The organism is Fibrobacter sp. UWB4, from assembly GCF_002210345.1.
Taxonomy (GTDB): domain Bacteria; phylum Fibrobacterota; class Fibrobacteria; order Fibrobacterales; family Fibrobacteraceae; genus Fibrobacter.
On the sequence record NZ_MWQI01000001.1, the window covers coordinates 519,042 to 575,658 of the forward strand.

Annotated in this window: 54 protein-coding genes, 2 tRNA genes and 1 pseudogene (2 of these 57 only partly in view); 35 read left to right on the forward strand and 22 right to left on the reverse strand. The window is 50.2% G+C overall.

All coding sequences use genetic code 11. The features are described 5' to 3' along the window. A protein-coding gene (locus tag B7990_RS02130) for an NAD(P)/FAD-dependent oxidoreductase (protein ID WP_088639400.1) crosses the window boundary here: on the reverse strand, positions 1-547 show its beginning. 1,109 nt of this gene lie to the left of the window's left edge; only the first 547 of its 1,656 coding nucleotides appear in the window; its start codon is at positions 545-547; its stop codon lies off the left edge, out of view. Between the two features lie 105 nt (positions 548-652). Between B7990_RS02130 and B7990_RS02135 the strand changes: the two genes are divergently transcribed. Then, positions 653-2,137: a DUF1846 domain-containing protein gene (locus B7990_RS02135; protein ID WP_088639401.1), complete on the forward strand. Its 1,485-nt coding sequence runs from the start codon at positions 653-655 to the stop codon at positions 2,135-2,137. A 118-nt stretch (positions 2,138-2,255) separates the two neighbouring features. Next, entirely contained in the window at positions 2,256-2,648 is a 393-nt protein-coding gene (locus B7990_RS02140) for a YkvA family protein (RefSeq protein ID WP_088639402.1), read from the forward strand. Between the two features lie 61 nt (positions 2,649-2,709). Here the strand turns inward: B7990_RS02140 and pdxT are convergent, their stop codons facing one another. Continuing rightward, a complete protein-coding gene (gene pdxT, locus B7990_RS02145) occupies positions 2,710-3,306 on the reverse strand; it encodes a pyridoxal 5'-phosphate synthase glutaminase subunit PdxT (protein WP_176407196.1) in 597 nt (198 codons plus the stop codon). A 27-nt stretch (positions 3,307-3,333) separates the two neighbouring features. Then, entirely contained in the window at positions 3,334-4,212 is an 879-nt protein-coding gene (pdxS, locus tag B7990_RS02150) for a pyridoxal 5'-phosphate synthase lyase subunit PdxS (protein ID WP_088639404.1), read from the reverse strand. Between the two features lie 143 nt (positions 4,213-4,355). Here pdxS and B7990_RS02155 point away from each other — a divergent pair, with 143 nt between their 5' ends. The 3 genes from B7990_RS02155 to B7990_RS02165 all read left to right on the forward strand — a co-directional run bounded on the left by B7990_RS02155 (position 4,356) and on the right by B7990_RS02165 (position 8,492). Next, positions 4,356-4,637 carry a hypothetical protein gene (locus B7990_RS02155; protein WP_088639405.1) on the forward strand — a complete coding sequence of 94 codons (282 nt, stop codon included), beginning with the start codon at positions 4,356-4,358 and terminating at the stop codon, positions 4,635-4,637. After that, a complete protein-coding gene (locus tag B7990_RS02160) occupies positions 4,638-6,053 on the forward strand; it encodes a PLP-dependent aminotransferase family protein (RefSeq protein WP_088639406.1) in 1,416 nt (471 codons plus the stop codon). A 171-nt stretch (positions 6,054-6,224) separates the two neighbouring features. Next, positions 6,225-8,492: a fibrobacter succinogenes major paralogous domain-containing protein gene (locus tag B7990_RS02165; protein WP_088639933.1), complete on the forward strand. Its 2,268-nt coding sequence runs from the start codon at positions 6,225-6,227 to the stop codon at positions 8,490-8,492. A gap of 116 nt (positions 8,493-8,608) precedes the next feature. Here B7990_RS02165 and htpG read toward each other — a convergent pair whose 3' ends face one another. After that, entirely contained in the window at positions 8,609-10,495 is a 1,887-nt protein-coding gene (gene htpG / locus B7990_RS02170) for a molecular chaperone HtpG (protein WP_088639407.1), read from the reverse strand. 199 nt (positions 10,496-10,694) lie between these two features. On the opposite strand from htpG, the gene B7990_RS02175 reads away from it, so the two are divergent. After that, the gene (locus B7990_RS02175) at positions 10,695-11,270 is read left to right on the forward strand and encodes a hypothetical protein (protein ID WP_088639408.1); all 576 of its coding nucleotides are present in this window, start codon (positions 10,695-10,697) and stop codon (positions 11,268-11,270) included. A gap of 75 nt (positions 11,271-11,345) precedes the next feature. Here the strand turns inward: B7990_RS02175 and B7990_RS02180 are convergent, their stop codons facing one another. Beyond that, positions 11,346-12,188, reverse strand: coding sequence for an undecaprenyl-diphosphate phosphatase (locus B7990_RS02180; RefSeq protein ID WP_088639409.1), 843 nt, complete (start codon positions 12,186-12,188; stop codon positions 11,346-11,348). Between the two features lie 139 nt (positions 12,189-12,327). Between B7990_RS02180 and B7990_RS02185 the strand changes: the two genes are divergently transcribed. After that, the gene (locus B7990_RS02185; RefSeq protein WP_088639410.1) at positions 12,328-13,053 is read left to right on the forward strand and encodes a polysaccharide deacetylase family protein; all 726 of its coding nucleotides are present in this window, start codon (positions 12,328-12,330) and stop codon (positions 13,051-13,053) included. Here the strand turns inward: B7990_RS02185 and B7990_RS02190 are convergent. The 3 genes from B7990_RS02190 to B7990_RS02200 all read right to left on the reverse strand — a co-directional run bounded on the left by B7990_RS02190 (position 13,050) and on the right by B7990_RS02200 (position 15,926). Continuing rightward, positions 13,050-15,059: a M23 family metallopeptidase gene (locus B7990_RS02190; protein ID WP_088639411.1), complete on the reverse strand. Its 2,010-nt coding sequence runs from the start codon at positions 15,057-15,059 to the stop codon at positions 13,050-13,052. The two genes, B7990_RS02185 and B7990_RS02190, sit on opposite strands and share 4 nt — an antisense overlap. Positions 15,060-15,217: 158 nt before the next feature. Beyond that, positions 15,218-15,290, reverse strand: a tRNA-Ala gene (locus tag B7990_RS02195). Positions 15,291-15,377: 87 nt separating this feature from the next. Next, the gene (locus B7990_RS02200) at positions 15,378-15,926 is read right to left on the reverse strand and encodes a peptidylprolyl isomerase (protein WP_088639412.1); all 549 of its coding nucleotides are present in this window, start codon (positions 15,924-15,926) and stop codon (positions 15,378-15,380) included. A gap of 193 nt (positions 15,927-16,119) precedes the next feature. Here B7990_RS02200 and pyrR point away from each other — a divergent pair, with 193 nt between their 5' ends. The 9 genes from pyrR (at position 16,120) to pilQ (ending at position 25,577) form a co-directional block, all read left to right on the forward strand. Continuing rightward, positions 16,120-16,677, forward strand: coding sequence for a bifunctional pyr operon transcriptional regulator/uracil phosphoribosyltransferase PyrR (pyrR, locus tag B7990_RS02205; RefSeq protein ID WP_088639413.1), 558 nt, complete (start codon positions 16,120-16,122; stop codon positions 16,675-16,677). Between the two features lies 1 nt (position 16,678). Further along, entirely contained in the window at positions 16,679-17,620 is a 942-nt protein-coding gene (locus B7990_RS02210; RefSeq protein WP_088639414.1) for an aspartate carbamoyltransferase catalytic subunit, read from the forward strand. Then, entirely contained in the window at positions 17,607-18,866 is a 1,260-nt protein-coding gene (locus B7990_RS02215) for a hypothetical protein (protein WP_088639415.1), read from the forward strand. The genes B7990_RS02210 and B7990_RS02215 overlap by 14 nt, the downstream gene beginning before the upstream one ends. A gap of 9 nt (positions 18,867-18,875) precedes the next feature. After that, entirely contained in the window at positions 18,876-19,907 is a 1,032-nt protein-coding gene (locus tag B7990_RS02220) for a PilZ domain-containing protein (protein WP_141099201.1), read from the forward strand. Between the two features lie 89 nt (positions 19,908-19,996). After that, positions 19,997-21,145 (forward strand): pilus assembly protein PilM, encoded by a 1,149-nt coding sequence (gene pilM / locus B7990_RS02225; RefSeq protein ID WP_088639416.1) that lies wholly within the window; start codon positions 19,997-19,999, stop codon positions 21,143-21,145. Then, the gene (locus B7990_RS02230; protein ID WP_088639417.1) at positions 21,145-21,756 is read left to right on the forward strand and encodes a PilN domain-containing protein; all 612 of its coding nucleotides are present in this window, start codon (positions 21,145-21,147) and stop codon (positions 21,754-21,756) included. Before pilM ends, B7990_RS02230 begins: the two co-directional genes overlap by 1 nt. A 1-nt stretch (position 21,757) precedes the next feature. Beyond that, entirely contained in the window at positions 21,758-22,363 is a 606-nt protein-coding gene (locus B7990_RS02235) for a type 4a pilus biogenesis protein PilO (RefSeq protein WP_088639418.1), read from the forward strand. After that, complete coding sequence (locus B7990_RS02240; protein WP_088639419.1) at positions 22,363-24,111, forward strand: hypothetical protein; 1,749 nt, start codon at positions 22,363-22,365, stop codon at positions 24,109-24,111. Before B7990_RS02235 ends, B7990_RS02240 begins: the two co-directional genes overlap by 1 nt. After that, on the forward strand, positions 24,108-25,577 hold the full coding sequence (pilQ, locus tag B7990_RS02245) for a type IV pilus secretin PilQ (RefSeq protein WP_088639420.1): 1,470 nt from the start codon (positions 24,108-24,110) through the stop codon (positions 25,575-25,577). The genes B7990_RS02240 and pilQ overlap by 4 nt, the downstream gene beginning before the upstream one ends. 124 nt (positions 25,578-25,701) lie before the next feature. On the opposite strand, the gene holA is transcribed toward pilQ, so the two are convergent. Both holA and greA read right to left on the reverse strand, forming a co-directional pair. After that, on the reverse strand, positions 25,702-26,670 hold the full coding sequence (gene holA / locus B7990_RS02250) for a DNA polymerase III subunit delta (RefSeq protein ID WP_088630233.1): 969 nt from the start codon (positions 26,668-26,670) through the stop codon (positions 25,702-25,704). 3 nt (positions 26,671-26,673) lie between these two features. Next, the gene (gene greA / locus B7990_RS02255) at positions 26,674-27,141 is read right to left on the reverse strand and encodes a transcription elongation factor GreA (RefSeq protein ID WP_088639421.1); all 468 of its coding nucleotides are present in this window, start codon (positions 27,139-27,141) and stop codon (positions 26,674-26,676) included. Positions 27,142-27,215: 74 nt separating this feature from the next. On the opposite strand from greA, the gene argJ reads away from it, so the two are divergent. Both argJ and B7990_RS02265 read left to right on the forward strand, forming a co-directional pair. Next, positions 27,216-28,433 (forward strand): bifunctional glutamate N-acetyltransferase/amino-acid acetyltransferase ArgJ, encoded by a 1,218-nt coding sequence (gene argJ, locus B7990_RS02260; RefSeq protein ID WP_088639422.1) that lies wholly within the window; start codon positions 27,216-27,218, stop codon positions 28,431-28,433. Between the two features lie 200 nt (positions 28,434-28,633). Continuing rightward, positions 28,634-29,812: an iron-containing alcohol dehydrogenase gene (locus B7990_RS02265; RefSeq protein ID WP_088639423.1), complete on the forward strand. Its 1,179-nt coding sequence runs from the start codon at positions 28,634-28,636 to the stop codon at positions 29,810-29,812. Between the two features lie 193 nt (positions 29,813-30,005). On the opposite strand, the gene B7990_RS02270 is transcribed toward B7990_RS02265, so the two are convergent. Both B7990_RS02270 and B7990_RS02275 read right to left on the reverse strand, forming a co-directional pair. Then, positions 30,006-30,920 carry an FISUMP domain-containing protein gene (locus B7990_RS02270; protein WP_088639424.1) on the reverse strand — a complete coding sequence of 305 codons (915 nt, stop codon included), beginning with the start codon at positions 30,918-30,920 and terminating at the stop codon, positions 30,006-30,008. A gap of 10 nt (positions 30,921-30,930) precedes the next feature. Then, positions 30,931-32,046, reverse strand: coding sequence for a glycosyl hydrolase family 8 (locus B7990_RS02275; RefSeq protein WP_088639425.1), 1,116 nt, complete (start codon positions 32,044-32,046; stop codon positions 30,931-30,933). A 76-nt stretch (positions 32,047-32,122) separates the two neighbouring features. On the opposite strand from B7990_RS02275, the gene B7990_RS02280 reads away from it, so the two are divergent. Next, entirely contained in the window at positions 32,123-32,989 is an 867-nt protein-coding gene (locus B7990_RS02280) for an NAD(P)/FAD-dependent oxidoreductase (protein ID WP_088639426.1), read from the forward strand. Positions 32,990-33,304: 315 nt separating this feature from the next. After that, complete coding sequence (locus B7990_RS02285) at positions 33,305-34,156, forward strand: hypothetical protein (protein WP_088639427.1); 852 nt, start codon at positions 33,305-33,307, stop codon at positions 34,154-34,156. A gap of 218 nt (positions 34,157-34,374) precedes the next feature. Here B7990_RS02285 and B7990_RS02290 read toward each other — a convergent pair. The 5 genes from B7990_RS02290 to mraY form a co-directional block, all read right to left on the reverse strand. Next, positions 34,375-34,448 (reverse strand) — tRNA-Pro (locus B7990_RS02290). Positions 34,449-34,549: 101 nt separating this feature from the next. Next, a complete protein-coding gene (locus B7990_RS02295; RefSeq protein ID WP_088639428.1) occupies positions 34,550-35,005 on the reverse strand; it encodes a Smr/MutS family protein in 456 nt (151 codons plus the stop codon). A 132-nt stretch (positions 35,006-35,137) separates the two neighbouring features. Continuing rightward, positions 35,138-36,121 (reverse strand): lauroyl acyltransferase, encoded by a 984-nt coding sequence (locus B7990_RS02300; RefSeq protein WP_088639934.1) that lies wholly within the window; start codon positions 36,119-36,121, stop codon positions 35,138-35,140. A 141-nt stretch (positions 36,122-36,262) separates the two neighbouring features. Next, complete coding sequence (locus B7990_RS02305) at positions 36,263-37,600, reverse strand: UTP--glucose-1-phosphate uridylyltransferase (protein ID WP_088639429.1); 1,338 nt, start codon at positions 37,598-37,600, stop codon at positions 36,263-36,265. Positions 37,601-37,747: 147 nt separating this feature from the next. After that, entirely contained in the window at positions 37,748-38,896 is a 1,149-nt protein-coding gene (gene mraY, locus B7990_RS02310; RefSeq protein WP_088639430.1) for a phospho-N-acetylmuramoyl-pentapeptide-transferase, read from the reverse strand. Between the two features lie 239 nt (positions 38,897-39,135). Between mraY and B7990_RS02320 the strand changes: the two genes are divergently transcribed. Together B7990_RS02320 and B7990_RS02325 are read left to right on the forward strand one after the other, a co-directional pair. Continuing rightward, a complete protein-coding gene (locus B7990_RS02320) occupies positions 39,136-39,507 on the forward strand; it encodes a hypothetical protein (protein WP_254917287.1) in 372 nt (123 codons plus the stop codon). After that, entirely contained in the window at positions 39,507-40,196 is a 690-nt protein-coding gene (locus B7990_RS02325) for a LysE family translocator (protein ID WP_088639433.1), read from the forward strand. Before B7990_RS02320 ends, B7990_RS02325 begins: the two co-directional genes overlap by 1 nt. Positions 40,197-40,212: 16 nt before the next feature. Here the strand turns inward: B7990_RS02325 and B7990_RS02330 are convergent, their stop codons facing one another. Beyond that, complete coding sequence (locus tag B7990_RS02330; protein WP_088639434.1) at positions 40,213-41,163, reverse strand: bifunctional oligoribonuclease/PAP phosphatase NrnA; 951 nt, start codon at positions 41,161-41,163, stop codon at positions 40,213-40,215. 75 nt (positions 41,164-41,238) lie between these two features. Between B7990_RS02330 and B7990_RS02335 the strand changes: the two genes are divergently transcribed. Continuing rightward, positions 41,239-42,084, forward strand: a complete 846-nt coding sequence (locus B7990_RS02335) for a Cof-type HAD-IIB family hydrolase (RefSeq protein WP_088639435.1) — start codon at positions 41,239-41,241, stop codon at positions 42,082-42,084. A 75-nt stretch (positions 42,085-42,159) separates the two neighbouring features. On the opposite strand, the gene B7990_RS02340 is transcribed toward B7990_RS02335, so the two are convergent. Next, on the reverse strand, positions 42,160-43,269 hold the full coding sequence (locus B7990_RS02340) for a DegT/DnrJ/EryC1/StrS aminotransferase family protein (protein WP_088639436.1): 1,110 nt from the start codon (positions 43,267-43,269) through the stop codon (positions 42,160-42,162). Positions 43,270-43,479: 210 nt separating this feature from the next. On the opposite strand from B7990_RS02340, the gene rpsT reads away from it, so the two are divergent. The 6 genes and pseudogenes from rpsT to B7990_RS02370 all read left to right on the forward strand — a co-directional run bounded on the left by rpsT (position 43,480) and on the right by B7990_RS02370 (position 50,120). Then, positions 43,480-43,740, forward strand: coding sequence for a 30S ribosomal protein S20 (rpsT, locus tag B7990_RS02345; RefSeq protein ID WP_012820070.1), 261 nt, complete (start codon positions 43,480-43,482; stop codon positions 43,738-43,740). A 227-nt stretch (positions 43,741-43,967) separates the two neighbouring features. Further along, positions 43,968-44,558: pseudogene (locus B7990_RS15180) on the forward strand (ATP/GTP-binding protein); the annotation flags it as partial. A 371-nt stretch (positions 44,559-44,929) separates the two neighbouring features. Further along, the gene (locus B7990_RS02355; protein WP_088639438.1) at positions 44,930-45,355 is read left to right on the forward strand and encodes a roadblock/LC7 domain-containing protein; all 426 of its coding nucleotides are present in this window, start codon (positions 44,930-44,932) and stop codon (positions 45,353-45,355) included. A 9-nt stretch (positions 45,356-45,364) separates the two neighbouring features. Next, positions 45,365-45,832 (forward strand): hypothetical protein, encoded by a 468-nt coding sequence (locus B7990_RS02360; protein WP_088639439.1) that lies wholly within the window; start codon positions 45,365-45,367, stop codon positions 45,830-45,832. A gap of 6 nt (positions 45,833-45,838) precedes the next feature. After that, positions 45,839-48,736 (forward strand): hypothetical protein, encoded by a 2,898-nt coding sequence (locus B7990_RS02365; RefSeq protein WP_088639440.1) that lies wholly within the window; start codon positions 45,839-45,841, stop codon positions 48,734-48,736. Position 48,737: 1 nt separating this feature from the next. Further along, positions 48,738-50,120 (forward strand): BamA/TamA family outer membrane protein, encoded by a 1,383-nt coding sequence (locus tag B7990_RS02370; protein ID WP_088639441.1) that lies wholly within the window; start codon positions 48,738-48,740, stop codon positions 50,118-50,120. 235 nt (positions 50,121-50,355) lie between these two features. On the opposite strand, the gene B7990_RS02375 is transcribed toward B7990_RS02370, so the two are convergent. Next, complete coding sequence (locus B7990_RS02375) at positions 50,356-50,940, reverse strand: hypothetical protein (RefSeq protein WP_088639442.1); 585 nt, start codon at positions 50,938-50,940, stop codon at positions 50,356-50,358. Positions 50,941-51,036: 96 nt separating this feature from the next. Here B7990_RS02375 and B7990_RS02380 point away from each other — a divergent pair, with 96 nt between their 5' ends. After that, positions 51,037-51,345, forward strand: a complete 309-nt coding sequence (locus B7990_RS02380; protein ID WP_012820063.1) for a type B 50S ribosomal protein L31 — start codon at positions 51,037-51,039, stop codon at positions 51,343-51,345. A 67-nt stretch (positions 51,346-51,412) separates the two neighbouring features. Then, a complete protein-coding gene (locus B7990_RS02385; protein WP_088639443.1) occupies positions 51,413-52,312 on the forward strand; it encodes a hypothetical protein in 900 nt (299 codons plus the stop codon). 126 nt (positions 52,313-52,438) lie between these two features. On the opposite strand, the gene rpiA is transcribed toward B7990_RS02385, so the two are convergent. Next, positions 52,439-53,128 carry a ribose-5-phosphate isomerase RpiA gene (gene rpiA, locus B7990_RS02390; protein ID WP_012819869.1) on the reverse strand — a complete coding sequence of 230 codons (690 nt, stop codon included), beginning with the start codon at positions 53,126-53,128 and terminating at the stop codon, positions 52,439-52,441. Next, complete coding sequence (locus B7990_RS02395; RefSeq protein WP_088639444.1) at positions 53,128-53,757, reverse strand: peptidylprolyl isomerase; 630 nt, start codon at positions 53,755-53,757, stop codon at positions 53,128-53,130. The genes rpiA and B7990_RS02395 overlap by 1 nt, the downstream gene beginning before the upstream one ends. 69 nt (positions 53,758-53,826) lie before the next feature. On the opposite strand from B7990_RS02395, the gene B7990_RS02400 reads away from it, so the two are divergent. The 4 genes from B7990_RS02400 to B7990_RS02415 all read left to right on the forward strand — a co-directional run. Beyond that, positions 53,827-54,555, forward strand: coding sequence for a metallophosphoesterase (locus B7990_RS02400; RefSeq protein WP_088639445.1), 729 nt, complete (start codon positions 53,827-53,829; stop codon positions 54,553-54,555). Positions 54,556-54,755: 200 nt separating this feature from the next. Further along, positions 54,756-55,217: a 23S rRNA (pseudouridine(1915)-N(3))-methyltransferase RlmH gene (locus tag B7990_RS02405; protein WP_088639935.1), complete on the forward strand. Its 462-nt coding sequence runs from the start codon at positions 54,756-54,758 to the stop codon at positions 55,215-55,217. A gap of 192 nt (positions 55,218-55,409) precedes the next feature. After that, positions 55,410-55,901, forward strand: a complete 492-nt coding sequence (locus tag B7990_RS02410) for a dihydrofolate reductase (protein ID WP_088639446.1) — start codon at positions 55,410-55,412, stop codon at positions 55,899-55,901. A gap of 42 nt (positions 55,902-55,943) precedes the next feature. Next, positions 55,944-56,617, forward strand: partial view of a GGDEF domain-containing protein gene (locus B7990_RS02415; protein ID WP_254917288.1) — the start only. The gene runs 1,012 nt beyond the window's last position; the window shows 674 of its 1,686 coding nt (coding positions 1-674); the start codon lies at positions 55,944-55,946; the stop codon falls past the right edge of the window.

Genomic DNA, 56,617 nt, shown 5'->3' on the forward strand with positions numbered 1-56,617 from the left:
GTACGGTTTCGCTGAACAGGTTGCGGCTACGGGTGTTGAGCTTGCCATCGCTGAATGCGCCAGCTCCACCTTCACCAAATAGCACGTTGCTGTAGGCGTTGAACTTGCGGTCTACAAAGAATTTGCGGATGTCGCGAAAACGCTCTTCGACTTGTTTACCTTGTTCATAAATATCGACGGAAAACCCTTTGCGCAAAAGGTGTAGCGCCGCCCAGAGTCCGCTAGGCCCAGCTCCAACCACATCCACGTGGCTAGCCATCGCTACAGTGTCTTTTAACGGTTCAGCATCGAGGCTGCGGATTTCGCGTTTGGATTCGATCAGCCCACGGGCGTTGTTCCCCGAGGCTCGGACTTTGCGCTTTAGGTCGAAAACGACATTGTAGGACCAGTGCAAGTCGCCTTTGCGTCGGGAGTCCAGCGAAAAACGTTCGACTTCGAGATTGAAGATTTCTTCGGGGTTCACTCGGAGCGTCTTGGCGAGCGCAAGACGGACTTCGCCTTTTTTTTCAAGGGCGACAGCAAGTTCTCTGTAGCGATATGTAAACATGTATGCCACAAATTTAGAAATATGGCAAAAAAATAGTTTTTTGGACTTGAGATTGTGGTTTACATTTTTTTATAATTGTGAAAACCCTAAAAATGGTAGTGATATATGTTTAAAGTTGGTTTTGATAACAATGCTTATCTAAAAACTCAATCTGAAAAAATTCAAGAACGTATCTCTAAATTTGGTGGTAAACTTTATCTTGAATTTGGTGGAAAACTTTTTGATGACCATCATGCAAGCCGCGTTTTGCCGGGCTTTGCTCCTGACTCCAAAATCCGCATGCTCGAAAAGCTCAAGGATAAGGCCGAAGTCATCATCGCCATCAATGCTGGCGACATCGAAAAGAACAAGGTTCGTGGCGACCTCGGGATTACTTACGATCAAGACGTTCTTCGCCTGATTGACGCTTTCCGTGGTTATGGCCTTTATGTGAGCAGTGTGGTGCTGACCCGCTGGCAAGAACAGCCGAGCGCAGTTGCTTACCAGAAAAAGCTCGAAGGCCTTGGACTCAAGGTCTATCGCCATTATCCGATTGCCGGTTATCCGAGCAACATCCCGCTCGTGGTGAGCGATGACGGTTATGGCAAGAATGAATTTGTTGAAACTTCTCGCGAACTTGTGGTGGTGACCGCTCCGGGTCCGGGAAGTGGAAAGATGGCTGTCTGCCTCTCGCAAATTTATCATGAAAACAAGCGCGGTGTCAAGGCTGGCTATGCCAAGTTTGAAACGTTCCCGATTTGGAACATCCCGCTCAAGCACCCGGTCAACCTCGCGTATGAAGCTGCAACGGCCGACTTGAACGACGTGAACATGATTGACCCGTTCCACTTGGAAGCTTACGGCAAGACGACGATTAACTACAACCGTGACGTCGAAATCTTCCCGGTTCTGAACGCTCTCTTTACGCGCATCCTCGGTGAATCTCCGTACAAGAGCCCGACGGATATGGGGGTGAATATGGCTGGCAACTGCATCGTTGATGATGCTGCTGTTTGCGAAGCCGCCAATGCCGAAATCATCCGCCGTTACTACAATACTTTGTGCCAAGTCCGCAAGGGTAATGCCGATAAGGATCAAGTCTACAAGCTTGAACTTGTGATGGAACAGGCTCACATCAGCGCTAAGGACCGCAAGGTTGCTGTCGCTGCTGTTGCCAAGGCTGAAGAAACGAACGGTCCGGCTGTTGCTATTGAACTGAACGATGGCACGATCATCACGGGCAAGACTTCTTCGCTCCTCGGTGCATCTTCTGCTATGTTGCTTGATTCTCTCAAGCACTTGGCTGGCATCCCGGACGAAGTCCGACTGCTTTCTCCGATGGTGATTGAACCGATTCAGAACCTCAAGACCAAGCAGCTCGGCCACAACAACCCGCGCCTCCACATGGACGAAGTTCTCGTGGCACTCTCCGTTTGCGCTCTGACGGATTACAATGCAAAGATTGCGCTTGAAAAACTCCCGGAACTCCGCCATTGCGAAGTCCACTCCAGCGTGATCCTTTCGCAGGTTGACGTTGGCGTGTTCCGCCGCCTCGGTGTGAACCTCACGTCGGAACCGAATTACCAGACGAGCAAGCTCTACCACGGGTAAAGAACGTCCGCTAATCGGCGCACATAGAAAACTTTACTAAAGATTATCGAGAAATCGGTAGTCTTTTTCTTTTTGTTTGTATATTTAAAAAGTAATTTGATTAAAAGGATGGGTTTGAATGGCTAATGGTAAAGTTTACGATGATGTTGAAGTTCACGATATGAACGATATGCATCGTGATAGGAAAACTGTGAAAACGGGGGATGAACAGAATGGCGCTCCCGTTGTCTGGAAAGCGCTTTCTGTAATTATCGCTATGCTTGCGGTGGTTTACGATTTATCTCCGATTGATGCTGTTCCCGATACGATTCCGCTGTTTGGCTGGCTTGATGATGTTGGCTTTACGGTGATGGCGGCACTGAACGCTTATCAGCAATTTGCCAAAGATCAGAATTCCATGGTTGTTCGCTTGGCAAAGTACGTCAAGTGGATGATGGTGGCTTTTATTGTGCTTGCGGGCGTTGCCGTTGGCGGACTGATAACAGCAATTATCGCGCTCGTTACGCACTAATTATTGCATTGTCATTCCGGTCGCTTTGTCACCCCGGACTAGTTCCGGGGCGGAATCTCCATTAAGCAGCTTTCTTTGCTTGCATTCGATTTGCTTTCACAATTTCCTCCACGAAATATTGGTGCACTCGTAAATCGCTATTGAGTTCCGGGTGGAAAGAAATAGCGAGTTGATTCCTGTATCGTACGGCGACAATTTGATTTTGGACGGTCGCTAGAATTTGCACATCCTGACTTGCGCGCTGTATGAGCGGGGCTCGGATGAACGTCATCGGGATTTTTCCGATTCCATCGAAATTTTCTTCGGTGTAGAAACTTCCAAGCTGCCGACCGTAGGCGTTGCGTTCTACAGTGACGGGCGTTGTCGCAAAATACGTGTGACCATCGTTGCTGAGTTTGTCTGCCAGTAAAATGAGGCCTGCGCAAGTCCCGAATGTCGGGAGTCCGCTTTCGATGCGTTCGCGTAAAGGTTCAAAAAGTCCGAGTTCCTGCAAGAGTTTTCCTTGCACGGTGCTTTCGCCGCCGGGGAGAACGAGTCCGTCAAAATCTTGTTCTAAATCGCGGAGCTGACGAATTTCAAACGTCTCGACTCCGAGCTTTTCAAGCGACGTTCGGTGTTCTGCAAATGCACCTTGCACGGCGAGCACGCCGATTTTAATGTGGTTGTTTGTTTTGTTTTCGCTCATTTACTTTCCTCGTTCAGCCATTAAAAGTGCAATTTCGTTTTCGTTGATGCCGACCATCGCTTCGCCCAAATCTTCGGAGAGCTTGGCAATGAGCTTGGCGTCCTTGTAGTTTGTGACTGCTTGTACAATCGCTGCGGCACGCTTAGCTGGATTGCCTGACTTGAAAATGCCCGATCCGACGAACACACCTTCGGCGCCGAGCTGCATCATAAGGGCTGCGTCAGCGGGTGTGGCAACGCCGCCTGCGGCAAAGTTCACGACGGGGAGTCGCTTGTGATCGTGGACGTACTTCACGAGTTCGTACGAAACCTGCAATTCCTTGGCGCGGTTGAAAAGCTCGTCTTCGCGCATGGAGGTGATGCGTGCGATTTCTTGGTTCATGAGACGAATGTGGCGGACTGCTTGTACGATGTCGCCGGTTCCCGGTTCGCCTTTGGTGCGGATCATGGAGGCGCCTTCTTCGATGCGGCGGAGGGCTTCGCCGAGGTCGCGGGCTCCGCAGACGAATGGCACTTTGAATTCGTGCTTGTTGATGTGGAATACGTCATCGGCGGGGGAGAGCACTTCGCTTTCGTCGATGTAGTCAATTTCGATGGCTTCGAGGAGTTGTGCTTCGACAAAGTGACCGATGCGGCATTTGGCCATCACGGGGATGGAAACGGCGTCTTGGATGCCCTTGATCATCTTGGGGTCGCTCATGCGCGAGACTCCGCCTGCGGCGCGGATGTCGGCAGGGATGCGCTCGAGGGCCATGACGGCGGCTGCACCGGCGGCTTCTGCAATTTTTGCCTGTTCCGGGGTGGTCACATCCATGATGACTCCACCTTTAAGCATTTGGGCGAGATTCTTGTTGAGTTCGTAGCGGTTTTCTGTAGACATTGGGTTCTCCTTGTTGCGTTTGTTTCGTTTCGAGGCTTAATTTAGGCTTTTTATTGACTTTATCAAATGTTCAAATTTCTATTATTTTAATAGGTTCAGTTTAATGTCAGTTTAGGTTCAGTTTTTTCAAAATGGAATGTATGATGATGTTAGAACTTCGCATAGTAAAAACACTCGAAACGGTCCTCGCTCGCTTCACTCGCTGCGAATTGTTTCTCGCACGTTTTTACGATGCTCGTTCGCGAGAATCATTGCATTCCAAGATGAAAAAACGTGATGCAGTTTCCGTTTGCAAGGAATGCTTGATGATGCATGGACATCGCATCGTAAAAACACTCGAAACGGTCCTCGCTCGTTATAATAACGATGTCATGCCCGATTTATTCGGGCATCGCCTTCTTGGTTTACAGAAAAGGATTTCCTAAATGCTCTCATATGATATCTCAAAAGCGGGTGATGATACTCTTTATCATTTCTTGTATCGTTCTATCAAAGACGATATTCTGTCGGGGCGTCTTGAGGCGGATGCGAAGCTTCCGTCGAAGCGCCCGTTTGCAAATGCGCTGGGCGTGAGCGTCGTGACGGTTGAAAATGCATACGAGCAGCTTTTAGCCGAAGGCTTTATTTACTCGCTTCCACGCAAGGGCTTTTTTGTCGCGGCGATTCAATCAAAAAATCCGCAGATTCTCCCGAAGCCAATACTCGCCAAGCAATCCCGTGAATCGCAACGCGTTGAAACGCCTAAGGCTCTACATTACATTGCAGACTTTGTCAATAATCAAGTAGATGCTTCGACGTTCCCGTTTTCGACGTGGGCGAAGATCACGCGAAAAGTCCTTTGCGAACAGCAAAATGAACTGTTGACGCGTTCGCCGAATTCTGGTGTCATTGCGCTCCGAAAAGCGATCGCCAAGATGCTTCTGGAGTTTCGCGGAATGCGTGTGGATCCAGAACAGATTGTCGTAGGCGCAGGAACGGATTGCCTTTACACTTGGCTTGTGCAGCTTTTGGGCTTTGATAAAAAGTATGGCGTTGAAGACCCTGGCTACAGCAAGATTTCTAAAATCTATCAAAAGCTAAATGTCGTTTGCAATTTTATCCCGCTAGATGAACAGGGCGTTCGCATAGACCAGCTTGAAGAAACTTGCACGGACGTTGTTCATCTTTCGCCTTCGCACCACTTCCCGACAGGCAAGGTAATGCCTGTGAGCCGTCGTTATGAACTTTTAAGCTGGGCTGCAAAATCTAGCAACCGCTACATCGTCGAAGATGAGTACGATAGCGAGTTCCGCATGGTGGGCCGCCCGATACCTGCGTTGCAGAACATTGACGTGCAAGACAAGACGATTTATATAAATTCATTTTCTAAAACGCTTGCCTCCACGGTGCGCGTGGGTTACATGATTCTCCCGAAACCGCTTGCGAAAAAGTTCTGCGAAGAGTTCTCGTTTTACACTTGCACGATTTCAAATCTCGTACAGTACGTACTTGCAAAATTCATCAGTGGTGGTCATTACGAAAAGCACATCAACCGTATGCGCAATTTTTACCGTCACCGTCGCGATACTCTGCTTGATATCATCCGTCGCAGCCCGCTTCATGACCGCGTTGAAATCGCTGAACAAGATGCAGGTTTGCATTTTATTCTAAAAGTGAAAACTACGCTTTCCGATGAAGAATTTTGCAATCGGGCTCTCGAAAAAGGCGTACGCATCGGAGCACTTTCGGATTATTACACGATGGACGAACCCTCACAACATGAGTTTGTCATCAACTATTCCTCCGTTCCCGAAAAGCAAATGAAAAAGGCTGTTTTGCTGCTTGAAAAAATTGTGGAATGAGATTTTCTTGCTTTGTCATCCCGGACTTGTACAAGTACAAAGCCCTTCGGCTCAGCTATGAAAATGCAAGCATTTTCGCAGCGTTCGCCTTGGTTGCTTTTGTTTCGGGATCGCCTTTTTAAATCCTCAAATTACTTATATTTACCTCAAATGTATGGGGAGGAGATGCTTATGAAAATGTTTGCAAAGTTTGTGCCGTTTATGCTTGTGGCGGCAATGTCCGTCTTTAACGCCTGTGGTGGCGATTCTGGCAGCAATGCTGATTCCGAAGAACCTGTGTCCAGCAGTGCTGTGAAAAAATCCAGCAGTAGCAAGGCTAAGTCTTCGTCAAGTAAAAAAGTTTCGTCAAGCTCTGCAAAATCTTCTTCGTCTGTGAAAACATCCTCAAGTGCGAGCAACGCTAAGGCCACATATGACGAGAAAAACAACACCATGAAGGACCCTCGCGACAACAAAACCTACAAGACCGTGAAAATCGGCGACCAGGTCTGGATGGCGGAAAACTTGAATTATAATTCGGGCCTTAGCTATTGCTATGGTGAAGAACCTTCGTACAAACAAAATAGTCATCCGGGCTTGTGCGGTACATACGGTCGCCTTTACAAGTGGGATGCCGCAACGGAAGTTTGCCCAGGCGGTTGGCACTTGCCCTCTAAGGACGAATTTGAAACCTTGATCCAAACAGTTGGCGGTAGCGGTAATGCGGGAATAAAGCTCAAGTCTGTTGACGGCTGGAAATTTGAGAAAAAAGAAACTGTTGGAACGGATGAGTATGGTTTTACGGCCCTCCCTGGAGGCTTCAGAAAGGAAGACGATTTGAGTGATTATGTCACTGAGAATATTGAATCGTACGATTTTATTGGCGACAAGACAGAGGCGTATTTCTGGAGTTCTACGGAAGATGTTGAAACATCGACTAGGCTTGATGGCAATAGGATTCTAGTTGATCACGCGTTCTGCATGTCTTTGGAGAATCGTTACGCAAAGGCTGATATTTGGGGTGAGCCGATGATCAATGCAATGTCCGTCCGTTGCATTCTGGATTCCAAAACTTCGTCTAATGAAAAGTCTAGCAGTAGCAAGGCAAACTCTTCTTCTAGCGCAAAGTCTTCTTCATCTGCGAAATCGGGGAACTCTGTAGCTGTGCCCAAAGGCTGCAAAACTTCAACTAAAGATAATTGCGAGTATGGCGAATTGGTGGATGACCGCGACGGACAAACTTACAAGACTGTGAAAATCGGTGACCAGTGGTGGATGGCCCAGAACCTGAATTACAGGAGAGAGGCTAAATACAAAAACGATTATTGCTATTGTTACAATAATTCAAAAGATAATTGCGATAAGTTTGGGCGCTTATATGTATGGACTGCAGCTGCGGACGCTTGTCCCGAGGGATGGCATCTGCCATCCACAGCGGAATGGAAAACTTTGATTGACTCAGTGGGGGGCGAAAAAGTCGCTGGCATAACACTCAAGACGAGTGGATGGAATCGCGGTGGCGATGCGACTGATGCTTTCGGTTTTTCTGTGCTTCCTGCTGGTTACAGGGACTGGCTCTACCAAGACGATTATTACGAGGAGGGGTATCAAGCGCTCTTTTGGAGTTCTAATGAATATGAAAACAGTAGTGGATGCGTGTATTTTCAGAGTGTGTATGATGGTGCGGATATCCGTTCTGGAAACAAAGACGACGGCTATTCTGTTCGTTGCGTGATGGATGTCGAACCTAAAATTAAAGAACCCCCGGTTATTATAGTGCCCGAGGCAAAAGCCTGCAAAACAAAAACTAAAGATGAATGCGAATATGGCACGCTAACGGATTCTCGTGACAAACAAACTTATAAAACCGTGAAGATAGGTTCGCAGATTTGGATGGCTGAGAATCTTAATTTTGAGACGGATGGTTCCTATTGCTTCAACGACTCCGCTAAGTACTGCTCCAAGTACGGTCGTCTTTACACTTGGGCCGCAGCAATGGACAGTGCTGGCGTATGGAGTGAAAACGGCAAAGGCTGCGGTTATCAAAAAACGTGTACACCCACCTATCCAGTGCAGGGGGCGTGTCCCAGTGGCTGGCATTTGCCTACGAAGGCTGAATATGATACTTTGTTTGCCGCAATTGGCGGCTCCGAGACTGCAGGTGAAAAACTCAAATCAACTTCTGGTTGGTCTGAAGGTGGTAACGGTACGGATGATTATTCCTTTTCGGCGTCGCCTGCTGGATACAGGTTTATCAATGGAATATATCCCATTTACAGCGAGATTGGCTATCTCGGGGTCCTATGGACCTCTACAGAGGCCGAAAGCGATGAGTGGTGCGATGAGACTTGCAGAAGAGTCGTCGCGTGCAATGTGTCTTTGACAAGCTTAAACGATGATTCATTTGTGGGCAACGTGGGTAAGGACGATGCATATCCAGTCCGCTGCGTAAAAAATTAGCGAGCCGAGTGTCGCAGAAATGCAAAAAAGGCCGCGATTGAATCGCGGTCTTTTTGTATGAAAGGTGTTACTGGATCCTTCGCGACCAGAGGTCGCTCAGGATGACGCCAAAGGCGTCACTTCACGCTAGCGGTCAGCAACTTTGTAATTGCTGCCACATATTCAGCCGGGTTCGGGAGCGGAGAACCTTCGGCAAGCAAAGCCTGACCGTAGAGGGCCTTCGGCCAATCGCCAAGATCTTCGTTCGCTTCGGCCTTCTTCTTGAGCATTTCGCAAATCGGGTGTGTCGGGTTGATTTCCAGAATGCGCTTGCTCTTCGGCAAGTTCTTCTGGCCCATAGCCTTCATCATGCGTTCCATCTGGGCGCTCATCGCGTCTTCGCTCGTCACGAGGCAGCACGGGCTATCCTTGAGGCGGCTAGACACGCGGACTTCCTTGATGTCTTCGTCCAAAAGTTTCTGCAGGTTTTCGCAGAGTCCCTTGAAGATTCCCTTGTTTTCTTCTTCGGCCTTCTTTTCTTCTTCGGTCTTTTCGAAGTCCACATCGCCACGGGAAATGTCGTGGAACTTCTTGTCGCCGAATTCCGTGAGGCTAGACATCATGAATTCATCGATGCCGTCGCTCATGAGCAACACTTCGTAGCCCTTGGCCTTGAAGGCTTCAAGCATCGGGTTCGACTTGATGGCGTTCTTGTCGCCCACGAGGTAGTAGATTTCCTTCTGGCCTTCCGGCATGCGCTTTACGTATTCGTCGAGGCTAACGAGAGCGTCGCCTTCGGTCTTGGTGCTTTCGAAACGGAGCAACTTCTTGAGTTCGTCAAGATGTTCCCAGTTCATGTAGAAGCCTTCCTTGAGGACCATGCCGAGTTCACGCCACCAGGCGTTATACTTCGCGACATCCTTGTCGGCCATGTTCTGCAAGGCGTCGAGCACCTTCTTGATCACGTGCTTGCGGATGTTGGTGATAATCTTGTTGTTCTGCAAGATTTCACGGGACACGTTTAGCGGCAAGTCTTCGGAATCGACCACGCCGCGCACAAAGCGCAGCCAAGGCGGCAGCAAGTCCTTGCAGTCGTCCATGATAAAGACTTTCTTCACGTAGAGCTTGAGTCCGTGCAAAGCGTCGTTGTGCCAGATGTTGAACGGGGCCTTCGACGGAATGTAGACGAGGCTCCAGAATTCCTGGGAACCTTCGGCGTGGCTGTGGCTCCAGGCGGCCGGTTCGTCGGCTTCATGGCTGATGACGTTGTAGAAATCCTTGTACTGTTCTTCGGTGACTTCCTTTTCACTCTGGCGCCACAAAGCAGTCTTGTCGTTCAAACGTTCTTCGGGCTTTTCTTCGAGTTCGCCCTTGTCGTTCTTTGTGGCTTCCGGATGGAAGTAAATACCGTAGCTCACGAAGCCGCTGTACTTCTGGACGATATCCTTGATCTTCCATTCGCTGGCAAAGTCTTCAGCGTCTTCGTCGTCCTTGAGGTAAAGCGTAATCTTTGTGCCGACCTTGTCGAGCGGGGCTTCAGAAATTTCGAAATCGCCCGTGCCTTCGGAGCTCCACAGGTAACCCTGCGTTTCGCCAGCCTTGAGAGTCAAGACTTCGACCTTCTTTGCGACCATGAACACGGAGTAGAAACCCACACCGAACTGACCAATCAAATCGACGCTGCTCTTGTCGGCATCCTTCAAGTTCTTGATGAAGTTCTTGGTGCCGCTACGAGCAATCGTGCCCAAGCAGTTGATCAAGTCTTCCTTGTTCATGCCGATACCGTTGTCTTCGACAACGAGGCGCTTGCCTTCCTTGTTCACCGAAATATCGATGCGCAACTGTGTGCCCACCGGGAGGAGGCTGGAGTTCGAAAGCGAGAGAAAACGACGCTTGTCGAGTGCATCTGCTGCGTTAGAAACCAGTTCGCGGAGGAAAATTTCCTTGTTGCTGTAAAGAGAATGAATCATCAAGTTCAGCATGTCGCGAACTTCGGTCTGGAACTCCATCTTTTCTGTTGCCATTTTAATCTCCTGTTAAATTTTTAAGCAATCCCGCAATTTTGCTGTTTCAAATTGAAACTAAAGGGCGGTCTTGTTTTGTTTCCGCGCTAGTATATGCAAGAACCGTGCCAACGATCTGCGAAGAAAAAAATGAGAAAAAAGTTGGTTTTTTATACTCGTTTTTTTTAAATTGTTCGAAAACCTATTTTTGGAGCAGAATATGAAAAAGTTGTTTCTCCTGTTGATTCTTATGGCTGCAGCCCAGTCATTTGCAATTTACGTTGATGCTGGCCTCGGTATTGGTGATGCGTCATCATCTGTTAATGGTAATAGCTATGAGGACCATTGCCCCAAATGCAGTGATCTTGCCGTTACACTGAATGTTCGTGTGGGCGAAAAGATTCTTCCTAATTTATGGGTTGCTGGGGAACTTTCCGGCGTCGGAAATCGCTACGGTGCAGACCTTGTTGATACATACGGTCACAAGGAAGAATTTTATACTCAGTTCAATAGCTATTATCTGGGACCCAGCGTCATATTCTACCCGATAGATCATCTCCACTTGTCGGCTTCGCTTGGCTTCTCCTGGACGGCAAATTCTTCGAATTTCTTGTCCGAAACGTACCAGGATGGAAAGGGTGTCGCTTTTGCATTGTCGGTTGCTTATGATACCGGAAAATCAAATGGTGCTTTGTTGGGGATGAAGTTCTACACGTCTCATGTGTCGATGAGTCCTTCTCAGAAAAGTTTGTCAACGACCGGTCTTCTGTTCTTTGTGAATTTTGTGCATAAATAGTTTTGTCGCTTAAGTAGCAATAAACGAAAAACCCGCATTGTTGTGCGGGTTCTTTTGCTATATGTAAAATCTTGATTATAAGAAAATCAATCCCAAAATGCCGACGGCCCAGACATACCAGGCGAAGTGCTGGAACTTGCCTTTCTGGACAAAGTTCATGAGCCACTTGAGCGCGATGACGCCGAAGACAAATGCAACGACCATGCCGACCAGGAGTTCCGGGGTGAATCCGCCGGCATCGACGCACTTCAAAGCTTTTTCCGGATCGAGGAGCGCTTTTTCGGGAGTCATGTTCTGGCACTTGATCCACTTGATGCAATCGAGGAGTGCTGCACCGCCAACGGCCGGAATGCTCATGAGGAAGCTGAATTCGCCTGCGTACTTGCGGTTTACGCCCATGAACATCATGGCGCTGATGGTCGAGCCGCTACGGCTGATGCCCGGGATGCAGGCGATGCCCTGTACGGTGCCGGTCACGAGTGCGCGCCACCAGTTCATCTTAACACCTTCGTTATCCGGGTGCTTAGCGCCGGTCGGGCCCCACTGCGATGTGAAAAGCAAAAGACCGGTGAAAAGTTCTGCAACGCAGACGGTACGCGGATTTTCGAACAGGCTTTCGAGAGCGTCCTTGAAGCCGAGGCCGATGAGCGCTGTCGGGATGCTTGCGAGAATGATGTAGCCTGCTTCGCGGAGCTGGTCGCGGTCGCGACGGAGGCAACCGACGATGATGTCCGTAATCTTCTTGTGGAACACCACGAAGATCGAAAGCAGTGTGCCTGCGTGGAGCATGATGTCGAAGAACATGCCTGCTTCGTTCATGCCTAAAAGTTCATGCCCGAGCACTAAATGGCCGGAGCTGGAGATGGGGAGGAATTCGGCGAGGCCCTGCAAAAGGCCGAGAATGATAGATTCGAACATAGTAAGGTAAATGTAGTTTTTAGTAGGAAGTAGGAAGTAGGAAGTAGGAAGTGTTTTGCAATTTTGAGGCTCTTTTTTCGCTATTTACTGCCTACTGTCTACCGTCTACTGTCTACTTCTTTTTTCTATAATTTTTTTCATGTGCAAGCGTTTTCTCCTTTGTTTTCATGATTTTAGCGTCTGGAACTTCCAGAAAGTGACCCCGATTCTTGAAGAACTCAAGGAATTGGTTGGAGGCCCTTTTAGCTTACTCGTGATTCCTGATACGGAGAATGCTACGGATGAAGCTGTTGACGCTTTCCGCGCGACTCTCGTTAGGCTCAAGTCCGAAGGTTTTGAGCTTGCACTGCATGGCTTTAAGCACAAGGCCGAATTTAGCCAGGGCCGCAGTTACGCTGGACTCGTGGGCATGAACCTTACGGGCGGCGAAGCTGAATTCGCGGGGCTTTCGGAGTACGAATCGAGTCGCCTTTTGCAGGCGGCCCTTGAATCTTGGAAAAAGCTGTTCGCCGATGAAAACGGAATCGCAGATGCGCCAGTGGCGTTTGTTCCGCCGACTTGGTTTAGCAACAAGTTCTTGCCTAGGCAAGTCCGTGCTGAAAAAATGTTGTACGAAGACCGCTTCTCGCTTACGACCGCCGAGGGAGTCCGCTACGCATCGCCGGTGGCGAGCTTTGCCGGCATCCCGAAATCAACGGAGAAGGCTGCGTTTGTCTATGCCGAAGGAATATTGAAATTCCCGTTCGGCGTTCCACGCATTGCCGTCCATCCTGTTGATTTCCCGCGATTGAACGACAAAATCCGTGACCTTATTCGGCTTGCGCTTGGTTGCAAGCGCCGCCTCACGCTTTACCGCGAACTCTAGAATCCCGGGATCAAGATTTCCTTTTTAGTCTTGCGCTTGGAATCGTCTGTGATTTCTATGGTGATCGTTTCGCCTGAGTCGGGAAGGGCGTCACCGAGTAAAATGATTTCGCGCGGTTCGGAATCGTATTCGGCGGCAATCCACTTGTTTTTATACTTGACTGTAATTGCGTTTCCGTCCGGGATTCCTGCGTATCTCGAATAAAGTGGAATTTTGAGCGCTGACTGGAGACGTCCTCCGACGAGAGTTTCTGTCCAATAAGGGAAGCCGAGTGAAAATCCGTCTTCGTCGGAGATGTTGGCTAGATCTCTGAGTTCATTTGTTGTCGCGCAACGGTTCTTTCCGCCTGTCTGCTTGTCGAAATAGAACCATCTGCGAGTTGTTTCTCCAAGCCAGTAAAGCGGGGCCGGGTTGTCGTCATTTTCGATGCATACATTCCACTTGCCGTAGAACTGCAATCCCTTCGGATGGAATTCGTAAAAGTCAACGCTATCCGTTTGATTGCGCGTGACGGCGAGGACGCGTTGCGATGTATCGCCAACGACTGGGATCCCAGAAATCTTTTGCGAAATTTTCACGTTGCCGACTTTGGTGTACCAGTTGATGCTTGTCTTGTACTTGCCGTAAGGATAAATTGAAATGAGTTCGTTCACGCTGCGGCCTGTGCCGGTGGAGCCTGCATCGGCGCTGTAGCGGATGAATCTTGTCTCGGGGAACGTCTCGACGATTTTTCCAATCGGGAGTGGCTTGCTGTGGTCGAAAATTTTGCAGAGGTCGTTGTTGATGGGCTGTTCATCCTTGTTCAGTGCGACGAACTTGTAGCCGGATTCGCAACGGTAAATGTCGAGCATGCTCTTACTCAGGAACGTATAAAGCGGCGTGTTCTGGTTCTTGGTAAGGACAAACTTGCCGTTGCTTTTGCAGGACCTGTGGAAATTGAATTCGCGCTTGATGATGTGTCCGCTAAAGTCTTCGATTTCGAGCCTGTAAGTTGAAATAGGACCGAGCTTAGCGTTGATGTAATGCCAGTCGCCTGCGGTATCGGCTTCTTCTGCCCAAAGAAGCTCATTGCGGATATCGATCATCTTTTTATAGCTGAGGTTGTCCATGACTTTGCTGTAAATTTTATCGTCATAGCGCCACAGCTCGAGTCGGCGGATGGCCATCGGATTTTCCTTGGGTTCGCGGCTATAGTCGGCGATCTTGATGGCCATGGACAAGTTAAATTCGTTCTTGACGGGCGTTTCGGCGCAGCCGTTGCGGAAAGCGTCGTCGGTTGTGAGAGCGAGTTCGTTTCCTTGCCAAACGGCAACTCCGAAAATTTGCGGTGCGATGGTGTCGAGGCATTTGACGCCGAGTTGGCAGGGCGAAGTGATGTCGTCTTTGCTCAGGCGGACTTCAAGATGCAAATGAGGATTTCCGATCCCCGTGCTTCCCGCGAATGTGAGCGTGTCGCCCTTGCGGAATCTGGTGTTAGGCTTGATTGAAATGTCGTTGCTCTTGGTGGCGTACTGCTTTTGCTTGATAAGGTCTTCTATGGTTTGAGTGAAGCTGCTCTGGTGGGCGAATACCCAGGTCTTGCCGCTTTCGCCTTCGAAGAACATGACCTTGCCATAACCGAATGGGGAGATCTTGATTTCTCTGACGTAACCGTTCTCTGGAGCGTAGATTGGCCAGCCTTCTTCCATTTGTGTGGAATAGTCGATGCCGGCGTGGTAGCGGGTGCCGCGATTTTCGCCGAAGGAAGATGTAAGATAGGCGTCGCGGTTGAACGGATCGTAAGAGAAAGGTTCGACGTACGACTCAGAAATCAGCTCGGCTGGAGGGGCCGCTCTTTCGGAAAAGTCCGTGTTGTCAAGCTTCGCTCCTCTTTGAACTGCGATGCAGTCCTCATAGGCGAAGGCGTCCATTTTGGAGGCGTCGCAGACGGTGTTTGCGTTATCAGCGAAGCATAAAGCGCTCCCGATGGAGAGAACGAGCGAAATTTTTTTTGTAAGCCTGACCATAGTGTTGAATAAAATACAAAAATATTATTTTATAATGACGGGCTTGTCCAAAAAAGTAATGGATTTTCGTGCTATTCTACCGATGTATTTGTTTTGGTTATAGCGGGGAGAATTTTGTACAAAAAGAAAAAGACCCGCTTTTTAGCGAGTCTTTTTAGTGGAGCTAAGGAGAGTCGAACTCCTGACCTCCTGCATGCCATGCAGGCGCTCTACCAACTGAGCTATAACCCCGAGGACGCGCACAAATATAGAATGAGTTGTTGTGCGTGTCAAGGGTGATTTGGAAAAATTTTTAAAAATTTCCAAATCACTAATTGCTTAAGCCTTTTCGATCGTGACGGATTCGATGATTACGTCGTCGTACGGGCGGTCCATACGGTCGGTATCGACACCGGCGATCTTGTCGAGCACATCGAAGCCTTCGTAGAGCTGGCCGAATACGGAGTAACCGTCAGCCGGGCCCGGGCCGCACTGGTCGTGGTCGAGGAAGTGCACGTTGTTGCCATGAACGATGAAGAACTGGCTGCCGATGGAGTGCGGCATAGCAGTCTTTGCCCAGCTGAGAGCGCCGCGGACGTGGGTGAGGCGGCTGTCGTACTTGTCGCCGATGGTAGAACCCGGACCCTTGGCGGCGTGGCCACCGGTACCGTTTTTACGGGTGAAGTCACCGCCCTGGATCATGAAATCCTTGATGATGCGGTGGAACGGAGCGCCATCGTACTTGCCCTGCTTTGCAAGTTCAATGAAGTTCGTGGCGCATTCACCGACGATTTCTTCGAAAAGGCGGAGTTTCATTGTGCCATGATTGGTCTTCATGATGGCGATGGTTTCGCCTGCCTGCGGTTTGTCTAACTGATTAAAGGACATTTTTGCTCCATGTGTTAATGGGTTCTATATGAAAATAACTATTAAAGCACGGCGCGTGGCGTCGCGTTTTTTTACATATATACAAATATCGCGGAGTGATTTAAACGAGGTTCAGAGTTTTTGCTCCAAAAAAGCTAGATTATCGTTGGAGTCAAGTAAAAAGATTGAAAAACACTAAATAAAAAGCAAAATCATGAACGATAATTGCAAAAAAGTAAGCGAGCTGCTTTCTGCCCAGACGATGGAATTCGCCTTGGACGAGATGGCGGCTAAAATCGCTAAGATGCATCCATCCGCCGACAACATGATTGTCCTTGGTATGGCTAGTCGCGGTATTCCGTTGGCTAAAAAACTCACAGAACGTCTTTCACAAAAGTTTGGTAAGCCCATTGAAATGGGTAGCCTCGATGCCACGTATTACCGTGACGACTTCCACTACCGCAAGAAGGTCGCCACCGAAATGCGCTTTACCGAAATGCCTGCTTCGGTGGAAGGCAAGACGGTCATCCTCGTCGATGACGTGCTCTACACGGGGCGTTCGGCCTTGGCTGCCATGCGCTCTATCTTGGATCTTGGCCGTCCGGCGGCGATCCGCCTTTGTGTACTCGTCGATCGCGGTCACCGCGAACTTCCGATTGCTCCGGATTGCGTAGGCCTTACGGTCGAAACCGCAAAGAATCAAGAAGTCCGTGTGGCTATCGATCCCATTGACAAAGAAAATTCCGTTTATCTCGTAGAAGTGGAGGCGTAAAGTGAGCGCTTTGGAAATTAAACATCTGTTTGGACTCCGTGGAGTATCCAAGCATGATATCCGCCTGATTCTGGATCATGCAAAACAGTTCCGCGAAATTCTCGAACGCCCGGTCAAAAAGGTCCCGAGCCTCCGGGGCATGACGGTCGTGAACTTGTTCTTCGAGAACAGCACACGTACGCGCACCAGCTTTGAACTTGCCGAAAAGCGACTCTCCGCCGATACGGTGAACTTCGCAAGTTCCAACTCCAGCGTCAAGAAGGGCGAAACGCTTGTCGATACGCTCCGCAATATCGAAGCCATGAAAATCGATATCGTGGTTGTCCGTCACAAGGGAACCGGTGTGCCGAAGTTCCTTGCCGATAACAGCAAGGCCATCATCGTGAACGCTGGCGACGGTGCGCATGAACATCCGACGCAGGCTCTCCTCGACATGCTGACAATCGAAGAAAAGCTCGGAACGCTCGAAGGCAAGAATGTGACCATCATTGGCGATATCCGCCACAGCCGCGTCGCCCGCAGTAACCTCTGGGGCATGTCCACGATGGGCGCTCATGTGACGCTCTGCGGACCTTCGACGCTTGTACCGCGCAACACGGAACTCATGAACCATGTGACATGGGAACCGGACGTGAAGAAGGCTGTCGCCAATGCCGACGCTATCATCGCTCTCCGCTTGCAAAAGGAACGCATGGACGATGCCCTCCTCCCGAGCATGCGCGAATACCGCAACACATTCGGCATCACGGAAGAACTCCTCGAATGCGCTAAGGACAAGATCATCATCATGCACCCGGGTCCAATCAACCGCGGCGTGGAACTCGATTCCGACATCGCCGATGGCGAACATTCTGTAATTCTTGATCAGGTGACCAACGGTGTTGCAGTCCGTATGGCCGTTCTCTTCCTTTTGGCTGGAGGTCGCAACAATGAAAATGCGTAAACCTTGTAAGGGTCGTCTTGTGAATGTCGTTCTGAAAAATGCAAAGTTCTGGAATGGCAAGTCTTTTGAACTTCAGAGCGAAGTTCGCCTGAACGCTTGCGAAAAAGCCGAAACGGTTGAATTTGACTGCAATGGCGCGCTTGTGATGCCGGCCCTCTTTGGTCTTGGCCTTGACTTTATGGAACCGCTTCGTGATGACGTCTACACGTTTGCCGATGGCTTCGATGCCTTGCGCAAGGGCGGTTTTTACGGTGGCCTTTACGAAAGTGCAGCAAACCCGATTGACGATGCCGACAAGTTCACTGCAATGGTGAACCGCTTCAAGTTCGAAGAACGCGGAGAAGAAGCTTTCGATATCAAGTTCCTCGGTGCTTACAGCAAGGGCTTTGGCACGGATAGCTTGGCTGAAATGGTCGAACTTGCCGAAGCCGGTGTCGCTGGCTTTGGCGACGGTAACGGCGTGATTCCGCATTCCCGTTTCCTCCGCCTCGCCATGGAATATGGCAAGATGACGGGCAAGCGCTTCTTCTTCCAGCCGATGGACAAGACGCTCCGCCACAGCGGCTGCGTTCACGAAGGCGCCTACTCCGACATGCTCGGCATGAAGGGCATTCCGCGCATTGCCGAAACGATTGCCGCCTACACGGTCCTCGAAACGGCTCGATTCCTCCAGGTGCCGGTACACTTCAAACAGGTCACTTGCGGTGAAACTCTTGAACTTGTCCGTAACGCCCGCAAGAACGGTATCGATGTCACTTGCGATGTGAACTTGTACCACCTGCTTTTGGACGATTCCTGCCTCGAAACGCTCGATTCCGCATACCACATCCTCCCGCCGATCCGCTCAGCTGCAGACCGCGAAGCCTTGTGGCAAGGCATTGCCGATGGTACGGTCAATGCGATTAGCGTGAACCACACGCCGGTGCTCCGTCAGGATACGGTCGTGAATTTCGAAGATTCCGTGCCGGGCGCACTTTCCCTGGAAGTCGCACTCCCTGCCATTTGGAACAAACTTGTGGCATGTGTCGGCGAAGCTCGTGCTATCGAACTTCTCTCGACCGCTCCTGCTCGTTTGGCTGGTGCAGAATCTGCCGGCGAAAGTGTGGTGGTGCTCGCTCCGGAAAAAACGCACAAGGTTCTCGAAAGCGACTTTGCAGGCCATGTTTGCAATTCCCCGCTCACGGGGAAGGTTCTGCCGTCTTCCATCCTCGCAAGCTACATCAACGGGGTCTGGACAGAACTGTAGTGAGTGCCGATGACTAGCGTTCTTCAAGAAGTCTGGAAAATTTTCCAGTACTACATTCTTCCGGTTCTTCCGTTTGTCGCGCTTGTGCTGATTGAAATTCAGCTCATGTACAACCGTCGTGAAAATGACGTGATGTTTGGCACAGACTCGTTCAACGAGAAGATCAAGGCGTTTGAATTTACGCCCAAGGAAGTGCGTACTCTGGAAAAGCTCGTGCGTTCGTCCAAGTTCGAGAACAAGGACGCCGTGTTGAACTCTTCAGGACTTTTTGAAGCAGCTGTCTCGGAATTTTATCGCATCCGTAATGTGTTTTCTGTCCGTGACGAAACGCTTGAAGCAATCGCGGGCTTGAGACGCAAGATGGATTTTACGGGATCCAATCCTTTGACGATGGTCTGCTCGACGAGGCAGTTCAATGTGGATGATCGCGTGGATTTGGAATTTGAAAGTGGGCAGGTCTTTAAGCGCGCAAAAATTCTTGAACGCTCTGAGAAAACCTGGAGCGTGAAGATTGATGGATCTGTTTCGCTGGCCAAGACGTTGCAGGGTTCGCGTGTGCTGATCCGCTGGACTCGAATGAACGACGCTGTTTATTCGAAGAGGCTTGTGGTTCTTGCCGCTACTCCTGATAAAGTTGTCTTTACGCACTGTAATCAACTTGATAAGGAACAACTGCGTAAGTGGGTCCGTGAAGTTGTCGATTTCCCGGTGACCGCAACATTTTCGAACGGGGAAACGCATTCGGGAATGCTTTATGACCTTTCTGCTGGAGGTATTTTGCTTGGGCTTGCTGTTGATTGCAAGCAGGACCAGGAATTCTCGATCTCGTTTGAGCTTCCGACGTTTGGTGTACAGACCGTGGATGTTAAGGTTCTGAACAACCTGGGACACAGGAATCCTGATTTTCCTCTGTACAATTCCATTGCGGCGGTGTTCACCGGATCGTATGCATGGACTCAGGAACGAGTCCTTCAGTACATTTTTGAGGTTACACGTAAAACGAAGTCGAAGAAAAACGAGGTAAATACCGTAACAACTTAGATTTATGTGATTTAGAGTTGATTTTCTCTTGACATTCGATGTTTATGAAAGTAAAATTTACATAGTATTGTTACTTATCGGAGTTTATTTTGGCTTTAGGATTGATTGCTAGAATTCGTGGAGAGCGCGAAACTGTTGGCATAGATGTTGGCCACTACAGCATCAAGTACGTTAAGGTCTATCATGATGCTAACGGTAAAAGGATTGTGCGCGAAGTTGATTTGGAACCTGTACCCGCAGGCTCCATCATCAATGGTCTTATCCAAAGACGTGATTCCGACGATTTGACTGCAGAAAAGGGTGCGAAGAAAGAGAAGGACGGTTTCGACAAGTTAGGCGAAGCCTTCTCCAAGCTTTTGCTCCGTCATCCGCTTGATGAAAATGTGGATGTTGTTGCTTCCGTGAACTGCGGCGCCGGTGAAGGTGGCGTACTCGTCGATCGCCTCTCGATCAAGGTCCCGAAGAACGGTAACGAAGAAGCCATTATCGTTCAGACGGCGCAGTCCCGTCCGCCGTTTGATGATCAGGACAACGTGCTGGACTACGAGGTTGTATCTCGTGAAGGCGACGAAGTCAAGGTGAATGTGGTTGCGGCAAAGAGTTCCATGCTTGATTCCTGGGCGCAGTTCTTTACGCGCAAGGGCATTAGACTTTCGGCGCTGGATGTCGATATCTTTGGTCTTCTGAATTCGTTTGTTATGACGGCTTCGGATGAAGAACGCAAGAAGACGACCGCTATCTTCAATATTGGCGATAACAAGATGAGCGTGGGCTTTATTCAGGATGGTGCGTTCCATTCCGTACGATCTATGAATGGCGGTTCGCTAAATGTTATTATCAACAAGCTGTCTTCAAGCCTTGACATTCCTGCCGAAAAATGTCATGAAATGTTTGAGAAAAACGATTTGAAGGTTATTGAAGGCGTGGCTATTTCAGTTCTCGAAGATGCAATGAAGGTCGCTTTCGAAGAACTGATGTCCCAGATTACTTTTGGTATCCGCTATCATTCCTCTGCGGAAGATTCCCGTCCGCTCGAAAGGATCTTGATTGGTGGAGGTGGTGCTGCCGTTCCTGGCCTTTTGGAATATATTGCCGAGAAGACTGGCATCGAAACGGCTACTGTGAACCCGTTCCGCTCTGTGGAATGCGATTCCAGCGTGGTCGATAAGGAAGGCATGTCTATCGCCCTGTCTAACATTTACGCCCCGGCTTTGGGACTTGCAATGAGGAAGTTCTAATGGCTACGAAGAAGAATAAAGGTGCCAACAAGGCGCTTGCGATTACGATCAACCTTTTGCCAAGCGACCATCGCAAAAAGCAAACGGACTTGACTTGGCTTACGGACCGCCGCGTGGTGTGGCCAACTGTTTTTTTCATTGTTGCGATTTTTGTGGCCCTGTTCGTTTACGCTTATACGTTGCAGGAAATTTCTAGCAAGACTGCTGAACTCCAGTCTGTGCGTTCTGCTGTTGAACGTGAACGCCCGCTGCTCAAGAAAATCAGTGAACTTGAAAAGAACCAGTCTATCATTAATACTAAGATTAATGCGCTTAAGTCTATCCAGATCAGCAAAAAGCGCTGGGTGGTGCTGTTCGAAAACATTTCGTCTGTATTGCCTCCAAACATGTGGCTTACCAGCGTTTCGCAGGTGAGCGAGTTCAACCTCGAAATGAAAGGCACGACTTTCGATTTTTCCGAGGTGGCTGAATACATGGTCAAGCTCGAAAAGCAGGTCAGCGTAAAGAAAGTCTCGCTGGTGACTATTTCTACGACGAAGGTCGATGGCGACGAAGCTTACAGCTTTACACTCAAGGTCGAACTCAATCGCGATCTTGGAGAGGAGGGTTGATATGGGCAACCTTAATATTGACTTTAAAGACAAGAAAAATATTTACTGCATCGTTATGATTGCAGTTATCTTGTTGGGTATATATGCTGGCTATACATATATGTGGGATCCTTTCCAGAAAGAATTTGAAAATCTTGAAAACCAGCGAATATCGGCACAGAAGGAATTGGATAAGATTAATTCCAAGAAGCATCGCGTGGCAGAACTTGAAATGCAGCTTGCTCAGGCCGAAAAGGATTTCCAGAAACTGAAGGAAATGTTCCCGGAAGAAGAAAAGGTGCCGCTTCGCTTGCAGGACCTCTATTCCGTGCTTCGCAGTTCCGGTGTGCAGATCCAGAAGTTCAATCCAGAAGGACGTTCCGAAAGGGAACACTACATCGAGAACCGCTATTCCATTGCAGTCAATTCCGGCTACCACATGCTTGGCTACCTGTTTGCCGAAATTGCAAACTTCAATTACCCGACTGCGATTACGAACTTGAGACTTTCTCGCTATTCCGGCATTGCTGCCGAAGTGCAGAAGGCTGAAACACACGGTTGGACTCCGATTACCATGTCGGTGAATTTCAACTTGACCACTTATACATCCAAGAAGGTTGGCAAATAATGAAATGCAAGTTCCTTCTTATGCTGTTATCGAGTGCCGTAGCTTTACAGGCTGCGCTGATTAAGGATGTTCGTTTCAATTGCGCGAACAATTGCCAGATGGAATTCCAGTTTGCCTCTGACAAGAATTTGCCGACATTTTATCAGAAATACGATAACCCCTCCAATACTTTAACGGTTGGTTTCTCCGAATCAGACTTTGCTCTTGGCGTCGGTAAATACGATGTCGATCAGTCATCGCCGTTTGTACGTTCCATGAGGGTTTTCAAGGAACCGTATCGCGGCATGGATTTCTTGAAGATCGAAATCAAGGTGGGCGCTTCTATCAATTCGGACAAAAACGCCATTGCTCTTAATAAGTCAAGCTTCCTTCTGAAGTTTGCTGGCTCGAACGGTAAGTCCTGGACTCTTTCGAAGCTTTACGCTGCTAATAAGAAAGCTGCGGAAAAGGCTGCCCGTGAAGAGGAAAAGCGCTTGGCCGCTGAACGCAAAGCGGCTGAAAAGCAGGCTGTGCTAGACCGCAAGGCTGCCGAAAAGCAAGCCGCTCTTGAACGCAAGGCCGCCCGCGAGGAAGAAAAACGCCTCGCTGCTGAACGCAAAGCGGCTGAAAAGGCTGCGGCCCAGAATATGGCCCCTGTTCCGGTGCCTGTGGCCCAGGCGGGAGCTTCCGCGTTGCTTCCCGGGATCAAGGAGATGACGGTCCTTATCGGTTCTGGCATGGAACAGTTCCGATTGGAGGCCGATACTCGCCTTAGCATAGACAAAATTTCTATGCCGAATGCCTCCTTTATTATCAAGATTTCGGTTAAGGGTCCTGAAAGGTCGCCTGTGTTTAAAGTGAGTGCCGGCTCTCTTGTGAAGTCGGTGTTCTGGGATATGGATGGTCTCAATATCCAGCTTTCTGCGGGTGCAAAGCCTGTGATCCTCGTGCAGGAAGGTGCCCTGATTTTGCAGACGGCTGAAAATGCAATCCGCCGCGATGGGTTTGTTTTCTGGAGCGCCCGTCCGAATGGCATTTATGTACGCGACTGGATGAAATCGCCGGATGCCGTCCCGGAATTCTCGGACTTTGTGAAGACTTACGAAAAGGAAAGCAAGAAGGTTGTTTCTAGCGTTCAGACTTTCCATTTGCGTCCGGTTGTGCGAGAATTGATTGTTGTTGCCGACGAAACGGAATTCTATGCGGCTCCGAGTGAAAAGGCTCAGGTGATGCAGCGCGTGGTCTTTGGCGACCGCCTTGTGAATATGGATTTGAACGGGCTTTATCGCAAGGTCCAGGTGGGTAACAAGATTGGTTACGTGAACCGCCGTGCGGTAAGCTTTACCGATGAACTTTCTGCAGTGCAGATGGAACGCCTTAAGAAGGTGGACCAGGAACGCGGTGAAATGCTCACGCAGGGCATGAAGCCTGTTGGAAGCGCCCTCGATGAACTTTACGAAGACCGAGTGACTTATAGCTCTTTCGGTCGTCGCGATCCGTTCGTAGAAATCAAGGGCTTGGTCGAAGAAGGTATCAACATCGACCAGGTGGAACTGGTGGGTATTATTTGGGAAGCCGAGGAGCCAGTGGCTATTCTCGTCGAAACCAAGAATCCGAGCGTGTCTTATACGATCAAGGAAGGCGATAAGATCATGAACGGAAAAGTTCTTAAAATTACACAAACTGATGTGCTCTTCTTGATTCAGGAATTCGGGGTGAGCCGTCGCTACTCTATGGGTCTTCCCGATAAATTTGGGGGTCAAAAGTGAAAAAGCTGACTAAAATTCTGACGATTCTTATCATGGTGGCAAGCTTTGCTACTGCGTGGGCTGCTCCTGCCGAAGGCTCTGTGGCCCCGAATAAGAAGTTATATGATTTCAACTTCGTCAACATGGACTACGAAGCCATTTTCCGCTCTGTGTCGGTGATTGCAGGTGTGGATATCTTGATTGCCCCAGATGTCAAGGGCAAGATCAGCTTGCGTGTGACCAAGAAGACCTGGCAAGAGACGTTGGACATTATTTGTAACATGAATGACCTTACATGGGTGATTCAGGACAAGTACATTTCCATCCAGCGCTTGAGCACGTATCAGGCAAAGCAAAAGAAAATTGCTGACGAAGAAAATCAGGCTGAACAGACGGCGCCTCTTGTCCGCAAGAATTTCCAGGTGCACCATGCCAAGGCTGATGAACTTGTCAAGGTGCTTGAAAGCATGAAGTCCAATCGCGGCAAGATTTCTGTCGTGGAACGTACGAACTCCATCATCGTTTACGATACGGAAAGCAAGATCGAACAGATGGGCAATGCCCTTACCGAACTTGATGTGGAAACTCTCCAGATCATGATTACCGCAAAGCTTGTTGTTGTCAACAGTGAACTGGCTCGTGAACTTGGTGTGGACTGGACGGCTGCGATGGGTTCTGCAACCCTTACTCCTGGTACTGCCGCTCTTCCGGGTGCTGCTGAGGCCGGTGCTAGCCGAATTAGTGGCGCTATCCGTTCCTTCCCGAACGGAACTTCTCCGGCTGTAGGCAAGGCTAATACAGCCATTACGGCAAGCCTCCTCGACAACAATCTCCAGATTGCCATTTCAAACTTGATGGGCGATGCTTCCACGGAAGTGCTTGCCAGCCCGCAGGTTTCTACGCTCGACAACACTGAAGCTCAGGTGTTCATGGGTGACAAGGTCTCCATCCGCGTGATTGACGATAGCGGTGAATCTTCGACCAAGATGGTGGAAACGGGTATCAAGCTCACGGTGACGCCGCACGTTTCTGGCGACAACCGCATCTTGCTTGACCTCCATCCGGAAAACAACTCCTATGGCTATGACGAAAAGGGCGAAGTTGTGATTTCGACTCAGGAAGCAAAGACCAAGGTGGTCGTGGCTGATGGTGAAACGGTTGTGATCGGTGGCCTTACCCGCAACGAAAACACCGAAAGCGAAAGCGGCATTCCGTTCCTCAAGGACATTCCGCTCTTGGGCAACCTCTTTAAGTATAGCCGCAAGTCCATCACGAAGAAGGACCTCGTGATCTTTGTGACTCCGAGAATCATTCGCAACTACATCGGCAATGTCGATATCTCTGAAAAGTCCGAAGAAACTTCCAGTGTTGCCGCTCCGGAACTCAAGCCGGTCGATGAAAAGATCATGGAATCCCCGGTGGTGACGGGTGAAACCCCGGAAGCCCCGGTACCGGAAGATTCCCACGATGATGGCTGGAATCAGTAATTAATGAACTTGTCATCCCGGCTTCTATGCCGGGATCAACTGAAAAACGCGAAAACCCTGGCTCTGCCAGGGCTTTTTGCTTTCGTCTCTCGTCTGTAGTCGCGAGCGACGTTCTGTATTCTAATTATCGCACTACGAGTGCGGCGAGCGCGAGTTCCTGGCTCATGCGGGTAGGGCACTTGCCACTCTTGATTTCGTAATTGAGGTCGGCGAGGCGGCGGAGCACTCGCACGAGGAGCGGCTTACGCCAACGGCGGCAGCACTCGGCGGCTTGGCCTTTTTTCACGAACATGTAGTAGTTCTTGCCGATCTTTTTAGCGGCTTCTTCGGGCGAGACGCCTTTTGCAGTAAGCGAGCCGTAGTTCAAAAGCGAGAGTGCGTAGTTGTACAGCGTGTTCGAAATGCGGATGGCATCGACGCCGCTGTTCAATAGTTCGTTCAGCTTCTGGACGTAAGCCTTGGCATTCTGCATGCCGAAGAATCCTTCGATCTCGTAGGTCGGGATATCTCGCTGGGAGACAACCATCGTTTTCACGAGGTCGAGCGTAATCTTTTTGCAGTCCGGAGCGTAGAGGATGATTTTCTCGACTTCTTCGCTCACGAGCTTGGTGTCGTTGCCTAGCGCTTCGGCGAGGTACTGCGATGCCGCAGGCTCAATCGCCTTGTTGAAGTGCGTCGGGACGACTGCAGAAATCCAGTCGGCCATTTCGTATTGCTTCGGGACGTCGAACTTTTCGACCTTGCCAACCTTTGCGAGCGCCTTGTAGAGTTCGCTGGAGGCGAGAAGCGTTTCAAAATCGAAGAGCAACTTGCCGCTTGCCGCGTGGGGGAGCCACTTGGCAAGAGCCTTCATGTCGTCGGTCTTGAGGGCTTCGGCCTTGCGCACGACTATGACCTGTTCAGGTGAGAACATCGACACGGAATCGCATGCTTCGATGATGACATCGGAGATGGATGCGATGTTTGTGTCTGTGGCGTACAGCACCTGCTTGGCCATCGGATCTGAAATCCGGTCGCCAAGAGTCTCGGACAGGAATTTTTCAATCCGCTTGTCCTTGCTGAACTGGTCTTTGCCGATGAGCGTTACGAACATGGATTACTTGAAATCGATGATTTCGAACTGGTTCTTGCCCTTGGGCGTTACGACTTCGACCGTATCGCCGCGCTTCTTGCCCATGAGGGCTGCACCAATCGGGCTCTTGAAGCTGATCTTGCCGTTGAGGGCGTCTGCTTCTTCGGGCGAGACGAGCTGGTATACGATGTCGCGCTTGGTCTTCAAGTTCTTGGCGGTGACTGTAGCACCGAACTTGATGGTATCGGAGTTCGTATCAAAAGCAATCACCTGGGCACGGGCGAGCTGGTCCTGAAGCTTCGGCATTTCGATGTTATCGATAGCGGCGAGGCGCTCCTTGGCGGCATGGTATTCAGCGTTTTCGCTCAAATCGCCTTGTGCACGGGCGTCAACTAATTCTTGAAGTACGCGGGGACGTTCAACATTTTTTAAATTTTCAAGGTCCTTAACGAGCTTGTCGTAAGCCTCTTGTGTAAACATGATCTTTTCCATGCTCCATAAGGTAAAAATTTTAACGGGCTTTGCGAGCCCAGAATCGCAAAGAAAGCTTCTTTTTAGGAGATACTATGTACACTGTGTTGGAAAAAGGCGGCGTTTGCTCCCCCAAGGGCTTTACCGCATCTGGAATTTGCGCCGGAATCAAGGCCAGCGGCAATGCCGATATGGCTCTTCTCAAGAGCGAAAAGGCTGCCCGCTGCTTCGCCGTTTTTACCACCAATAAGGTGAAGGCCGCCCCGGTCCTTTACGACAAGGCCGCTTTGGAACATGCCCACTTTGCATCTGCTGTGATCGTGAACAGCGGTAACGCTAACGCTTGCACTGGCGAAAAGGGTTATGCCGATGCTGAACGCATGGCTGTCCTCACGGAAGAAGCCTTGAAGCTCACGCCGAAGAGCGTACTTGTCTGCAGCACGGGCGTGATTGGCCACTTGATGCCGATGGACAAGATCGAAGCCGGTATCCCGAAGCTCGTGGAAAAGCTCCACGCTGATGCTTCCGAAGAATTCGGCCGCGCCATCCTCACGACGGACCTTGCTCTCAAGAGCCACGCCGTTGAAATCAAGACCGAAAAGGGTGTGGTGACGATCGGTGGCGCCTGCAAGGGTTCTGGCATGATCCACCCGAACATGGCTACGATGCTCGCTTTCATCACGACTGACCTTGCTTTGCCGATTGACTTCTTTGCTGAATTCCGTGCCAACATCGCAGACTCCTTCAACGCAATTACGGTTGATGGTGACACCAGCACGAACGACACTTGCATCATGCTTGCTAACGGCATGAGCGGCATCAAGTACGAAGACCTCTCCCTCAGCGAACAGGGCGAATTCCGCGCTGCTTTGACGCTCGTGATGCAGAGCCTCGCCAAGGACATTGTCCGCGACGGTGAAGGTGCAACGAAGCTCATCGAACTCCGCATTGAAAAGGCTGAAAGCCACGAAGAAGCTCTCCGCATGGCCCGCTTCATCGGTACGTCGAACCTCGCCAAGTGCGCTATGTTCGGTGAAGACCCGAACTGGGGACGTATCCTCAGCAGTGCTGGTTCTAGCGGCTGCAACATGGTTGCTGAACACACGGACCTCTACTTCGGTGAAGTCAAGGTTCTCGAAGGTGGCCGTCCGGTACAGCTGGATGAAAAGCAGACGGCTGCACTGCATGCCGTGGTTCGTCAGCGTGAATACAAAGTAACGCTCGTGTTGAACATCGGCCAGGCTTCTGCAAGCGCATTCACTTGCGACTTGAGCTATGGCTACGTGAAAATCAACGCTGAATATACTACGTAATTAGTTACTAGAGTTGTCTTTCCCGACTTGATCGGGAATCTCCTTTTTTAAAACTTCTCGGTGATGCCGAGGAGTTTTTTTACGATTCTGTGTTTGTTTCTGGTGATGAATAATGGTTCCTTTTGTGAACGGCTTTTTTGAGAAAATCCTGCTTATGGTGGGATTTTCTTGTATTTTTAATTGAAACACAAGGATGGAATATGGATAACTTTAATTTCTACAGCCCCACGGAATTTGTATTTGGCAAGGATCGCGAAAACGAATGCGGTGCGCTTGTCAAGAAGTATGGCGGCACGAAGGTGCTGATTCATTACGGTGGTGGCTCTGCGGTGCGCTCCGGCTTGATTGATCGCGTTAAGGCGTCGCTCAATGCTGCGGGCGTTTCATTTGTGGAACTCGGTGGCGTGAAGCCGAATCCGCGTGATACCTTGATTTACAAGGGCATCGAAATGGTGCGTGCAAACGATGTTGATTTCATCCTTGCTGTGGGCGGTGGCTCCGTCATTGATAGCTCCAAGGGCATTGCTGTCGGCGCGCTTTACGATGGCGATTTTTGGGACTTTTATGCGAAAAAGTTGCCGGTCACGAAGGCACTCCCGATTGGTGTTGTGCAGACGATTGCTGCCGCCGGTTCCGAAGGCAGCGGCGATTCCGTCGTGACAAAAGAAGAGGGGATGCTCAAGCGTGATATCGGTGCTGACGTGATTCGCCCGAGATTTGCGGTGCAGAATCCGGCTTTGCTCTGCACGTTGCCTGCTTATCAGACGGCTTGTGGCATTACCGACATCATGGCACATGTGTTTGAACGCTACTTCACGAATACTTTGGAAGTCGAGACGACAGACCGCCTTTGCGAAGCGCTGCTCATTACGATGCTCAAGGAAGGCCCGCGCGCCATGGCCGAACCCGCCAATTACGAGGTTCGTGCGAACATCATGTGGGCGGGTACGGTAGCCCACAATGGTCTTGTGGGCTGCGGGCGCAGTCAGGACTGGAACAGCCACGCGATTGAACATGAACTCTCGGGACTCTATGACTGCGCCCATGGCGCGGGGCTAGCAGTTATTATGCCGGCGTGGATGGAGTACGTGGTGGACCATAACGTGATGCGTTTTGCGCAAATGGCAACACGTGTATTTGGCTGCCAGATGAATTTTGAAAACCCGAAGGCGACCGCTCTCGAAGGCATCAAGGCTTTCCGCAAGTTCCTGCATTCCATCGGCATGCCTATCAACTTTGCAGAACTCGGCGCGAAAGAAGAAGATATCCCGACGCTTGTCGAAAAACTGAATCCAGGCGATGGTTGGGGCTTTGTGCCGCTCAAGGCTAAGGACGTGACTGCGATTTATACGATTGCTGCGCATGCCACGCTAGATTAGACGGGTAAATTTGAAAAGTAAAAAACTCCTCGGTTATGCCGAGGAGTTTTTATGTTATGTGAAAATAACTGGATCCTGCTCCTTCGAACCTAAGAATTGTAGGGCAGCAAGCTGCCGACAATTCTATATCGACTTCGCCTTACGGCTTCGCTCAGGATGACACTTTGATTAATGTCTATTGATCAATAACTAATTAGTCTTTCAAGCAGCGGAGACTTGCACCGAATTCTGGATTGAACTTTTCAAACTTGGCGATATCCTTGTCGTGGAAGAACACGAGGACTTCGCCTTCGCTTGTCCAGAAGTAAGCCTTTTTACCCGCTTCATCAAATTTGCGGTCCTTTATAGCGACATCGCTCTTGGCAAAGTGTGCTCCGCCAGCCTTTGCGCCAAATCCAAGTTCATCCTTGCCATTTCCGAAGATCGGAGATTCCGGCTTGATCGGATCCCAGCCGTAGCCAGCCTTGAGGGCGACCCCCGGCTTTTTGCCGGCGACTTTCAGGAGCTTTTGCCATTCGGCCTTGCTCGGCATATGGAATCCTTCGAGGCAAGCCTTTTGTGCATTCTGGAAATCGTAGAGACGTCCCCAGTGGTTGCATTGTGAACAAATTGCACCTGAGGCGGTGGCGAAGTTCATGTTTTCGGCTGTCCAGAGCTGGTCGCCAATGACAATCCATTCGTAAGAATTTCCGTCACGAGGATCCTTGTAGCTTCCGCTTGTTGCGGGGCTGCCGTCTTCGTTGTATGTTTCGCCGAAAGCGATTTGCTTATTTTGCTTGTATTCGGCTTTCGTGGCGACTTTGCCGTTCTTGTGATAACGGATAACCGTTCCTTCGATGTAGCCGTTCACGTACGGGAGTTCTGACTGGAGTGTGCCGTCCTTGTAGTATTCCTTGGTCACCCCTTCGCGGCGGTCGTTCACGTAATTGGATTCTCGCTTGAGCGTACCGTCATCGTAGTATTCCTTTTCGGGGCCTTCCTTCTTGTCGTTGACGTAGGTGGCTTCGAAGCGGACGTTTCCGTTCGGGTATTTTTCAACACGAACATCGTCGCAGGCGGTAAAAGCAATGGAGCTTGCCGCAATGAATAAGATGGCAGGTAGTTTCATACGATCCTCCTTAGAGTGTGATTTTTCCCGCAGTAGCGAGTAATCCGATTAAGTACAACATCCCGTCATAGTAACGCCAAAAACGGTAGGGCACGGAGAGCGCTGCAAGTCTTCTTACAAACGGCGTAATGCGCGGATCGTCGATCGGGAGTACTTGTGTTGCTGCTGCGTTCATGGCGATAAGCCCTGGAGTCGCGTTTCTCCCTTGGTGCGGATACGGCCCCCCATCGACGGAGTAGTCGGAGAGGTAAGGCGTACAGTTCTGGAAGAAGTGCAGAATGCGTTCGCAGATTTCTTTTTCGCTTTCGTGTCCGCGGAAGATTGAATAGTCGAGGCTCAAGTTGAGCGCAACGCGCCATGCGTCTCCGCTAAAGTTGTTGCTTTCGGGGAACCAGGGCATGGCCTTTGGTGTGCCGTCGTATTCGGCATAGTCAGCGCAAAGACCGGTGACCGGGTGGGCCGCCTTCTGCAAAAATTCAATGCTTGCCTGTGCGACTTCAAGCCAGGATTCATCGCCTGTTGCTTCGGCGAACATGCGGTAGAATGCCATTGTGTGGTAGCTCGGGTCGGTAAAGTCGTTGCCGAGAACGGGGGAGAACTTGATGAGCTTGCGTTCCGGGTCGATAATCGGGCCTACAAGTTCGTTCTGCGGTTTGTACTTGATGTCATGGATGAGCTCTTTGGCATCGTTGAGGAGGTCTTCGCGGTTGAATCTCTTTGCGGCGATAAGGAGGGCTGCGGCAAAGTATTCTTCGCTATCTGGGGCTGCCCCTGGGTCCATCATGGAAAAGTCGGTCGTGTTGACTTGCCATGAAAAATATCCCTTGTGTGGACCGTCGTTGTTGCGGACAAAGCGCTTGGAAAAGTTCCAGAGCTTGTCGAACGTGACTTCGTGGTCGGTCAGCGCGGCAATGAACATGCCATAGCTCATGCCTTCAGAACGGATGTCGTCGTGCCCAATGTCGATGATGTATGCCATGTCGTCGGACGCTTCAAAGTAGATGCGCTCGTCGATCGGATCGCCCTCAAAAAGTTTGCTATAGGCATTCTGAATAAGCTGGTCCGCAAAATTGGGACCATATCCAGCTTCAACAAATAAATCTCGCGTCGGGTAGCGTTGCAACATCGTTCTCTAATCCAAAAATCAATAATTATTACGTGTTTTAAAATAAATAAAATCGTATATTAATGTTGAGGTTATTATGGCTGATATATTGATTTTGGGGCATGGACCGGCCGGAGTTTCGGCTGCCCTTTATGGTCTTCGTGCTGGACTTGAGGTTCAGCTTGTGGGTAAGGATGTAGGTGCGCTTGCAAAGGCCCACAAAATTGAAAATTATTTTGGTCTTGAAAAACCGCTCACGGGGGCTGAACTTGCCGAAGTCGGTAAGAAACAGGCGCTTGCTCTTGGTGCGCAAATCGTGGATGATGAGGTAACGGACCTCATGTTTGACGGTTTTGGTTTTGTGGCGACGGGCTTGAATGGTACGTATCGCGGAAAGGTTTGCGTGATGGCGACAGGTGCTGCTCGTAAAAAGACTCCGCTCCCAGGAATGGCCGAAATGGAAGGCCACGGCGTGAGCTACTGTGCTGTTTGCGATGCGTTCTTTTATCGTAAAAAGGATGTGGCTGTGCTTGGCTCGGGCGAGTATGCGTTGCACGAAGCGACTGAACTTTTGTCTGTAGTCAACAGCGTGACGCTTTTGACGAATGGCGCTCCACTTACGGCGACTTTCCCCGAAAGCGTGAAGATTGAAACCCGCAAGATTACGGGGCTTAAGGGCGCCGGGCAATTTGAAGGCGTGAAGTTTGACGACGGTCTTGAAGCCAATTTTGACGGCATGTTTGTGGCTATGGGTAGTGCGAATGCAACGGATCTGGCTTTGAAGGCTGGCGCAGCGTTCGATGCCGGGAAGCTCGTGCTCGATAAGGATTTTCAGACAACCGTTCCTGGACTCTTTGCGGCAGGCGACTGCACGGGCGGTACGCTCCAGGTGGCTGTGGCCGTTGGCGAAGGCGCTATTGCGGGCCTCGCTGCAATTAAATACTTGAGAGAACATCGGGAATAGACGAAAGAACGGACCTGCGGTCCTACAGACGAGAGACGAAAGAATAGTAGACTTTGGGTCTGTCATCCCGTGCTTCGCTTGGTCGATGATGACACTTCCTACCGTCTACTGTTTACCGCCTACTAAACAATGCGTCGCGTTACTTTACTCACAAATCCTGACGTTTGCAATTTGCATTGTCCGCTGTGTTTTTTGAACCAGCGGGCTTTATGTAATTGTGATGCGCGGCGTGCTAGGAATGGTAATCGGAATTGCCCGCCGGATAATGGTAGGGAACGCTTTTTTTATTGTAATAAGGAGCGCCGCGCGTTTGGCATGGACGAGATGCCTTTCGAGGTAGCACAGGCGGCGATTGAAAAGTATGCTGCGGAGCGAGATGCTTCGGGTAAACGCTTGCTGCGAGAAGTAATCCCATCGACGATGGGGGAGCCGTTACTCTATTCGCATTTTGATGAACTGCTGGAGCTTTGCCGGGCGCTTGGAATTCCGTTGAACCTCACGACGAATGGGACGTTCCCTGGAAAGTGGGGGAGTGACGCTGCGATGGAACTCTTGTTGCGTTCGTGCAGCGACATCAAGGTAAGCTATTTGGCGTCGGAACAGTTCGATGGCTGGAAAGCGAATGTTGAAAAGCTGGTTCGGGTGCGTGACAAGTTGCGCGGGAATGCTGATTGCGCGAAAGTTGATTGCGTGGGGAATGCTGGTGCTGAAGCTGACTGCGCGGAAACTGCGGAATCAAGAGTCGCGACGGTCTCGCTGCAAGTGACGCTGCACAAGAAGAATTTGCAGGACGTGCCGGAGTTGGTGTCGTGGGCTTCTGCGGTAGGGATTGACAGGATCAAGTGGAATAAGGTGGTGCTGTTGAGTGTTGCTCCGCAAGAGCTCCGTGAAATGTATGCGCTAGATGATGCGCTGCTAGAATCTTTGCGCAATGAGTTCCGATCGGGAGAGTTTTCTGCTTCGAATGTGAAGCATGAAGGAAGTTTGTTTTTTAAGAATTGTGCTGACCAGTGCGCTGTTGGCGGTAAGTGCGAATCATGTCCGTTTGCAGATGAAGTATGGGTTTGGCCCGACGGTCATGAGGATCATTGCCCGAATCCGGAACGGAGGTATGTCATTCCCGGCATGACCGGGAATCTCCCTCTTGGTAATGAGATAAAGGGATAGAAGGGGCTATTTCGCGTTCTTTATCGGAATAGCGAGATGAGACAAAATGCTCACTTGCGTTTCGCATTTTGCCCTTCGGGTTTTGGCTTGCGCCAAAATCTCAAATTTGTTCATTGTTCACTTCGTTCACGGAACAAATTTGTCGAACTCACTTCGTGAGTTCTCATTTGCGTATTTAGATATAAAAAAAAAACACCCTTATGGGTGGTTTCTTTTTATCGGAATAGCGAGATTCGAACTCACGACCTCTTGCTCCCGAAGCAAGCGCTCTACCAGGCTGAGCTATATTCCGTTTTGTTTTTGTCTTGACGCTTCGTCGTTGACGCGCACAATTATAGTTAATTTCGTTTCACTTTTAAAGGGGTAAGGGCAAAAAAAGTGAAATTTTTTTCATTATTTTTTCTTTTTTGCGACTTGCGGGCGCGGCTTGCCGATTTTCATGATGCTGGAACCAGCGTTGTCGGGTTCAACCTTGTAGAAAACGACTCGATTTTTCCATTCGGAGCGCACTTTGCGGTCGATGATGCGCTTGACGTTGCCGTATTCCGGGTTGCCTCCTCCGTGAATCACGCGCAGAACGCTGAGGCCTGCAATCAGGAGGTCGTCGATGCGGCGCTCAACGGCTTCGGCAGCTTCTTCGGATGTGAGGCCGTGAAGGTCAATTTCGTCTTCGGGGTTCGGGAGTTCCCAGGCGGCGGGGTTGCGGCGCATTTTCTTGCCGCGTGTGGCGCGTTGCGGTCTTGCTTCGGCTTCAGCCTCGGCCTGGATTTCGGCAAGTTCGTCCTTGTCTTCCATTTGGTGGTTCTTGATCCACTCTAACTGAAATTCTTCTTCGGCATTTAAAGGCATTGTAAATCTCTTTTTGTGTTTAAATATAAAAAAGATTTAATTCACGAAATAAAAAAGCAAAAACTTTACTGGATCCCTCACTTACGTTCGGGATGACGTAGAATCGAACTCGTGAATTGGGATGTGATAGCTTTAGAGTGCGGTTGTGAAATTCCCGTGGTAATTCCAACTCCACTGTTCGGGGTGCTCGGCAATCCACGTTTCGACTTCGTGCGCGATTCTCGTAACGAGAGCGCTTTCTGATGGCGCGGCATTTCCTTCGCTTTGACCGTATAATCTAGCGGGTGTCTCGTCGCCATGTTGTATATCGTATTTTGGCGGATAATAGCTTTCGAAGCGGATCACGATGCGCTTCTTTTCGCTCCACGTGCGGAAAGTGACGATTCCAGCTCCCATTTCGTTTATTTTTTGCGGTAGGCGCAAGTAGAGCGTACTTGGGCGGCCAAATAGCGAGACCGTGTTTCCTTTGGTGTGTTTGCCTTGGTCGATGACCATCGCGAGAATGCCTTTAGTGCGGAAAAGTTCACGGATCAGGCGTCCTGTTTCATCGGGATGATATTCGGTCAGGTGCGGATCACTGCGGAGGTCTTTGAGGACTTCGCGGAATGCGATGTCGCCGACGGAATCTGTAATGAGGTGTACGTGTTCGCTGTAGCGGCAAAGAGCGCGGTGCAAAAGTTCGAATGCACCTTGGTGGATGCTGATGCCTGCGATGGGGGCGTTTTGCTTGGCGCAATCTGCGATGGCGTCGCGGATGATATGCTCGTTCTCGTACACGATTCGCTTTTCAATGCTCTTAAATCGTGCAAGTCCGCGGTAGGATTCTAGCGCATTCCAGAAAATGCCACGGAATGTGTCTCGCGCATTTATCTTTGCAATTGCATCTAGTTTCGGACGTTTCTCATCGTTCGGCACTTTGTTAGAGCTGACGCGTTTTCTAGCAATGTATTCCTTTGCGGCTGCCAAGTGCTTTTCAACGCGCCCGTAGGCGCGCTTTTTGTGCAAAGCCTTGTAAACTGGGAAAACGACTGCAAAAAGGACGGCGTAGAACGCATCCGGCAAACGCAGCAGAATGTTGATTAGGAATTTGTACGTGAAAACCTTAAATCGGCGCATTTCCATCAGTGCTATTGAAAAGTGACTGGATCCTGCTCCTTCGAACCTAACTCAACTAAGTCAACAAGTTGACTAGTTTCGTATATCGACTCCGTTACACTTCGCTCAGGATGACAATTCCTAATTCCGAAATCCGAATTCCTAATTTTCGTCAAATTCTAGGATGTTTCTTCCGAGTTCGCGATCGAAGATGCTCTGCTTGAGACCTTCGCCGGCGTAGCTGATTGTCGGCGAAATCTCGTACAACTTCTTCTCGTCAATCTTGACGTGCGCCTTGCGGAGCCATTCGCGGTGGAGCTTGCCAATCATTATGCGAGCTGTTTTCGGAGAATCGTTGCCTTCGGCATTCTTGACCGGGCTGAATTCTTCTTCGCGCACGACGCCGAACGGGAGCATGGAACCGAGCTGCGGAAATGCGTCAAAGAGGAACTGCTCGAACTTGAAGCACTTTTCAATGCCGCAAACGGTTTTGCGTGCGGTGTGCCACGGGAGCTTGCTTGTCTGCAACTTGCGGAGTCCACTGATTTTAAACAAGTGAATAGCGATGTTGCCGCCATCGAACGTGAGGCTGCCATCGGCATTTGTCATGTCGCGGAAGTTTTCCGGAAGGTCGCTGTATTCGACAACGCCCGGCTTCTTGTTCTGGAAGGCGAAAATGCCGACTTTCTCGTTTGGGCCTGCCTTGTGCACAACCTTCGAGGCGCTGAGAATTGTGCCTTTTTCGGCGAGGGCGCCAATGAATGCCGGGTCGCAAATGCGGCAGAGGGCGTTATCGACGCTGTAGAGGAATACGTATTGCACACCGCGTTCCACAAGCCAAGCGAGCGTTCCGCTCTGGGCGAGAGCGCGGAAGCAACCGCCATTTCCATCGGGTACAAGCGCCAAATGGTCTTCGCCATCGCGGACAGCCTTGCCGTCTGCGGTGAGGGCGCAAATCGTTCCCTGCTGGAAGAATCGGATATCTTCGCGGTTTAAACCAAAGAAGTTGTTTTCGCTGAAAAAGTTGACAGTCGCTTCGTGGTTCAGGGGGCTCGTCATGATGCACCACGGAATGGCGTGACCCACGCGGGCACCCAAGTTGCGCAAACGTTCAGCCTGCAATTGGAACAGACTCTTGTGGCTCGGAAGGCCGATGTCGAACATGCCCTTCGGACCATCGAAACCGAGACGAGAACCTTGACCGCCTGCCACGAGGAATGCGGCAACCTTGCCTTGACCGAGGAGAATTTCGCCCGTCTCTTTCCAGAATTCGTAACGGAGATCGTCGGTAGCGAGTTTCCATGGCATCGGAGTGAGGTCGGCAGAAACATTATCGCTCAAGCTGGCTGCGGATTTTTCGGCATGCAAAGCCTTGAGTTCTTGCCAGTCCTGGCTCAAAATATCGCGTTCCAAATTTGCGCGGGCGTCGCCCGTCAAAGATTCCAAATGTTGGGCCAGTTCTTGCTGACCTGCGGCGTTCAAAGTTTCGATAATATTCATGCGATGTAATATAATAAAAAGGAGATGCCCGCTTACTTCGACTGCGCTCAGCACAGGCTCCGGCGGGCATGACAAGTTTTGTATTTGCGGTTGGGGCTTTCCTAGTAACTATTAACTGATAACTAGTAACTGCGGCGAAGCCGCAAACTATCTAATACCGAAGAATACGACCATGCTGAAGATGAGAGCGAAGATGCTTACGAGGTGCATGCGCCACACAATCTTGGAGTTCATGAGCGGCTTGCTCGGGAAGCGTCCGTCCCACTTCTTTTGGTAGTGGTGGTGGAGCGGGGCGCAAAGGAAGATGCGCTTGCCTGTGCCGGTCGTTTTCTTTGTAATCTTGAACCACGTAATTTGCATCAGCACGGAGCATGCTTCGGCGATGATGATAATGCAAACGATGGGGAGGAAAAGTCCTGCCTGTACCAAGATGAACATGATGCCGATGGCGGCACCGAAGCCGACGGAGCCTGCGTCACCCATGTAGATTTCTGCCGGAGGGCTGTTGAACCAAAGGTAAGCGAGCAGAGCGCCTGCGATGGCTGTTGCGAGCGGGAAAAGTTCGTCGCAGCCGGGGAGGTACGGAACGCTCAGGTACTGACTAAAGATGAAGTTGCCGCTCACGTAGGCGACAAGTCCGACGAACACCATGCTGGTAAGAATAGGTACAGAAACGAGGCTATCGAGACCGTCCGTAAAGTTTGTTCCGTTTGCAGAAGCGGCGATGACAAACGTCATGAAAGCAACGAAAATCCAGTTGGGAAGGTGGATCTGGAACACGTCAATCGGGCAGAACGGAATGGTCAAATCGCCCTTGAGTTCGGGGATGAACTTGTAGCAGAAAACGGCAACGACAAAGCTAAACAGGAAGTAGAGGAAAAGTCTAAGAGAGCTGGAAATGCCATCCGCCTTGTCCATGTATTCGGCGGCTTTGAGCTTGCCCTGGTTCACGAGACGCTTGGCGCGGACTTTCGCCATATCGTCGGTGGCGCCCACGGCGCTGAACAATGTCAAAATCACGAGCGTCGAGATGGTGTAGCCGTTCATCTGGCAAACGAGCAATGAAACTACTTCAACGACAATCACGAGGAGGAGACCGCCCATAATCGGAGGTGACTTTGTCTTTCCGTCCTTGTCAAAATCGCTCGTGGCGTCCAGCCTTTGCAAGAAGCGAATGTACTTCGGCATGAAGAAGAGCACCAGGATGATGGAGAGCATGGCGGCAACGCCCGCACGGAAGAGACGACCGTCAAAAAGATCAATGTTTGTTGTTTGATATAGCCAGTGGCAAAGCATAGTTTAGGTTTGGGGAGTGAGCACGGGCTTCGCCCTCTTGGGTCGCTTCGCTTTGAGGTTGAATTTGCAATCTGAAAAGTTCAGCTTTCTTTTTAGGCGAAATGCGTGCTATTTGAATTATTTGTATAGTAAAAAGTATAACGGGTTCACAAAGCAAGATGGACTGCGTAAAGATAAAATATTGTTGCTGTGTTTGGCTAGGAATTGTAAAAAATTCTACATTATAGTACATGAGTGAAATGGATATCGAATGCCCGCATTGCGGAACGAAATTTAAGGTCCAGATAGACGGTGACTTCTCGAATATGATGGTGTTTCCGTGTGCTAGGTGCCAGACCCCCTTGATGTGCTATCATGGGGAAGTATCTGAGTTAGACCGCGAAGAGTTCTCGAAATTGCGTGAAAAACTTTCGAAGGTTTTGAACGTCGTGATGCGTCAGGATGGCACGGTGGGCGAGGTCGCCAATGCGCTCAAAAAGCTTGTCGATGTCTCGAATGCACGTGCCGACGAACGTGAGCAAAATCACACTGCGATTACGGACGATGAACTTGACGCATTGCAAAAAGACCTTGCGGACCTCGACGTGGACGCTTTCTTGAGTAAACTGTAATGCTTGAATTTTTCATCGCAGCACTAGTCATCGGGATTGCTCCTGGACCAGATAACCTTTTTGTACTTGCCCAGAGCGCTACTTATGGGGCGCGTCTCGGTTTTTGCATTATCCTTGGACTTTGCACGGGAATTGCCATACACACTTGCCTGCTTGTGGCGGGCGTTTCGGCATTGATTGCGGCTAGCCCGACGGCGTTTTTTGTCATCCAGTGCCTGGGTGCTGCTTACTTGCTTTATCTCGCGTATAAAAGTTTCGGTGTGAAGGCCGGCGTTGTGGTTAGTTCGAAATTCGGAATTCGGAATTCCGAATCTTGTCATCCTGAGCGGAACGCAGTGGAGTCGAAGGATCCAGTAAAGTCTAGTGATGCAATCTGCGGTGTTCCTTCGGCGCGTAGCCTTTACATGCGTGGCATTATCATGAATCTCACGAATCCGAAGGTGATTCTCTTTGTGCTTTCGCTGATCCCGCCGGCGGTGCGCTTGGACCGTCCGATCCATCCGAGCTTGCAGATGGCCATTTTTGGCGGTGAATTTATCTTGGCGACGATGATCGTTTTCGGGAGCATTGCGCTTTTAGCAGGAACAGTGAAGAAGTTCCTGTTGACATCGCCGAAGGCGAACCGCAATCTGAACTGGTTCAGCGGTGCGGTGTTCGTCTTCTTGGCTGTCGCGCTTTTCGCACTTTAAAAAAGCGCGAATCTCGCTAAAGCTGTTCCTGAATGAGCTTCAATAGCTTTGTAATCGTCTCTTCGGGCGAATCCTTGGAATTTCCTCCTGCGGCGCGGACGTGGCCGCCTCCACCAAAAGCTCCTGCAACTTTATTGACATCGACAACGTAATTGCTGCGCAGGCTGATCTTGTATTCACCGTTAACCGGGTAGAGGAATATGGCAACTTCGGTGCCGGTGACTTCGCGCAAGGTGTCGATGACGCTGCTGAGTTCAACGGACGTTACGGAATAGTGGTCCATGTCCTCGGGAGTGAGGTAGCTGTAGACAACTTTTCCATCGAGGGCAAGCTTGCTGTTCATCATCACATATCCGGTGACGAGCGTCTGGGTGTACGTTCTCGTGTAGTACGTTTCGTTGATGATGCGCGTGAAGTCGATTCCTTTTTCGAGCAAGTCTCCGATGACCATCATTGTCTTATGGCCGGTGCTGCTAAACTTGAAAGCGCCTGTGTCGTGTACGATGCCGAGGTATAAACATTCTGCGGTAGCTTTGCTGATTTTGTTCGGGTCCATTAAAAAGTACAGGACTTCGCTTGCGGAACTTGCCTTTGCATCAACAAAGTTTACGGTGCAAAGCTGCTTGGCGTTACTGATGTGGTGGTCTATATTGCATGATTTGCGTGATGTCCTAAGGCAGCTACTTCCATTGGCGCCGATTCGCTCGATTGTAGGAACGTCCATAATGAATGTCAAGTCAAAATCCCCGAATTCTTCGTTATAGTATTCGTACGTCTCATTCGCGTTTGCGAGAATCTTGTAGTTTTCGGGGAAGCGTTCCAAGAAAATACGGACTTTGATTGTCGGGTAGTTGTCGCTGATATAGTTGTAAAGACCGAGCGTAGACCCCACGCAGTCTCCATCGGGGCGGACGTGTCCAAAAATGGCAACGCTTTTTGCTTCGTTCAGTAAATCATCAATTTGCATAAGGCTTTCCTTCTTTTTTGAAAAATGTAAATAAATATTTTGGATTGGCTAGACGGACTTTCTATATTTGCCGCGATGAAACTTTTATTTACTGATCTAGATGGTACGCTTCTTGACGACGAGAAGAATATTAGCCAAGCGGACATGGCTTCGATCCGCGCGATGATAGACGCGGGACACAAGTTCGTGATGACGACGGGACGTCCGCTCACAAGCGTAAAGCACATTGCCGAAAAGTACGGCTTCTTGAAGCCGGGGTATTTTCTGGTGAGCTTCAACGGCGGTCTCATTTACGATTGCGGAACGGGACAGCCGATTTTGACGCGTCGCATTGCTGTGGATCAGGTGAAGTTCATCATGGATGAGGCTCACAAGCGCGGGATGCATGCGCACACGTATGCCGGCGATTTGGTGGTCTCGGAATACGAAACGGAACAGCTCAAGACGTATTGCCGCTTGATGAAAATGGATTATGTTGTTGTAGACGATATCCGCAATTATTATGGTGGGGTAAATTGCAATGACGGCCCGATTAATGTGGTGGTCAAGCCGCCGATCAAGGTGAACGTGATTACGCCGTTTGAACATTCGAGTCTCGTGGATTTCCGCGCCGAGATGCGGACTGTCACGGCGGGCAAGCTGTTCGACGTGTTCAGCAAGCCCGAAATGCTCGAGTTCTCGCACATGCTTTCGAACAAGGGCGCTGCCGTGCGTTACATGGCGGACTTCTATCACGAGCCGATTGAAAATACGATTGCCGTGGGCGATGAAGAAAACGATTGCCCGATGATCGATGCGGCTGGCGTTGGGGTGGCGATGGCGAATGCGTCACCGGCGGCAAAGGCTGTTGCCAATTACGTGACCGAGCGCGACAACAATCACTCCGGGATTACTGAAGTTATCGAGAAATTTGTGCTTTAGGGCTGTGGGCAATGGGGTCGGGGCTAAAGCCCCTCTGAGCACGCTTCGCTATGAGCAATCGCCCATACCTCATACCTACATTACTTTCTTAAGTCTCGCGATAATCTCATCCACATCTGTAAAGGCGCACATGGGGAGGCTTACGACTTTTTGACAGGCTACCGTGGCGTTGCTGGCGCAATCTTGTGATGCACTGAGGCTCTCGCACACTTGAGCGAGTTCCTTGAAGCATGGCTGCGTGTGCAACGGCATGGGGTAGTGGATGCAGTACGGCACCCCGGCGCTTTCTAGTTGCTTTAAAAAAGTTGCGCGGTCTTCTGCCAATACGGTGTATTGCGCGTACGTGCTCGTGTTGCCTTCTGCAATTTTTTGCGGCACGATTCCCGGAATGGCTCTGAAAAACTCATTGTACTTGCGGGCGTTCTCGTTGCGCTTCTTCAGCTCGTCTTTGAAATGGCGGAACTTCACGCGCAGTATGGCGGCCTGGATGGCGTCTAGCCTGCTGTTCATGCCGCAGATTTCATGAATGTATCGCGTCTGGCTTCCGTGGTTTGAAATGAGGCGGATCCTTTGCGCAAGTTCGTCGTTTGCGGTGAAGAGCGCGCCACCGTCGCCGTAGCAGCCGAGCGGCTTTGCCGGGTAAAAGCTCGTGATGGAAATGTCGCCGAACGTGCAGGCGGGTATGCTGTTTTGCATAGCCCCGAACGCTTGGGCTGAGTCTTCAATGAGCCAGAGACCGTTTGCCAGTGCGCATTTTCGAATTTCTGCGTACGGGGCGCACTGCCCAAAGAGGTTGACCGCGATAATCCCGCGCGTCTTTTCGCCAATCAGCGATTCGATACTTTCTGCGCTGACCTGGAGCGTTTCTGCGTCGATGTCTGCAAATTTCGGGATGCCTCCGAGGCGCATCACGCATTCGGCGGGGGCAATAAAGGTGAAGTCCGGGACGATGACTTCGTCTCCCGGTTTTAGCCCGAGGGCGAGGAGGGCTATGGTCAAGGCGTCCGTTCCGCTACCGCAGGTGATGGCATGCTTTACGCCTGTGAATTCCGCAAGGCTCGATTCCAGCGCCTGGACGACCGGTCCTCCGATGAAGCAGCCACTGTCAAGAACCTCGTTTTCGGCTTGTTGAAATTCTTTCAGGTAGGCTTCGCGCTGTGCACGTACATTGATAAACGGAATCATAAACCGTAATTTAGAAAATAGTGGTTGGTTATTGGTCAATAGGAATTTGTCACTGGATCCTTCGACTCCACTACGTTCCGCTCAGGATGACATCATCCTTCCGACTTCCTACTGTCTACTTCCTGCTAAAACATCCCCTTGACAACTTCTAAACTTTTACTATCTTTGTGCTAACATTTTTTAAGTAGGTTTTCACCCGGAGAATTTAAGGTGCCTCAACACAAGTCTTGCAAAAAGCGTTTGCTCCAGGCCGAAAAGGCCAACGCAATGAACCGTTCCACTCGTAGCGCTATCCGTGCTAGCCTCAAGGTTATCCGCACTGCTGCTACGAAAGCCGCTGCCCTCGAAGAAATGCCGAAGCTCTTCAGCATGCTCGACAAGGCTGCCGTTTCTCACCGCGCTGGTTTCTGCGCCAACCGTGCTGCCAACTACAAGGCCAAGGTTGCTAAGGTCATCAACGGCCTCGCTTAATTAAAGCTTTTCTACAGGTTTTAAGCAAAATGAACCGATATGCTCATGGCGTATCGGGTTGTTTTGTTGTATAGAACTTTGGGGGTGGGGTTGCTTGGTTAAATACGAGGGGAGTCGATATTAGACGAAATATTGTGATTTTAGTTAAAAAACGCCAAAAATAAAAAATAATTTTTTTGTTACGAAACTTTTTTACTAGATTAAGTATTGGGTTTCAAGGATTTAGAATGTCGTCTATTAATTTTGCTACAAGAGAGATTAGTTGTAAGGTCGTTTACTATGGTCCTGGTTTGAGTGGAAAAACCACAAATCTTCAGGTTATCCATCAGAAAATGCCTCAAGATAAGCGTACCGACATGGTTTCGCTCGCTACGGAAGGCGATCGAACGCTGTTTTTTGACTTTTTACCTTTGAATTTGGGCGACATCAAGGGGTTTAAGACTCGTTTCCAGCTTTATACGGTTCCTGGCCAGGTTTATTATAACAGTACACGTAAGCTTGTGCTTCGTGGTGTCGATGGGATTGTCTTTGTAGCGGATTCCCAGCGTTCTCGCCAGGCCGAAAACTTGGAAAGCCTTCAGAACTTGCGCCAGAATTTGCAGGACTACGGCATGAACTTGGACGACATTCCGTTCGTGCTGCAGTACAACAAGCGCGACATGGATAATGTGTTTACTCTGGATGAAATGAACGAAATGCTCAATCCAGATAAGAAAATTCCATTCTTCCCGGCGACGGCCCATAATGGCAAGGGTGTTGTGACGACTCTTAAGACTATTGCCATGCTGGTGATTGAAAAGTTTAATGTGAAGCAGGGCTTTTTGCGCAAGGCCGCTGTCGGTGCAACTACGGCAGCTCCTACAAGTGAAACTCCGGCTGAAAAAGTCGATGCCGCTAAGCCACAGAATGAAACCCCGGCGCCTCAGCCGGCTTCTCCGTTCCGTATGCCGTCGTTTGCCGCAAAACCTCAGACAAATGCGGGTAATTCCGGCGGTGCTGGTTCTGGTTTGTTCCAGAAGGGAGCAATGTCGTCGCCATTTGCCCGTCCGCGCGTCTCGACCGCCGTGCCAAGAATGCCTACGTTTGGCCGGTCTGTCGATAAACCGACTCAAACGGATGACGATGAAATTGTCTTGCGTCCGTACAAGCCGAAGGACAAGTAGTTTTTTATAAACGATAGTGGTGTAATATGAGCGATTATACAATTTATTCAGATGATGCAAACAAGGTGCGTCGCTTGATGACTGCGTATCAGGCCAGTGTCAAGTGCGAATATGTTGTTCTTTGCCATCGAGACGGAAACATCATTGCCGAAGTCGGCTCTCTTGGCTCGGATCTAGATGCAACGCCTCTTGCTGTGTTGAGTATTGCCGCATTTGACTCGTCACGTCAGATCGGTGTAATGCTTGGCGGAGAAAAGTTCCAGTCCGTTTCTTTTACAGGCGAGAACCGTTCCGTTTATATTTCTCCTGTAGCTCAGTCGCTCCTGCTCGTGCAGGTGTTTAATGGTGGCCGACTTCCGAATCGCATAGATGACTTTAATCGCTTGCTGGTTGAAAAGTTGGAAGACGCCGTTCCTGCGTTTACACAGAATACGAGCAGTCTCGTTCGCTAGGAGGTGCTTGTGGCAGGTAGGTTTCCGCCACTGCGAAATTTGCGTAAGACGACTCTTTTGGCAATGGTCGTCTTTCTTGGTTTCTTTGTACACCGCATTGTCATGTTTTTTATTGATGACGATGTCAGCTTTACGGACAGTTCCGACATAGAACTTTCTCCTGCCAATAGTGTGGTCTGCCGTCATATTGTAAATGGGGAACCCTTTGGTTCTGACAGCGTCTTTGAAGAAAATACAAGGCTTTACGTTTTTTCGTCCATTACAAATTCTGCACGTTATCAGGAAGACACGCTTTTTCACATTTGGTTCCTGGGGATTGATACGATTTTTGTAGAGCCATGCAATCTTGCTGGAGATGTTTGCAGTTCTATGCTTGCTTCGGACTTGGTTGAGCTTGGCGAATGGAGCGTTGATTTGGTGGCTGGCCGCAAGTTGCTTGCCAGCAGGCAGTTCCGCGTGGTGGCTCCGTCCCGGTAATTTTGTATGCGGTCGATTCCTTGTCTGGGCCTGCTGCTTGTCAGTTTTGCCTTTGCTTTGGATGTGGATTCGCTTCCTGTCTGGGATCCTTCAATTCTTGAAAAGAATACTTTAGAAAATGCATCCGGAAATGCGTCTGAATCGGCGATTCCTGTATCAGCTGACGCTCCGGATTCTTCACGTGCAGAAATCGAGACTCACGGCTACAAGACGATGCAAGTCACTGTGGGCGATGGCGGTACGCAGGTCGATCAGGAACTGCGACTCTCGATTCAAGGGCGCCTAGCTGATAGCGTCTACATTGATGCACTTTTGTCGGATGTGGACCGCAAGGCGGGGGATCAGACGACGGCAACGCTCCAGGAAGTGGACCAGATTTATTTCCGTGTAGAATCTCCGTATGCGATGCTCCATTTGGGCGATTTTACGTGGACAGACAATTCCATGGGACTCACGTCGTTTAGCCGTTCTACGCTTGGCGCGATGGCGACATTGCGCTACAAGGGTTCGGAAGTGAGCGGGGCGTGGGGTACGGATGAAGTGACGCGGTATTCGCGTTCGTTTAGCGGTGTGCAGGGGCAGCGCGAAGGCTATTATCTGGATGAGTCTGGCAGCTTTGTTTCGATTGTACCGAATTCTGAAAAAGTATGGTTGAATGGGGTTGAGCTTGTTCGTGATCGCGATTACGAAGTGAATTACGCCGGCGGTCTCCTGAATTTTAAAAACGGGATCATTCCCGGAACAGACGACGAAATACGCGTGGAATACGATGCTTACTTAAGTGAAAGTATTTACACGATGTATGCCGTTCGCGGTAGTTTGCGCTTTGAAAATGTATTCTTTGATGTATCCGGTTTCCATTTGGAAAATGACGTAGACCGCATGCGCAAAAGTTCGCTGGACAGCGTGGATTATGAACGCCTGAAAAACGATCGCGGCGGGGATTTGCGCGATTCCTCGCTTAACGAACTGCATCGCCCGAAAATGTCGGAACGCCTGGGGGCACGCCTCCGCTTGCAGGCGGAACATCGCTTTTATGCCGATGTCGAACTTGGCTTAAATCGCATGGATTCGAATACAGTCTCGAAAAATGTTGGTGGCCCGAGCGGTCGTGCTTTTAGATGGTATGTGACGACAGACTCGACGCAGAACATGAATGCTTTCCCCGTGGCGCTTTCGGTCTATGGAAATTTTGTACAAGATGGGTTTGCTATTTCAGAATTTAACGGGAGCGATCGAGACTGGAACTCCTATGCGCTCAAGAATGAATGGGATTTGGACAGCGCTCTTTTGAAAGGCGGCTTGCGCCATGATGAACTTGCGCTTCGCCTTCGTCTAGGCAAGGACTGGTTTGGAACGGCAAAGTGGGGATACCGCCGTGGCGATGAAGAACGCTGGAATTCCTCGCGGTCTCAGTTGTCGCTTGTGCACCGCAATTTGGATGTGGCCAGCGAAATTTCTGCAATGTATGTCTCGAGTACGCAGGAAGTGGATCAGAAGCGTTACCAAGGAACTTTTTCGTCGGAATTCTTGCGCGGATTCGTTAGACCGTTTGGTCGTGGCGATGTACGCTATTCGGTGCTCGATTCGCTGGGACATAAGTCGGAACGGGGCTATGCAAAAACGTCCGTTGGAGCGACTTTGAATGATGACCTGTGGAATGTGAAGGAATCGATCGGGACGCTTACGGTGCGCAAACATGAAATCTCAGGGCGTTCCCGCGACGAGGATTGGCGCGATTCCGTGAATCTCGTGACATGGACTCAGTCGGCAGAAGCGAATTTTCATCGCTTTGGTCTTTCGCACTTGTTGCAGTATACCCATGCCGTTTCTGATTCGCTGGGCGCCTCGGATTCCTGGGTGGGCGACCTGACAACGAACTTTGGCGATGACGATATGGGCCTGCAAGGTTCTGTTGCGTACCGTTTCGGAATGACTTCGGAGCAGACTTATACGGCAATATACAAAGCCGTGGCGAAGGGAACGGGCGATGTTCGCTATGACAGCCTTACCGGAAGTTTTATCGAAGGTGTCGATAACGGCGATTTTGTCTATGAAGGCATGGGCCGCAATGACTCCGTGGGGGCCGTGCTTTCGTCAAACGCAATGTTTGAAGCTTCGATTGAATGGAATCCGGGCGTTTCGCTTGGAATTTCGCAGGGGCTGTTGCGCGATATAACGATTAGCGCTTCGTACCATTCCGAAGCCGAAGATACAACGGGTAAAAAAATTTATTTTCCTCCGGTTTATCCGGCTGCGCTGCGTCGCGTGACGGCGGGAACGGTTTCGTGGGAGGCAAGCCTTGCCTGGGATCATCCGTCGGGAATCTCGGCATCGTATAACCCAAGTGCCAGTTACGAAAAGAAGATGTCGTCAATCGGGTACTATCAGGATGTTTTTGACCATAAGCTCACGGCTGGATTTAAAATAAACGATGAACATTCTGTGCATGTTGACAATACTTTTGAAAATGTTCACTTGGCTGCATTGCAAAAACTGGACTGGAATATTTGGGAGATTACGGGGCGGTATACTTGGAAATTTCCTGCGGGGTTTAGCGTGTCTCCGCGTGTCCGCTATAGGGAAGGTTCTGGCGAAGATAATACCGAAATGTCTTTTGGAGCGCATCTCTGGGAAGAGGAACTCCGTGTCGGTTATGAAAAAGAAGGCGTTGTCGATGCGCATGTTTCATTTGCTTCTATACAAATGAATAAACATGATGGCGCAATTCCGTACCAGATGATGTCTGGCTTTGGCGATGGTGTAACATTCAGGCTTGAATCGATGGTGTCGGTGGAGGTGAATCACTTTTTGTCGCTTTCGCTCCGCTATATTTTGCGCTTTGGCAATGCCGAAGAACATATATTCCAGAAACTGGCAACAGAGGCGAAGGCGTATTTCTAGTATGATGTTGTGGACTCGAAATATTTTGTGCGTGATTGCGGCCCTTATATTTGGCGCGGGTGTATGCCTCGCGTCTGAATGCCGTATTGAACGTGTAGAATGGGAGGGTGAACACGACGAGTTTGATGAACTTTCGATGAGTGTGATTGTCGGCGCTCCGTGCGATTCATGGCAGGGGGCAAGGCAAAAGCTGTTGCGGTTTTACGAGGATCGTGGATTCCTGGGTGCAAAGTTGCAGGTGAACGTCGATAGCGCGGGTGTGGCTCGTTGCCGTTTTGAACGTGGCAGTGCCTGGGTGTGGGGCGGGTCTGAAAATCTGGATTCCGGTGCGACGGACATTGGTGTCTTTAGGCTGCTGACGGGGCTTGAAGTTGGCGAAAAAGTGTCGCTTTCGGATTTGGAACGCTCGGAACGCAAGCTCTCCCGATTGGGCTATTACGAAAAGACTGCCGATGTGCGCTTGTTCCGTGATCCGGTGCGCAACCGCGTGATTCCGGCGTATTCTATGCGGGCTGCCCCGATTTCTGCGGCAGAAGGTTTTCTCACATATTCGAGCGACGAAAATGTTTGGGAAGGAAAAATCAATCTCGATTTGTACAACATCTTGGGGACGGGTCGCGATTTGCAAATGAATGGTTATTCGCAAAAGACTTCCCGCCGTATTGAAGGCTCGTATCGTGAACGGTTTATTTTTGGCACCGCCTGGGATGTCCTTGTTCGCGGGTTCTTTGAAGATGATTCTCTGTCGCGTGATTCCCGCCTGGAACTTGGCGTGTCGAGGAATATCGGGTTCAATCTTGAAATTTCGGCATTTGTGGGTATCGGCAATGACGAGAAAAGTTCGTCGCTGGAGCTTTCGTACATTTCGCTTGACCGGAGCGTTTTGCCTCGAAGCGGTACGTCGCTAGATGTCTCGCTTGCGTGGATGATGGATCGCCCGGATTCGCTCGATAGCTATTTGCGGTTGCATGCGTCCTTGGTCCATTACGTGCCGCTGTGGAAAAATTTCATTGTGCGCTACTCGGCTGCGGCGGGTGCGTTACTTCCGTCGGGAGGCGCGTTTGCGCGTGAGGACTTGTTTAGCCTGGGCGGCATCAATTCGTTTAAGGGGATGATGTATGGCTTTATGCGGACGCGCGCGTACGGGTTTTCGCAGGCGGCGTTCCTGTGGCAGGATGGCTACGATTTGTCGATTGAGCTGTTCTATCAGCCGGGACTTTATAGGCGGATGAGGCCGTTCCACGGGTGGGCGCACGAGCATGATTACGGCATCGGGTTTACGCAGTATCGCAAGTCCTGGAGCTTTAGCATTTACTATGCGCTCCGCAATGGGTGCGATTATTTGGACGGTGTCCTTGGCTTCGGGGTGAAGACGCTGTTTTAAGAAAAGAGCTTTTGAAAACAGCTGGAAAAGTACGCTATGCGGGCGGGGCCCCAGCTCGGAGTTGACGCCTACGGCGTCTGCGGCTTCACTCGGTTATGCCGGTCTGCAAGCAGCCCGTCGCAACACTCGTTTTGCGCGCTACTGAGGTATGAGCTGTTGTAACAAGAAATGCTCAAAGCGAAGCGTGCTCAGAGGCACAACGTGCCGACCTCATACCCCTTAACTACAGTCTATTTTACAATTTTGGAACGCGGACTTTGTCGCCGGCGTTGAGGTGCTCGAGCATGACGCCCGGGTTCACGGACTGGAGGGCTGAGAGCACGTAGAAGCGGGGGAGGTTCTGTGTGCCTGCTCCATACGTTCTGCGGAGGAGCTTGAACAGGTCTTCGCCATCGTTAGCGGTGACGACCTTGTAAAGACTCTTGTTCGACGGGTCGGACTGCAAGGCGGAGAGCGCGTTCGAGAACTTGGCGACGAAATTTTCGGCGTTGTTGTTTGGCTTTGTGGCTTCTGCCGCTTGCTTGACCTGTTTTGGCGGTTTGCTCAGCCCGGATTTGCGGCTCGTGCTCTTTCCGGTGACGGACGGCGGGAGCTTGAATGTCGGCGCCTTGAATGCGTTCATCTTGAGGCTCACGTCGGCGGTGTCTTTGCCCTTTTTGACCGGTTCGAGTTTCAGGATGGAGTCCAGCGAGGCGATGTAGTTGCTGTCAGGCCATTCCTCGAGCACCATGCGCTTGTTCACCTCGACGATTTTTGCGGTCGGGTGGTCGTTTTCGCAGGCAATCAAAAGTAACGGAAAAAGCAGCAATAAAGATTTCATGCTATAAAAATACTAAAAATGAGGTTGCAACTTGCCAAAATCCTAAAAAACAACTAAATTATAGCTCTCAACAATTACTTCACAGGAAGTTTTATAATGAAAGAAGGTATCCACCCTAATTATCAACCGGTCGTGTTCGTCGATGCGAATACGGGTAAAGAATACATCACCCGCTCCACGAAGTCTTCCGCCGAAAAGAAGACTATCGATGGTGTTGAATATAACGTGATTTCTTTGGAAATCACTGCTGATACCCATCCGTTCTGGACGGGCAAGCAGCATCGCGTGGATACGGCTGGCCGTATCGACAGCTTCAACAAGCGCTATGGCGGCGGTGCTAACATCACCTCTGCAAAGCGTAAGACTCGCAAGGCTGCTCCGGTCAAGGCTGAAGAAGAAGCTTAATCTTCTTAAATTTTGGGGCCTCCCTAACTAGGGAGGCTTTTCTCTTATTTAACCCTGAGGACGCAAAATGAAAAAGAAACTTAGCATTTGTGCCGCTGCCTTCATCGCCCTTGCTATGACGGCTTGCGATAGCGGTAAGACTGGAACCATCGAAGGCGAAGTTCGTGATGCTTTCACTAACAAGCCGCTGGAAATGCCGACCGTCGGTATGGACTCCACGATTTACACCACTCTTTCCAAGAAGTACGAATTCAACCAGGAACTCCGCAAGGGTAAGTTTAAGTTTGTCAAGGTTCCGGTTGGTGCCTATAGAGTTTATGCTGGTCGTTCTAAGTATGTGAAGACCCGTATGAAGATTGAAACGACGGAACAGAATCCGAACGCTTCGCTCATTCTTTACATCTACAGCGCCCAGGTTGATCCGGGTCTGTACCAGGGTACTCCGGAAGGCCCGCTCAAGATCGATAACAAGTGGGTGGTTTACTCCACGAACTGCAATGAATCCATTGCCGGTTACCGTTTGACAATGCCGCAGCAGACGGGTAGCTCCACTGCAAGCATTGCTGAAAAGATTGGTGTCCAGAAGAAAGGCAAGAAGGGCAAGAAGGCTAAGAAAGCCGCTCCTGCTCAGGTCGCATCTGCTGTTACGAACCTCCCTGAACCGCGCGTCATTGAAGGCAAGCTCGAAGTGTTCTTCCGTAACGCATCTTCTGTGACGACTCCGCTCATTGCTAAGACCTATCCGGCTGTCGTTGCTCCGATCGCTTCTCACAAGGACTGCAAGGGCTTTGGCGCAGGCGAAACGAAGGGCGTGTTCCCGGTCAAGGACAAGGCAACCGATCTCAAGGTCGAATACGTTGCTGAAAACCTCTTCAAGATTACTGGCGATCTTCCGAAGGGCAAGCAGATTATCCAGCTCTCCCAGGACGGAAAGACGGTCCAGACTTACTATTTCGAAGCCAAGTAAGTTTTCGAAAATAGCTTGAATATAAAAACTGCATGGCCAAGAGGTCGTGCAGTTTTTTTTGTATAAACAAAAAAACTCCGTTGGAAAACGGAGTCCGCGACGAAGTCGCCAAACTAAAACTATTGACTAGAATTCAATCAGTCCCTTAGCTTCGTCAGCGAGGATGACCTTTGTGGCCATGTTAATGAACAGGCCATGTCCGACGATACCTACGATGTGCTCGAGGTCGCGGGCGAGTTTGTCCGGGTCTGCGATGGGGGCGAACTTTGCATCGGCGATGAGGTTACCGCTGTCGCTAATCACTGGACCGTCCTTGCCTGGAGCGCCCATGCGGACCTTGACTTCACCACCGAGCTTTTTCACGCGTTCGGTCACGACGGCGATGGCGCCCGGGATGATTTCAAGAGGGACGGCGAACTTGGTGCCGAGCTGCTGCACGGCCTTGCCGGAGTCTGCGATGATCACGTAGTTGTCCGTCATGGAGGCGACGATCTTTTCGAGGAGGTGTGCGGCTCCGCGGCCCTTGATGAGGTTACGGTTCGGGTCGATTTCGTCGGCGCCGTCAATCACCATGTCGAGGTGGCTCACTTCGCCCATTTCCTTGAGCGGGATGCCGAGGCTACGGCATTGGAGCGTCGTGCTCCAGCTGGTCGAAACGCCCGTCACGTGGATGCCTTCGGTCTTGATGCGTTCGGCGAGTCGGTTCACCATGTGGGCCGCCGTGCTGCCTGTGCCGAGACCGACAATCATTCCGTCCTTGATCATGTCTGCGGCGCGAACGCCTGCAGCCTTCTTGAGTTCATCCATCGATGCCATTAGCGCCATCTCCTTTCGTTTGAATCAAAGTTGTCGTCGCCCATGCGGTTGTCGTAACTGTCATAGTTATCGTAGCCGTCGTAATCGTCTTCGTCCGGGAATCCTGATTCCTGCTCGGTGAAGCTTGCTTCGACGATGTCTATGACTTCGACATTGAATGTCAAGTCCTTGCCTGCAAACGGGTGGTTCCCGTCTACTATGACCGTATCTTCGAGAATTTCCTTGATGGTGTAAATGCCGTCGCACTGGTCGTCGTCATCGTCAAGGTTCAAGTCGTTCACAAATTCTTCGGCGGTGTCCGGCAGCTGGAATTCGCGGATATCGTTATCCTGGTACATTTCGAGTTCCATGCCGAGCCAGAGTTCCCCGACGTCGCGGAGTTCTTCTTTGGGAACCGTAAGGATAAGGTCCTTGCGGTATTCGCCGTAACCGAGATTCGCCGGAATGCTCACTGTAAACTTTTCGCCCAGACGACGCCCCGTCAGTGCGTCTTCAAGTCCGGGAATGATGTTGTTGTATCCGTGAATGTACACGAACGGCTGAGTGGCGGGAACTTCTTCAAGAATTCGCTTGCCTTCTCTGAGGGTGTAGGCTATGCTCACCTTCATCTTGTCTTGGATGACTACCATACGTGTCCAAATGTAGTAAAATTGGTCAATTTCACCACTTATATTAAATTGTTTTTCTAAATTACGTACATGCTTTACGGTATTTGTTCAGATATCCATTCCAACGCCACGGCATTCAAGGCTGTCCTTGAGTCTATGCACGATAACGGCGTTGAACGGAGAATATGCCTTGGTGATATTGTGGGATATGGCGTCGATACCGATGAGTGCGTCAATTTGGTTAAAGAGAACATGGATGTGTGCCTGATCGGAAACCACGACAGCGTGGCGGTACGGTACGAATCCAGCGCTGGCTTCAACCCGTATGCGAAGCAGGCGATTGAATGGACCCAGAAGAACCTTTCCAAGGAGTCTGTGGCGTTTATCCGCTCGCTTCCATATATTCACGAAGAAAACGATATCTGCTTTGTGCATGCGTCGCCCTTGTCTCCGGCAGATTGGGTCTACGTGACCGATCTTGAGGATGCGCTGAACGCTTTTGACCATTTCTCGGAGCGTTACTGCTTTGTGGGGCATACGCATAGCCCGGTCATCATTGCAAGCCGTCCTTTGGCGATTCCGAAAATTTTGGATGAGTACGAGTACGTGATTGCGAATACCGAACGCTTGCTGGTGAACGTCGGCAGCGTGGGGCAGCCACGCGACCGCGACCCGAGAGCCTGCTGGTGCCTACTCGATACCGAGACCAAGTGTGTACGGCTCATCCGCGTGGAATACGACATCCGAGAGACGCAGAACCGCATGAAAAAGCAGGGAATGCCCTCGTTCCTGATTGATAGACTATCGGTGGGGAGATAACTTAGACGAGAGAACGGCTCTGCTCCCCATTCGCGGATCATGACCACGTAAGCGCTAAAGCGCAAGTGGTCAAAGAGAGCCTACAGACTAGAGACGAGAGAGGTGTAAATGACAAGGTTTGGTTGTATGAAAACATGTTTAACTTTAAATGATGTTGAAGGCGATATTCGTCTTTTGTGGTTGCATTCTTTCGTCTGATTATGAAATGGATCTTAGCAGTTTTTGGTCGTGCCGGTTCCCCGTTCATTGCGGACGAGGTGGAAAAGTATGTGAAGCGCTTGCGCGGTTCCGCGATGCCACTTGAAGTGGTAGAACTCAAGGAATCGAAAATTGACGACCACGCCCAGGCGCTTGCCCAGGAAGCTGCCGTTTTCGAAAAAAAATTCCCGCGTAACGAGTACCGCCGAGTGATCCTCTCCGAAGAAGGGAAGCTTATGACGACGGTAAAGCTTGCCGATACGTTACAGGCCCGCTTTACGGGAAATATTGTGTTTTTGATTGGCTCTGCGTACGGCATCGACGAGAACTTGAAAAAGTCGGCCGACTTGCTGTTAAGCCTTTCTCCGTTGACTTTTACCCATGACCACGCGAGGATTATCACGGTGGAACAGCTCTACCGCGTCCAGATGGTCATGCAAAACCACCCGTATCATCATAGGTAGCTTATGAGGTATGAGGGCGCTTCGCTTTGGGGTCGCACCTGCGGTGCTTTGAGCTCGCTTCGCTTTGAGCTTGTTTTTTTCTTTTTCCTTCCCTCAGAGTTTTATGAATGTGACCATCCAAAAACCTCATGCAGCTTACCCCATAACCCCATACCCCAAAGCCCGCTGTAGCGGGCGACCCCATAACCCATTATGTTAATTTCTGCAATTGTAGCTGTTTCTGAAAACAATGTCATTGGGCGCGATGGGCACTTGCCGTGGCACCTTTCGCAGGATCTCAAGCGCTTCAAGGCGATTACCACAGGGCATGCCATCATCCTCGGTCGCAAGAATTACGACGATATCGGTCGTCCGCTGCCGAACCGCACGAACTACGTGCTCTCCCGAAACAAGGAATTTCAGGCCCCGGGCTGCATAGTCTGCTCGTCGCTCGGTGAGGCTATCGAGGCCGCCCGCGCCGCAGGCGAGACGGAGTGCTTTATCATTGGCGGTGCCGCCGTGTACCGTGAAGCGATGCCGCAGGTCGAAAAGCTCTATTTGACGAGAGTTTTGTCGCATGTGGATGGCGATGTTTTCTTCCCGGAATGGGAGGGAGACTTCGAAAAAGTCAGCGAAGAACCGTTCCAGGCTGACGAAAAAAACGATTTTCCGACTGTTTTTCAAATTTGGGTACGAAAAAAATAAGATTCTATTGCTTTTAGAATTTCTTATTATATATATATGCTGATGAAAAACGGAAAGAGAATTCTTAAGCTTCTCGTTGCAGTGCTTGCCGCTGTAAGTGTTGCTTTGTTTGTCATCAGTTTCAACGGAATGTGTCGTCATGGCACGTGTAATCATGTTATCAAACTTAACGATGGTTGGTCCGTTTCTTTTTCCGATGTGCATCTCACTCCGTTGAAGCATGTGTCGGAATTCCGGGTGCCTTCAAATGTTGAACCCGGTGATACCATTATTTACGAACGGAATATGAGGGATGATTCAATCCCTTTGCCGACGACTTTGCGCTTCCATGCGTATCACGTTGCTATTGCCGTTTATGTCGATAGTATTTGCTATTACCGTTATGGATTTGAACGCTTTAAGGAAGGGTGGCTTGTCGGTAGCGGAATCCATCTTGTGAACATGCCTGAGCATTTGGACCAGCATACGATTCGCGTGGTCACAGTTGTCACAGAAAGGGCTGCCGCAAAATCACTGACATCTATAGAACTTTTGCGCTCCGGTAGCATGACGGATTATTTTGCGAACAATTCCGATTCCATTACGATTGGAATTTTCCTGATGTTCTTTGGCATGATTGCCTTTATTACCGGGTGTTGTGCAGTGGGGTTTGACCGGGCGTATTATCGACTTATCCTGATTGGACTTTTTGCAGGGCTGATGGGACTTTGGACGCT

What these genes read in the sequence shown, in the direction of transcription:
- pyrR (WP_088639413.1), top strand. Translation starts at nt 16,120, where the DNA reads ATGAACGATAATTGCAAAAAAGTAAGCGAGCTGCTTTCTGCCCAGACG.
- B7990_RS02380 (WP_012820063.1), top strand. Translation starts at nt 51,037, where the DNA reads ATGAAAGAAGGTATCCACCCTAATTATCAACCGGTCGTGTTCGTCGAT.
- htpG (WP_088639407.1), bottom strand. Translation starts at nt 10,495, where the DNA reads ATGGCAACAGAAAAGATGGAGTTCCAGACCGAAGTTCGCGACATGCTG.
- B7990_RS02330 (WP_088639434.1), bottom strand. Translation starts at nt 41,163, where the DNA reads ATGCAAATTGATGATTTACTGAACGAAGCAAAAAGCGTTGCCATTTTT.
- mraY (WP_088639430.1), bottom strand. Translation starts at nt 38,896, where the DNA reads ATGCTTTGCCACTGGCTATATCAAACAACAAACATTGATCTTTTTGAC.
- B7990_RS02165 (WP_088639933.1), top strand. Translation starts at nt 6,225, where the DNA reads ATGAAAATGTTTGCAAAGTTTGTGCCGTTTATGCTTGTGGCGGCAATG.
- B7990_RS02395 (WP_088639444.1), bottom strand. Translation starts at nt 53,757, where the DNA reads ATGGTAGTCATCCAAGACAAGATGAAGGTGAGCATAGCCTACACCCTC.
- B7990_RS02405 (WP_088639935.1), top strand. Translation starts at nt 54,756, where the DNA reads ATGAAATGGATCTTAGCAGTTTTTGGTCGTGCCGGTTCCCCGTTCATT.
- B7990_RS02135 (WP_088639401.1), top strand. Translation starts at nt 653, where the DNA reads ATGTTTAAAGTTGGTTTTGATAACAATGCTTATCTAAAAACTCAATCT.
- B7990_RS02275 (WP_088639425.1), bottom strand. Translation starts at nt 32,046, where the DNA reads ATGTTGCAACGCTACCCGACGCGAGATTTATTTGTTGAAGCTGGATAT.
- greA (WP_088639421.1), bottom strand. Translation starts at nt 27,141, where the DNA reads ATGGAAAAGATCATGTTTACACAAGAGGCTTACGACAAGCTCGTTAAG.
- B7990_RS02155 (WP_088639405.1), top strand. Translation starts at nt 4,356, where the DNA reads ATGATGTTAGAACTTCGCATAGTAAAAACACTCGAAACGGTCCTCGCT.
- B7990_RS02320 (WP_254917287.1), top strand. Translation starts at nt 39,136, where the DNA reads ATGGATATCGAATGCCCGCATTGCGGAACGAAATTTAAGGTCCAGATA.
- B7990_RS02270 (WP_088639424.1), bottom strand. Translation starts at nt 30,920, where the DNA reads ATGAAACTACCTGCCATCTTATTCATTGCGGCAAGCTCCATTGCTTTT.
- B7990_RS02340 (WP_088639436.1), bottom strand. Translation starts at nt 43,269, where the DNA reads ATGATTCCGTTTATCAATGTACGTGCACAGCGCGAAGCCTACCTGAAA.
- pdxS (WP_088639404.1), bottom strand. Translation starts at nt 4,212, where the DNA reads ATGTCTACAGAAAACCGCTACGAACTCAACAAGAATCTCGCCCAAATG.
- holA (WP_088630233.1), bottom strand. Translation starts at nt 26,670, where the DNA reads ATGTTCGTAACGCTCATCGGCAAAGACCAGTTCAGCAAGGACAAGCGG.
- B7990_RS02385 (WP_088639443.1), top strand. Translation starts at nt 51,413, where the DNA reads ATGAAAAAGAAACTTAGCATTTGTGCCGCTGCCTTCATCGCCCTTGCT.
- B7990_RS02370 (WP_088639441.1), top strand. Translation starts at nt 48,738, where the DNA reads ATGATGTTGTGGACTCGAAATATTTTGTGCGTGATTGCGGCCCTTATA.
- B7990_RS02335 (WP_088639435.1), top strand. Translation starts at nt 41,239, where the DNA reads ATGAAACTTTTATTTACTGATCTAGATGGTACGCTTCTTGACGACGAG.
- B7990_RS02295 (WP_088639428.1), bottom strand. Translation starts at nt 35,005, where the DNA reads ATGCCTTTAAATGCCGAAGAAGAATTTCAGTTAGAGTGGATCAAGAAC.
- rpiA (WP_012819869.1), bottom strand. Translation starts at nt 53,128, where the DNA reads ATGGCATCGATGGATGAACTCAAGAAGGCTGCAGGCGTTCGCGCCGCA.
- B7990_RS02230 (WP_088639417.1), top strand. Translation starts at nt 21,145, where the DNA reads ATGGCTACGAAGAAGAATAAAGGTGCCAACAAGGCGCTTGCGATTACG.
- B7990_RS02180 (WP_088639409.1), bottom strand. Translation starts at nt 12,188, where the DNA reads ATGTTCGAATCTATCATTCTCGGCCTTTTGCAGGGCCTCGCCGAATTC.
- B7990_RS02325 (WP_088639433.1), top strand. Translation starts at nt 39,507, where the DNA reads ATGCTTGAATTTTTCATCGCAGCACTAGTCATCGGGATTGCTCCTGGA.
- B7990_RS02185 (WP_088639410.1), top strand. Translation starts at nt 12,328, where the DNA reads ATGTGCAAGCGTTTTCTCCTTTGTTTTCATGATTTTAGCGTCTGGAAC.
- argJ (WP_088639422.1), top strand. Translation starts at nt 27,216, where the DNA reads ATGTACACTGTGTTGGAAAAAGGCGGCGTTTGCTCCCCCAAGGGCTTT.
- B7990_RS02375 (WP_088639442.1), bottom strand. Translation starts at nt 50,940, where the DNA reads ATGAAATCTTTATTGCTGCTTTTTCCGTTACTTTTGATTGCCTGCGAA.
- B7990_RS02305 (WP_088639429.1), bottom strand. Translation starts at nt 37,600, where the DNA reads ATGAATATTATCGAAACTTTGAACGCCGCAGGTCAGCAAGAACTGGCC.
- B7990_RS02175 (WP_088639408.1), top strand. Translation starts at nt 10,695, where the DNA reads ATGAAAAAGTTGTTTCTCCTGTTGATTCTTATGGCTGCAGCCCAGTCA.
- B7990_RS02190 (WP_088639411.1), bottom strand. Translation starts at nt 15,059, where the DNA reads ATGGTCAGGCTTACAAAAAAAATTTCGCTCGTTCTCTCCATCGGGAGC.
- B7990_RS02220 (WP_141099201.1), top strand. Translation starts at nt 18,876, where the DNA reads ATGACTAGCGTTCTTCAAGAAGTCTGGAAAATTTTCCAGTACTACATT.
- B7990_RS02410 (WP_088639446.1), top strand. Translation starts at nt 55,410, where the DNA reads ATGTTAATTTCTGCAATTGTAGCTGTTTCTGAAAACAATGTCATTGGG.
- B7990_RS02140 (WP_088639402.1), top strand. Translation starts at nt 2,256, where the DNA reads ATGGCTAATGGTAAAGTTTACGATGATGTTGAAGTTCACGATATGAAC.
- B7990_RS02200 (WP_088639412.1), bottom strand. Translation starts at nt 15,926, where the DNA reads ATGTCCTTTAATCAGTTAGACAAACCGCAGGCAGGCGAAACCATCGCC.
- B7990_RS02355 (WP_088639438.1), top strand. Translation starts at nt 44,930, where the DNA reads ATGAGCGATTATACAATTTATTCAGATGATGCAAACAAGGTGCGTCGC.
- B7990_RS02285 (WP_088639427.1), top strand. Translation starts at nt 33,305, where the DNA reads ATGGACGAGATGCCTTTCGAGGTAGCACAGGCGGCGATTGAAAAGTAT.
- B7990_RS02215 (WP_088639415.1), top strand. Translation starts at nt 17,607, where the DNA reads ATGAAAATGCGTAAACCTTGTAAGGGTCGTCTTGTGAATGTCGTTCTG.
- B7990_RS02265 (WP_088639423.1), top strand. Translation starts at nt 28,634, where the DNA reads ATGGATAACTTTAATTTCTACAGCCCCACGGAATTTGTATTTGGCAAG.
- B7990_RS02240 (WP_088639419.1), top strand. Translation starts at nt 22,363, where the DNA reads ATGAAATGCAAGTTCCTTCTTATGCTGTTATCGAGTGCCGTAGCTTTA.
- B7990_RS02300 (WP_088639934.1), bottom strand. Translation starts at nt 36,121, where the DNA reads ATGCGCCGATTTAAGGTTTTCACGTACAAATTCCTAATCAACATTCTG.
- B7990_RS02160 (WP_088639406.1), top strand. Translation starts at nt 4,638, where the DNA reads ATGCTCTCATATGATATCTCAAAAGCGGGTGATGATACTCTTTATCAT.
- B7990_RS02365 (WP_088639440.1), top strand. Translation starts at nt 45,839, where the DNA reads ATGCGGTCGATTCCTTGTCTGGGCCTGCTGCTTGTCAGTTTTGCCTTT.
- B7990_RS02235 (WP_088639418.1), top strand. Translation starts at nt 21,758, where the DNA reads ATGGGCAACCTTAATATTGACTTTAAAGACAAGAAAAATATTTACTGC.
- B7990_RS02400 (WP_088639445.1), top strand. Translation starts at nt 53,827, where the DNA reads ATGCTTTACGGTATTTGTTCAGATATCCATTCCAACGCCACGGCATTC.
- B7990_RS02280 (WP_088639426.1), top strand. Translation starts at nt 32,123, where the DNA reads ATGGCTGATATATTGATTTTGGGGCATGGACCGGCCGGAGTTTCGGCT.